The 55,732-nt window shown below is 41.5% G+C and carries 69 protein-coding genes and 1 tRNA gene (1 of these 70 running past the window's edge); 60 read left to right on the top strand and 10 right to left on the bottom strand.

The genetic code is table 11. From position 1 onward, the window contains the following. The 49 genes from F897_RS13130 to F897_RS12905 form a co-directional block, all read left to right on the top strand. Positions 1 to 36 carry the end of a hypothetical protein gene (locus F897_RS13130; protein WP_005236614.1) on the top strand. Its footprint begins 189 nt before the window's first position, so the window shows 36 of its 225 coding nt (coding positions 190-225); its start codon lies beyond the left edge, outside the window; its stop codon occupies positions 34 to 36. Positions 37 to 39: 3 nt separating this feature from the next. After that, on the top strand, positions 40 to 966 hold the full coding sequence (locus tag F897_RS13125; protein ID WP_005236613.1) for a YdaU family protein: 927 nt from the start codon (positions 40 to 42) through the stop codon (positions 964 to 966). After that, a complete protein-coding gene (locus F897_RS13120; protein ID WP_005236612.1) occupies positions 959 to 1,735 on the top strand; it encodes a hypothetical protein in 777 nt (258 codons plus the stop codon). Before F897_RS13125 ends, F897_RS13120 begins: the two co-directional genes overlap by 8 nt. Next, complete coding sequence (locus F897_RS13115) at positions 1,732 to 2,136, top strand: hypothetical protein (protein WP_005236605.1); 405 nt, start codon at positions 1,732 to 1,734, stop codon at positions 2,134 to 2,136. Before F897_RS13120 ends, F897_RS13115 begins: the two co-directional genes overlap by 4 nt. Beyond that, entirely contained in the window at positions 2,133 to 2,303 is a 171-nt protein-coding gene (locus tag F897_RS17780; protein ID WP_005236603.1) for a hypothetical protein, read from the top strand. The genes F897_RS13115 and F897_RS17780 overlap by 4 nt, the downstream gene beginning before the upstream one ends. Then, positions 2,300 to 2,617 carry a hypothetical protein gene (locus F897_RS13110; RefSeq protein ID WP_005236601.1) on the top strand — a complete coding sequence of 106 codons (318 nt, stop codon included), beginning with the start codon at positions 2,300 to 2,302 and terminating at the stop codon, positions 2,615 to 2,617. The genes F897_RS17780 and F897_RS13110 overlap by 4 nt, the downstream gene beginning before the upstream one ends. After that, entirely contained in the window at positions 2,614 to 2,865 is a 252-nt protein-coding gene (locus F897_RS13105; protein ID WP_005236600.1) for a hypothetical protein, read from the top strand. Before F897_RS13110 ends, F897_RS13105 begins: the two co-directional genes overlap by 4 nt. Positions 2,866 to 2,885: 20 nt before the next feature. Further along, positions 2,886 to 3,302, top strand: coding sequence for a hypothetical protein (locus F897_RS13100; RefSeq protein WP_164071345.1), 417 nt, complete (start codon positions 2,886 to 2,888; stop codon positions 3,300 to 3,302). Beyond that, the gene (locus tag F897_RS13095; RefSeq protein ID WP_005236598.1) at positions 3,299 to 3,685 is read left to right on the top strand and encodes a hypothetical protein; all 387 of its coding nucleotides are present in this window, start codon (positions 3,299 to 3,301) and stop codon (positions 3,683 to 3,685) included. The genes F897_RS13100 and F897_RS13095 overlap by 4 nt, the downstream gene beginning before the upstream one ends. Next, on the top strand, positions 3,678 to 4,190 hold the full coding sequence (locus F897_RS13090) for a RusA family crossover junction endodeoxyribonuclease (RefSeq protein WP_005236597.1): 513 nt from the start codon (positions 3,678 to 3,680) through the stop codon (positions 4,188 to 4,190). Before F897_RS13095 ends, F897_RS13090 begins: the two co-directional genes overlap by 8 nt. Positions 4,191 to 4,202: 12 nt before the next feature. Further along, positions 4,203 to 4,643, top strand: coding sequence for a hypothetical protein (locus F897_RS13085; protein ID WP_005236596.1), 441 nt, complete (start codon positions 4,203 to 4,205; stop codon positions 4,641 to 4,643). A gap of 473 nt (positions 4,644 to 5,116) precedes the next feature. After that, a tRNA-Arg gene (locus F897_RS13080) sits at positions 5,117 to 5,193 on the top strand. Positions 5,194 to 5,462: 269 nt separating this feature from the next. Further along, positions 5,463 to 5,858 carry an SPFH domain-containing protein gene (locus tag F897_RS13075; protein WP_005236595.1) on the top strand — a complete coding sequence of 132 codons (396 nt, stop codon included), beginning with the start codon at positions 5,463 to 5,465 and terminating at the stop codon, positions 5,856 to 5,858. A 292-nt stretch (positions 5,859 to 6,150) separates the two neighbouring features. Beyond that, positions 6,151 to 6,339 carry a type II toxin-antitoxin system HicA family toxin gene (locus tag F897_RS13070; RefSeq protein WP_034581200.1) on the top strand — a complete coding sequence of 63 codons (189 nt, stop codon included), beginning with the start codon at positions 6,151 to 6,153 and terminating at the stop codon, positions 6,337 to 6,339. Between the two features lie 2 nt (positions 6,340 to 6,341). Beyond that, positions 6,342 to 6,728 (top strand): type II toxin-antitoxin system HicB family antitoxin, encoded by a 387-nt coding sequence (locus F897_RS13065; protein ID WP_005236593.1) that lies wholly within the window; start codon positions 6,342 to 6,344, stop codon positions 6,726 to 6,728. A gap of 56 nt (positions 6,729 to 6,784) precedes the next feature. Beyond that, a complete protein-coding gene (locus F897_RS17775) occupies positions 6,785 to 6,961 on the top strand; it encodes a hypothetical protein (RefSeq protein WP_164071344.1) in 177 nt (58 codons plus the stop codon). After that, positions 6,951 to 7,391, top strand: coding sequence for a hypothetical protein (locus F897_RS13060; RefSeq protein WP_005236591.1), 441 nt, complete (start codon positions 6,951 to 6,953; stop codon positions 7,389 to 7,391). The genes F897_RS17775 and F897_RS13060 overlap by 11 nt, the downstream gene beginning before the upstream one ends. Beyond that, positions 7,351 to 7,992, top strand: coding sequence for a putative metallopeptidase (locus F897_RS13055; RefSeq protein WP_005236589.1), 642 nt, complete (start codon positions 7,351 to 7,353; stop codon positions 7,990 to 7,992). The genes F897_RS13060 and F897_RS13055 overlap by 41 nt, the downstream gene beginning before the upstream one ends. A gap of 47 nt (positions 7,993 to 8,039) precedes the next feature. Beyond that, entirely contained in the window at positions 8,040 to 8,504 is a 465-nt protein-coding gene (locus tag F897_RS13050) for a DUF2280 domain-containing protein (protein ID WP_005236588.1), read from the top strand. Next, the gene (gene terL / locus F897_RS13045) at positions 8,505 to 10,040 is read left to right on the top strand and encodes a phage terminase large subunit (RefSeq protein WP_005236587.1); all 1,536 of its coding nucleotides are present in this window, start codon (positions 8,505 to 8,507) and stop codon (positions 10,038 to 10,040) included. Positions 10,041 to 10,049: 9 nt separating this feature from the next. Then, positions 10,050 to 11,534, top strand: a complete 1,485-nt coding sequence (locus tag F897_RS13040; protein ID WP_005236586.1) for a phage portal protein family protein — start codon at positions 10,050 to 10,052, stop codon at positions 11,532 to 11,534. After that, positions 11,534 to 11,737: a hypothetical protein gene (locus F897_RS13035; RefSeq protein ID WP_005236585.1), complete on the top strand. Its 204-nt coding sequence runs from the start codon at positions 11,534 to 11,536 to the stop codon at positions 11,735 to 11,737. The genes F897_RS13040 and F897_RS13035 overlap by 1 nt, the downstream gene beginning before the upstream one ends. Continuing rightward, positions 11,715 to 12,920 (top strand): phage head morphogenesis protein, encoded by a 1,206-nt coding sequence (locus F897_RS13030; RefSeq protein ID WP_005236584.1) that lies wholly within the window; start codon positions 11,715 to 11,717, stop codon positions 12,918 to 12,920. The genes F897_RS13035 and F897_RS13030 overlap by 23 nt, the downstream gene beginning before the upstream one ends. A 502-nt stretch (positions 12,921 to 13,422) precedes the next feature. Beyond that, positions 13,423 to 14,400: a hypothetical protein gene (locus F897_RS13020; protein ID WP_005236583.1), complete on the top strand. Its 978-nt coding sequence runs from the start codon at positions 13,423 to 13,425 to the stop codon at positions 14,398 to 14,400. Continuing rightward, positions 14,397 to 14,783: a hypothetical protein gene (locus tag F897_RS13015; protein ID WP_005236582.1), complete on the top strand. Its 387-nt coding sequence runs from the start codon at positions 14,397 to 14,399 to the stop codon at positions 14,781 to 14,783. The genes F897_RS13020 and F897_RS13015 overlap by 4 nt, the downstream gene beginning before the upstream one ends. 3 nt (positions 14,784 to 14,786) lie before the next feature. Then, positions 14,787 to 15,860, top strand: coding sequence for a major capsid protein (locus F897_RS13010; RefSeq protein ID WP_005236581.1), 1,074 nt, complete (start codon positions 14,787 to 14,789; stop codon positions 15,858 to 15,860). Between the two features lie 10 nt (positions 15,861 to 15,870). Further along, positions 15,871 to 16,230: a hypothetical protein gene (locus F897_RS13005; protein ID WP_005236580.1), complete on the top strand. Its 360-nt coding sequence runs from the start codon at positions 15,871 to 15,873 to the stop codon at positions 16,228 to 16,230. Positions 16,231 to 16,237: 7 nt separating this feature from the next. Beyond that, positions 16,238 to 16,678: a gp436 family protein gene (locus F897_RS13000; protein WP_005236579.1), complete on the top strand. Its 441-nt coding sequence runs from the start codon at positions 16,238 to 16,240 to the stop codon at positions 16,676 to 16,678. 7 nt (positions 16,679 to 16,685) lie between these two features. Further along, positions 16,686 to 17,180 (top strand): phage virion morphogenesis protein, encoded by a 495-nt coding sequence (locus F897_RS12995; protein ID WP_005236578.1) that lies wholly within the window; start codon positions 16,686 to 16,688, stop codon positions 17,178 to 17,180. Further along, the gene (locus F897_RS12990; RefSeq protein ID WP_005236577.1) at positions 17,158 to 17,577 is read left to right on the top strand and encodes a phage tail terminator protein; all 420 of its coding nucleotides are present in this window, start codon (positions 17,158 to 17,160) and stop codon (positions 17,575 to 17,577) included. Before F897_RS12995 ends, F897_RS12990 begins: the two co-directional genes overlap by 23 nt. A 9-nt stretch (positions 17,578 to 17,586) precedes the next feature. Continuing rightward, positions 17,587 to 17,757 (top strand): hypothetical protein, encoded by a 171-nt coding sequence (locus F897_RS17770; protein ID WP_005236576.1) that lies wholly within the window; start codon positions 17,587 to 17,589, stop codon positions 17,755 to 17,757. After that, positions 17,757 to 18,512 (top strand): phage tail tube protein, encoded by a 756-nt coding sequence (locus F897_RS12985; protein WP_005236574.1) that lies wholly within the window; start codon positions 17,757 to 17,759, stop codon positions 18,510 to 18,512. The genes F897_RS17770 and F897_RS12985 overlap by 1 nt, the downstream gene beginning before the upstream one ends. A 276-nt stretch (positions 18,513 to 18,788) precedes the next feature. Then, positions 18,789 to 19,505, top strand: a complete 717-nt coding sequence (locus tag F897_RS12980) for a hypothetical protein (protein WP_005236572.1) — start codon at positions 18,789 to 18,791, stop codon at positions 19,503 to 19,505. Continuing rightward, positions 19,502 to 19,948, top strand: a complete 447-nt coding sequence (locus F897_RS12975) for a PIN domain-containing protein (RefSeq protein WP_005236570.1) — start codon at positions 19,502 to 19,504, stop codon at positions 19,946 to 19,948. The genes F897_RS12980 and F897_RS12975 overlap by 4 nt, the downstream gene beginning before the upstream one ends. Positions 19,949 to 20,002: 54 nt before the next feature. Next, a complete protein-coding gene (locus F897_RS12970; RefSeq protein WP_224213995.1) occupies positions 20,003 to 20,413 on the top strand; it encodes a hypothetical protein in 411 nt (136 codons plus the stop codon). A gap of 71 nt (positions 20,414 to 20,484) precedes the next feature. Then, positions 20,485 to 21,045 (top strand): hypothetical protein, encoded by a 561-nt coding sequence (locus F897_RS12965; RefSeq protein WP_005236566.1) that lies wholly within the window; start codon positions 20,485 to 20,487, stop codon positions 21,043 to 21,045. 54 nt (positions 21,046 to 21,099) lie between these two features. Then, on the top strand, positions 21,100 to 21,483 hold the full coding sequence (locus F897_RS12960) for a hypothetical protein (protein ID WP_005236564.1): 384 nt from the start codon (positions 21,100 to 21,102) through the stop codon (positions 21,481 to 21,483). After that, the gene (locus F897_RS12955; protein ID WP_005236563.1) at positions 21,480 to 22,076 is read left to right on the top strand and encodes a hypothetical protein; all 597 of its coding nucleotides are present in this window, start codon (positions 21,480 to 21,482) and stop codon (positions 22,074 to 22,076) included. Before F897_RS12960 ends, F897_RS12955 begins: the two co-directional genes overlap by 4 nt. Positions 22,077 to 22,147: 71 nt before the next feature. Next, the gene (locus tag F897_RS12950; RefSeq protein WP_005236561.1) at positions 22,148 to 25,780 is read left to right on the top strand and encodes a tape measure protein; all 3,633 of its coding nucleotides are present in this window, start codon (positions 22,148 to 22,150) and stop codon (positions 25,778 to 25,780) included. Continuing rightward, on the top strand, positions 25,777 to 26,196 hold the full coding sequence (locus F897_RS12945) for a hypothetical protein (RefSeq protein ID WP_005236558.1): 420 nt from the start codon (positions 25,777 to 25,779) through the stop codon (positions 26,194 to 26,196). Before F897_RS12950 ends, F897_RS12945 begins: the two co-directional genes overlap by 4 nt. Then, a complete protein-coding gene (locus tag F897_RS12940) occupies positions 26,186 to 28,156 on the top strand; it encodes a hypothetical protein (RefSeq protein WP_005236556.1) in 1,971 nt (656 codons plus the stop codon). The genes F897_RS12945 and F897_RS12940 overlap by 11 nt, the downstream gene beginning before the upstream one ends. A 2-nt stretch (positions 28,157 to 28,158) precedes the next feature. Further along, the gene (locus tag F897_RS12935; RefSeq protein ID WP_005236554.1) at positions 28,159 to 29,769 is read left to right on the top strand and encodes a hypothetical protein; all 1,611 of its coding nucleotides are present in this window, start codon (positions 28,159 to 28,161) and stop codon (positions 29,767 to 29,769) included. 52 nt (positions 29,770 to 29,821) lie between these two features. Further along, positions 29,822 to 31,075, top strand: coding sequence for a hypothetical protein (locus tag F897_RS12930; protein ID WP_005236552.1), 1,254 nt, complete (start codon positions 29,822 to 29,824; stop codon positions 31,073 to 31,075). Then, complete coding sequence (locus F897_RS12925) at positions 31,075 to 31,359, top strand: carboxypeptidase-like regulatory domain-containing protein (RefSeq protein WP_005236550.1); 285 nt, start codon at positions 31,075 to 31,077, stop codon at positions 31,357 to 31,359. The genes F897_RS12930 and F897_RS12925 overlap by 1 nt, the downstream gene beginning before the upstream one ends. Further along, positions 31,356 to 31,742 carry a hypothetical protein gene (locus F897_RS12920; RefSeq protein ID WP_005236548.1) on the top strand — a complete coding sequence of 129 codons (387 nt, stop codon included), beginning with the start codon at positions 31,356 to 31,358 and terminating at the stop codon, positions 31,740 to 31,742. The genes F897_RS12925 and F897_RS12920 overlap by 4 nt, the downstream gene beginning before the upstream one ends. A 17-nt stretch (positions 31,743 to 31,759) precedes the next feature. After that, positions 31,760 to 33,847 (top strand): hypothetical protein, encoded by a 2,088-nt coding sequence (locus tag F897_RS12915; protein WP_005236547.1) that lies wholly within the window; start codon positions 31,760 to 31,762, stop codon positions 33,845 to 33,847. After that, positions 33,840 to 34,073 carry a hypothetical protein gene (locus F897_RS17170; RefSeq protein ID WP_005236545.1) on the top strand — a complete coding sequence of 78 codons (234 nt, stop codon included), beginning with the start codon at positions 33,840 to 33,842 and terminating at the stop codon, positions 34,071 to 34,073. Before F897_RS12915 ends, F897_RS17170 begins: the two co-directional genes overlap by 8 nt. Before the next feature lie 59 nt (positions 34,074 to 34,132). Next, a complete protein-coding gene (locus tag F897_RS12910; RefSeq protein ID WP_034581053.1) occupies positions 34,133 to 34,705 on the top strand; it encodes a hypothetical protein in 573 nt (190 codons plus the stop codon). Continuing rightward, positions 34,702 to 35,445 (top strand): N-acetylmuramoyl-L-alanine amidase, encoded by a 744-nt coding sequence (locus F897_RS12905; protein ID WP_005236542.1) that lies wholly within the window; start codon positions 34,702 to 34,704, stop codon positions 35,443 to 35,445. Before F897_RS12910 ends, F897_RS12905 begins: the two co-directional genes overlap by 4 nt. Before the next feature lie 97 nt (positions 35,446 to 35,542). On the opposite strand, the gene F897_RS12900 is transcribed toward F897_RS12905, so the two are convergent. After that, positions 35,543 to 36,529: a site-specific integrase gene (locus F897_RS12900; RefSeq protein WP_005236540.1), complete on the bottom strand. Its 987-nt coding sequence runs from the start codon at positions 36,527 to 36,529 to the stop codon at positions 35,543 to 35,545. Between the two features lie 256 nt (positions 36,530 to 36,785). Beyond that, positions 36,786 to 36,959: a hypothetical protein gene (locus tag F897_RS17765; RefSeq protein ID WP_004784318.1), complete on the bottom strand. Its 174-nt coding sequence runs from the start codon at positions 36,957 to 36,959 to the stop codon at positions 36,786 to 36,788. 206 nt (positions 36,960 to 37,165) lie between these two features. Between F897_RS17765 and F897_RS12895 the strand changes: the two genes are divergently transcribed. Together F897_RS12895 and F897_RS12890 are read left to right on the top strand one after the other, a co-directional pair. After that, positions 37,166 to 37,819 (top strand): hypothetical protein, encoded by a 654-nt coding sequence (locus F897_RS12895; protein ID WP_005236538.1) that lies wholly within the window; start codon positions 37,166 to 37,168, stop codon positions 37,817 to 37,819. A 620-nt stretch (positions 37,820 to 38,439) separates the two neighbouring features. Continuing rightward, entirely contained in the window at positions 38,440 to 38,664 is a 225-nt protein-coding gene (locus F897_RS12890) for a hypothetical protein (RefSeq protein ID WP_005236535.1), read from the top strand. A 265-nt stretch (positions 38,665 to 38,929) separates the two neighbouring features. Here F897_RS12890 and F897_RS12885 read toward each other — a convergent pair whose 3' ends face one another. The 3 genes from F897_RS12885 to F897_RS12875 form a co-directional block, all read right to left on the bottom strand. Further along, the gene (locus F897_RS12885) at positions 38,930 to 39,280 is read right to left on the bottom strand and encodes a hypothetical protein (RefSeq protein WP_005236533.1); all 351 of its coding nucleotides are present in this window, start codon (positions 39,278 to 39,280) and stop codon (positions 38,930 to 38,932) included. Between the two features lie 206 nt (positions 39,281 to 39,486). Continuing rightward, the gene (locus F897_RS12880; RefSeq protein WP_228128849.1) at positions 39,487 to 40,137 is read right to left on the bottom strand and encodes a hypothetical protein; all 651 of its coding nucleotides are present in this window, start codon (positions 40,135 to 40,137) and stop codon (positions 39,487 to 39,489) included. A gap of 90 nt (positions 40,138 to 40,227) precedes the next feature. Further along, on the bottom strand, positions 40,228 to 40,926 hold the full coding sequence (locus tag F897_RS12875) for a DUF3820 family protein (protein ID WP_005236528.1): 699 nt from the start codon (positions 40,924 to 40,926) through the stop codon (positions 40,228 to 40,230). A 349-nt stretch (positions 40,927 to 41,275) separates the two neighbouring features. Between F897_RS12875 and F897_RS12870 the strand changes: the two genes are divergently transcribed. The 3 genes from F897_RS12870 (at position 41,276) to rnk (ending at position 44,694) form a co-directional block, all read left to right on the top strand. After that, entirely contained in the window at positions 41,276 to 42,505 is a 1,230-nt protein-coding gene (locus F897_RS12870) for an alpha/beta hydrolase family protein (protein WP_005236525.1), read from the top strand. A 153-nt stretch (positions 42,506 to 42,658) separates the two neighbouring features. Then, complete coding sequence (gene glyA / locus F897_RS12865) at positions 42,659 to 43,912, top strand: serine hydroxymethyltransferase (protein ID WP_004784306.1); 1,254 nt, start codon at positions 42,659 to 42,661, stop codon at positions 43,910 to 43,912. A gap of 377 nt (positions 43,913 to 44,289) precedes the next feature. After that, on the top strand, positions 44,290 to 44,694 hold the full coding sequence (gene rnk, locus F897_RS12860) for a nucleoside diphosphate kinase regulator (RefSeq protein ID WP_005236524.1): 405 nt from the start codon (positions 44,290 to 44,292) through the stop codon (positions 44,692 to 44,694). Between the two features lie 63 nt (positions 44,695 to 44,757). Here the strand turns inward: rnk and F897_RS12855 are convergent, their stop codons facing one another. Next, positions 44,758 to 45,246, bottom strand: coding sequence for a TIGR00645 family protein (locus F897_RS12855; RefSeq protein ID WP_005236522.1), 489 nt, complete (start codon positions 45,244 to 45,246; stop codon positions 44,758 to 44,760). Positions 45,247 to 45,646: 400 nt separating this feature from the next. Between F897_RS12855 and F897_RS12850 the strand changes: the two genes are divergently transcribed. The 4 genes from F897_RS12850 (at position 45,647) to ahpF (ending at position 50,334) form a co-directional block, all read left to right on the top strand. Further along, positions 45,647 to 46,438: a hypothetical protein gene (locus F897_RS12850; RefSeq protein ID WP_005236520.1), complete on the top strand. Its 792-nt coding sequence runs from the start codon at positions 45,647 to 45,649 to the stop codon at positions 46,436 to 46,438. A gap of 16 nt (positions 46,439 to 46,454) precedes the next feature. Further along, positions 46,455 to 47,588, top strand: a complete 1,134-nt coding sequence (locus F897_RS12845) for a toxic anion resistance protein (RefSeq protein ID WP_005236518.1) — start codon at positions 46,455 to 46,457, stop codon at positions 47,586 to 47,588. A 38-nt stretch (positions 47,589 to 47,626) separates the two neighbouring features. Next, complete coding sequence (locus F897_RS12840) at positions 47,627 to 48,544, top strand: hypothetical protein (RefSeq protein ID WP_005236516.1); 918 nt, start codon at positions 47,627 to 47,629, stop codon at positions 48,542 to 48,544. A gap of 224 nt (positions 48,545 to 48,768) precedes the next feature. After that, positions 48,769 to 50,334: an alkyl hydroperoxide reductase subunit F gene (gene ahpF / locus F897_RS12835; protein ID WP_005236514.1), complete on the top strand. Its 1,566-nt coding sequence runs from the start codon at positions 48,769 to 48,771 to the stop codon at positions 50,332 to 50,334. Positions 50,335 to 50,579: 245 nt separating this feature from the next. Here ahpF and F897_RS12830 read toward each other — a convergent pair whose 3' ends face one another. The 3 genes from F897_RS12830 to F897_RS12820 form a co-directional block, all read right to left on the bottom strand. Then, on the bottom strand, positions 50,580 to 50,834 hold the full coding sequence (locus F897_RS12830; RefSeq protein WP_005236512.1) for a YfhL family 4Fe-4S dicluster ferredoxin: 255 nt from the start codon (positions 50,832 to 50,834) through the stop codon (positions 50,580 to 50,582). Between the two features lie 3 nt (positions 50,835 to 50,837). Next, the gene (gene trhP, locus F897_RS12825) at positions 50,838 to 52,247 is read right to left on the bottom strand and encodes a prephenate-dependent tRNA uridine(34) hydroxylase TrhP (RefSeq protein ID WP_005236511.1); all 1,410 of its coding nucleotides are present in this window, start codon (positions 52,245 to 52,247) and stop codon (positions 50,838 to 50,840) included. Between the two features lie 133 nt (positions 52,248 to 52,380). Further along, a complete protein-coding gene (locus tag F897_RS12820) occupies positions 52,381 to 52,791 on the bottom strand; it encodes a Cd(II)/Pb(II)-responsive transcriptional regulator (RefSeq protein ID WP_005236508.1) in 411 nt (136 codons plus the stop codon). An 85-nt stretch (positions 52,792 to 52,876) separates the two neighbouring features. Between F897_RS12820 and F897_RS12815 the strand changes: the two genes are divergently transcribed. After that, a complete protein-coding gene (locus F897_RS12815) occupies positions 52,877 to 53,500 on the top strand; it encodes a cation efflux transmembrane domain-containing protein (protein WP_005236505.1) in 624 nt (207 codons plus the stop codon). Positions 53,501 to 53,576: 76 nt separating this feature from the next. Continuing rightward, positions 53,577 to 54,605, top strand: coding sequence for an IS701 family transposase (locus F897_RS12810; protein WP_079255106.1), 1,029 nt, complete (start codon positions 53,577 to 53,579; stop codon positions 54,603 to 54,605). Positions 54,606 to 54,781: 176 nt separating this feature from the next. Here the strand turns inward: F897_RS12810 and F897_RS12805 are convergent. Next, the coding region (locus F897_RS12805) for an IS701-like element ISAba11 family transposase (RefSeq protein ID WP_005236504.1) at positions 54,782 to 55,732 on the bottom strand (951 nt) is incomplete at its 5' end.

Here is a 55,732-nt window from a genome sequence, read left to right as displayed (position 1 = left end):
GTTTCACATAGTTTATTTATTCAGGTTGGAGGGTGAGTAATGCATAAATATTTACACCATATTGGTGACTTCATGCGTGATACCGTGCATTTAACTGCTCTGGAAGAATGTTTTTACCGTCGAGCACTTGATTTCTATTACCTGAATGAAGGTCCTTTACCCAAAGAAACCCGGTCGGTTTTTCGTCGGTTACGTGCATTAACCGATGAGGAAAAGCAGGCAGTTTTAAATGTGTTGAATGATTTCTTTACGGAAGAAGATGATGGATTTCACAACAAGCGTTGTGACTCTGAAATTGAAGGTTATAAAGAAAATGTTCAGAAAAACCGTGAAAATGGGAAGAAAGGTGGTCGACCTCCTAAAAAAAAGGAAGATAGCAACCCAAATGAAAGCGATTCTGTTGATTCTGAAAACCCAGAAGAAACCCAGTCGGTTATTTTGGGTTGTGAAAATGAAACCCAAAAAAACCTTAACCATAAACCATTAACCAATAACCAATTTATAGATAGTAGTAGTAATACGCGCGAGCAAGATTTTCCTTTGCCACCAATTCAGTTTTCTCAATATCAACCTGAGGATCACAAACGCTATTCAGTTCTTGAATGCGTGAACGTGTATCCAATTCATTACGACTTCATTGAACTCGGAAAACAACGCAATCCTGAACTACCAGAACAGGATCTGATTTCCATGTTTACCAACTTCGGTGATTTCTTTTCAGCGAAGGCGGATAGCAAAAACACTCCAAGCCTATGGCTGGTGAAATGGTTTACCTGGATTCAAAACAACAAAGACGAAGTACGCCGTCAGCGTGAAGCTAAGTCTCAACCTCAAAAACCAAAATCTTTTTCAGGTGCAGCAAGCCGTACTCAAAACGAAGTCAGCGACTGGATGTCTGAAATTGGCAGCAATGATCAGCCAGCAATGCGTGATGTGCATGAAGTGGAGGGTGTGAAATATGCGTAATGAATTATCTCAACAACAAACTACTCACGCTGTACAGCAATTCAGTGAAACGGATGCACGTAAGCTGGTTGAAGACATGCTTCTGATGTATGGCAAGAAGTTCACGGATCAGTGGTCAGGTTTGAAAAAAAGCCAGGTGATTGAGAAGTTTGTCGAAAAGCTTTCTGAACTGACTTATGAGCAGTTCCTACGTGGTTTAAAACGTCTGGATACAGCTGAATGGCCACCATCGATTCCTGAGTTCAAAAACTGGTGCAAAGGTGTGTATGAATATCAGACTCCGGATGAAGCATGGTTACAGGCATTGAACTATGAGAAATCAAACCGTGTTTGTCGCATCAATCGTATTGCCCGGGAAGCATTCTATGCCGTGGTTGGTCCATATGGCAGCTTAAAGCCTACCGATACTGTGCATAACGTGTATTGCAGTGTGTATAAGCGACTGATCGCAGAAGCCAAAGAGCGTGGTGAGCCTGATGAGAAGCTGAAAGCGGTTAAACAGCTGTCTGAACCAAAGCAGCCTGATGAGATAGATCATCAACCTGTTCCAAACGAAGTAGCTCAGCAAGCGCTTGAAGAACTTAAAAAGCGCATGAATGTAAAAAACCGTCATGTGCCAGTACCACAGCGTCTACAGGTGAAGCCAACTCCAATAGTTGATCCATGGCCAGATCCTTTTGAAAATCCTGAGTCGTACTTGGAGAAGTGTGAAGTGGATGGGGTGAAGGTACCTAGGGTTATTCGTGAGCAGTTGGGAGGTGGAGTGTGAGCTACAAAGAAGACCATACGATAAGCATCAACACTCAAGAAAACGTTATTAAGTTTTCACGTAAGTTTGGGCGCGGTAACTGTGAGCATAAAAACATCCAGATCTCAGTGGAAGAAGACGAGGTTTTATGCACTGACTGCAATGTTCGCTTAAACCCGGTCTGGTGGATTCAGAAACATCTAGAGCATCTCAATCGGGCTACAGAAAGAAATAACAGCGTCCTGTCTGAAGCTCGTGAGATTTATAAAAAATTGGAAAAGAAAAATTCATTCATTTGCAAGCACTGCCATGAAGTTAATCGGATTGACTTTAAAAAATTACCAAGCCAAGCAGCAATCACACGCGGCATATCGGTAGTTGAACAGGATCATGCTGGTATGACTGTGGAGATTGAAAGATGAAAGACCAAAACAATAATAAAACCGTGGATTGGGTTGAAATTCTGGCAAAGCGCCAAGCCTACAACTACGGAATCAGAACACCAGAGACTCGTGAAGCATGCCGAATCTATATGGCTGATTTAAGAAAGCGCAAGAAGGAAGCGCAAGCAGCAGGAGCACAAGGATGAGCAGAAATAAAAAAATACGTGCTTGGCTTGAGATGGGAGTGGGTCGGACCAGTGCTCTAGCCAAGGTTTTAAATTGTTCACGGCAGTTTGTTAGCAAAGTCTCATTGATGGACAAAGGGATCTCGGAAAGCCAGTGGAATGCAATTAGTTATGGCATCTCAATTATTGAGCTGGATGAGAAAAGCAATCAGAAAAAGATAGAGCAAATCATCATTAAGGCGGCCCATTTAAGCCATAGCAAGGAACGTGAAATTAAGCACTTTGCTCAGATTGAATTGGATAAGTGGATTGAAGCACTAGGGAGAGCAGCATGAACACAAGAAAAATCAAATCGGCCCTCAATAAAAAAGGCATTCCTTTTATGAGAATTGATGTGCAGCGCGGTAATTCAGTATGCGAAACAGAGTGGTTCATCGAATTCACTGAAGGCACTATTTGCGATCTGATTGCTGCGTCAAATGGCGAGTTATCAAAGGATGATTTTCGTTACCCGGGTGGTGATGCGGAAAATGTTGCTGAATTTATCGAGATACTTCCGAGCCTAAAAGGAGTTTCAGCATGAACTTAATCGAAAAATTGGGATTGGAAAAGTGTAAGCAGATTGTGGATGGGGCGCCTGAGCATTCATACGCAGTAGTTCCTTGCGCAGATGGTGAAATGTATTTCGCCCAAAGAGAGGATGGTAAGTGGTTTCGATACAGTGAAGGCTATCAAAAGTGGCTTGAATATTGGGGTAAGTGCGATCCGATGGATGTGGCAATCAAACTGACCGATCTTAAATCTGCAATTGACCAGCACTATTACGGCCGAAGTGAAGCAGAAGAATTGGCTGCCTATGCGGAGCTGAGCCAGGAAAAAATTGAAGGTGGCGCAATGCTGGTCGGGGATTTCAGCAAGGTTCGAGGGCGAATTCAATCTGTGTTTGATGATGATGGGGCCGACTACGTGACCGACATCCGTAATCACATCAGCCCAACTACAGTGGTGATTGAGAGATGAGTGAATTTGAAAAGTGGTTTGAGGATCAAGACTTCTACACAAACATGCGATTCATCCATGGTGACAAGCTGTTTGATAAGGATGGTGGTGCTTATCGGGTGCTTCCGGTTCAGATGACTTATCTAGCTTGGCTGGTTGGTCGAGCCGCCATCCAAGAAATGGATGAAGTAATCAAACTCCAAGACACTGATCTGCGGAAGTATGAGAAGCAGATTGAAAGCCTGAAAGAGCAGCTGAATAACATGGAGGCTTGTTATATCGAGAAGAAGAAGGAGGTTGAGGACCAGCAGAAACGGATTGATGAAGCTTTAACCTGGCTAACAAGAACCGACATTAGACCAATTAATTGTGCGAGAGAAATTCTGCGAGGTGCCAATGACTAATCTCCGTATCACCGCAGCACAGGCACGAAAAGCCGGTATTGGACCTCGATTTGGTGTAACAACCAAGTCGGGGAAAAAGAAATCCAATCCAGATCCAATGCCAAAGATTCCGGCTCATCTGGTCGAAGGGAAAGGATTTGGTGTGATGAATGATGAATTGCTCTGGTGTGAAGTTTTAATCACACCTCCTTCGGTGAATCACTATTGGATTCGCGGAACCAACAAGACCAATCGATTAAGTAAGCGTGCAATCCACTTTATTGACGTTATGAAGCGTTTTATTGAGCCATTAGGGTATCAGGGTAGAGTTCGAGTAAAGATCGAATACGCGCCACCTGATGCGAAAATACGCGACATCGATAACATCGTAAAACCATGCTTTGACGCTTTGTCAAAAGGTGGATTGATTCTGGATGATTCCCAGGTGGATGAATTGCTTGTGAAGCGGTTGCCATCAGAAAAAGGCGGGAAGCTGATTATTCAAGTTGAAAAGTTAAGGGTTTAAGAGGGAATCGGGATGAATGCGATGGTGAAGACAGAAGTGATGGATTGGGGTCGTTTTAGTATTGAAGATTGGCTTAAGCAGTATGGGGCATACATCCAGATTTCACGTATGAAGTCAGGTCATGAACCGGACTCACTTGGGGTTAATCAGATCTACTGGCTGATTCTTGAAAATAATAAAGGGGTGGCGCCACGTAAGGATCAGGTCATTTGCCAGATTAATGATTTTGAGGCTGAACAAGTGCGGAAGTTGATTGTGGATTTTAATAAGTCGAGTTCGGTTTGTGCTTCGGCAAAGGTAGCGGTGCAGTTATTCATTGAGAAGAATGTGAGAGGGATGTCATTAAGCCAGATGGAGAAAGAATTTACCCTATCAAGAAGCTCGATAAACAACATGGTTTTTGCAGGGAGTTATTACTTAGCAGGCCATGACAAAAGACTTCGCTTAAAATGATTAAATAACTTGCGTTTAAATGCGAATATGCTATTTTATGTTATAGTGATCGAAGTGTACGTTAAAGCACTAGATTGATTTAAAAGCTCGCCAAATGGTGGGCTTTTTTATTGCCTGAAATAAACCTGAATAACTGGTGATCTTATGAAATAACGTCAGCCATTAGGTAATTCGGATTTGTGACGCTGTACATTCATTTGTTTAGCTATAAGCGCAAACGGTGGGATGCTGAAACCAGCCGTATAAATTGGTTTGAATCCAGTGCGATTTCGTCACGTACTGAGTGAGCCTCAGAGTAAATCATAAAATTGGGGAGTGACTCTCCCGACCTTAAAAGAATTGAAAGCCAAGAAGTTAGATTGATAGCTCATTTCGAGATGATGGGTTGGTGAGTAGCGGTAGATCAGTTGCCGAGCTGGTCAATATCGTAATCAAAGGCAAGGGTGTGGCAGATCACCACATCCTTTTTTAATGCGCCATTAGCTCAACTGGAAAGAGCATGGGTTTTCTACACCAATGGTTGTGGGTTCGAGTCCTACATGGCGTGCCAGATTCTAATTGTGGCGAATTCGCCCTAATTAAAACTAAAGCTTAACTCCGGTATAAGCTCCGGTGTAAGGAGATCCACATGCTCCAATTCCTAAAACGATTATTCTGCTTTCATCACTACGATTACGAGTCTGACATATTTGTTCAGGTCGAGTGTAGAAAGTGCGGAAAGCATCGAAACAATTACACGAATTAAGTAAACCAATTAAAGAACATAGGCCTGTCATTAATTTGATGGGCTTTTTTATTATCAAAAAAAGTGAGTGGAAAATGAATAAGTTTCAGAAAGGTAATGCAGACAATGTGCTGATTGGAATGATTGCTGCTTTTGTCATTGTGATCTTCCTGTTTTTCTTGTTTGCATGGCCGCAATACAAAGTTTGGCAACAAGGCATGTCTGGTCAGGCGAGGCTCGCGGAAGCCCAGCAGTCCAAGCAAATTGCTATAGAGACTGCAAAATCAGAACTGGAAAGTGCAAAGCTGCGTGCCGAAGCAATCAAGGTTATGGGTAAGGCCGCTCAAGAATATCCAGAGTACCGTCAGCAAGAGTTTATTGGAGCATTTGGTGAGGCATTGCGTGAAGGCAATATTAGTCAGATCGTCTACGTGCCAACTGAAGCGAATATTCCGGTTCTAGAGGCCGGCAAGCGTCCGACTATTGAATAAAAATTTCCACTTCGCCGGACGTATTACGGCAATCAAAGCCCCTCGCATTCTAGATGTTGAGGGGTTTTTCTTTTTATTAAAATATTTTGTTACATTAAATGAACGCCTAGCTTAGTATTTGTTATTCATTAATTTTATTTTTTTTAATGTTAATATATTATTATAAAACAATAACATAGTAAAATATTGCTATTGAGAGTTAGTGCTTTAGTAGTCATCATGAACTAAATACGAAATAGTTATTTAGAGACTTTTTATCATGAAACCACCCAAAAGTGTGTATAGTTACACAATGAACAGCAAAGATATTATTAAGCGTCTAGAGCAGGAAGGCTGGTATAAGGTTGGCGGTAAGGGCGACCATGAAAAGTACAAGCATCCTGAAAAGTCCGGGCATGTTGTGGTGCCACATCCACGTAAAGATATGCCGATAGGAACTCTACGCAATATATATAAACAGGCTGGTTGGGAATGGAGGTAAAAATGTTATATCCAGTATATGTTCATAAAGATGAAGATACTGCATACGGTTTAACTTTCCCTGACTTTGAAGGGTGTTTCAGTGCTGCTGATGAAATGCAAGACATCCAGCGCATGGCGCAGGAAGCGGTTGAAGTTCACTTTGATGGTGAAGATATTCCGTTACCTACACCGTCAAGCCCGGAACAATGGTTAAGTGATGAGAGATTTGAAGGTGGTTTTTGGTTGTTAGTTGATATTGATACAGCAAAGGTAAATACCAAGTCTGTTCGTATTAATATCAGCATGCCAGAAGCTTTAGTGAAACGTATTGATGCTATGGCTAAAAAACAACATTTAAGCCGTTCGGCATTTTTAGCCAAAAGCGCGGAAATGGCATTGCATCAGTAAAATAAACAATATGACAGACCCAGCCTGAGTGCTGGGTTTTTTATTGTGGGGTACCCATGACAGACAAAGTACAAGCTAAACAAGACTTAGAATTTTGCAGTGCTGAGCTGTCTAAGTATCAGAACCTCAGTCGATCTGGATTGACGCTTAATGAGCTGCATGCAATTGACGGCATCATGATTAAGCTGAAAGAGCGTATTAAGAATTTGCGGTTCGCTTTATATGGATCCTAAGCACTATAAAAAATTAACTGATAAAGACCCAATCAAAAATAAACCTCGCAACAGACCATTACCTAAAACCAGTGAGAAATACTTAGAAGCATTCGATCGGCTCAAAGAGATCCTTGATCGGATGGAAATCAAATATGAAGAATATTTTCATTTCAAAACTACTAAGCACTGGCGTTTCGATTTGCACCTGGTTGGTTATCTCACATTGATTGAAATAGCGGGTGGTCCGTGGTCTGGTGGCCGTAAGGGTAAGCTGGCGACTAAAGCCTGGAGCATTGATCGTTATGACCATGCTGAAGCAATGGGATATCGGTATATACGCTTCGAAGTATCAGATATCTCATCATCCAACAGGGCCATACAGCGGCTTAGAAATTTAAGGGCATCACATGGAACAGTTCAGACCATTCCCGCCGTCGACTTTGATTGATCAAGCCGAGGAAGAAGAAGCCATTCGCTTGGCACCGGCACCAGAGCTTAAAGAATGGGTCGTAAAGAATTGGCTTACTTTAGGTGGTGAATTGCACAACCCAGATCATGATCATATTGCTGAACTACTTCACGACAATGATGAGTTCCTTGCATTCGCCTGGGCTTCATCTGCCGCCGTAGCTAAAAAACGTATGGTATTGGGTCAATGTGAAAAAGTAATGTTCAACCAAGGTGGCTGGAAGAAAGCACGCCAAGAACAACAGATGCGGGATTGGTTTGGTTTTGTGCCGCAATATCTGATTACCATTGATGCTACTTATTGTGAACAGGCTACAGATAGAGACTTCTGCAGGCTGATTGAACATGAGCTTTATCACATCGGTGTAGAGCGTGATGAAGATGGCGAAATCATTTATAGCGACATGACTGGGCTGCCTAAGCATTACTTGGCTGGCCACGATGTCGAAGTGTTCTTTGGTGAGACTAAACGGTGGGGAGCTGATGACTCAGTGAAACGTCTCGTTGAAATTGCCAAGAATGCGCCGTTTGTATCTGAAACAAGTATTGCTGCGTGTTGTGGGAACTGTGTCATCGGTTAAATTTTTTTGCCTACTTTGCATGACGTAGCATGACAAAAGGGGGATTTATGGCAGCACTTAAAGAGCCTGTAAAAATATTTATTGTTCAAGCTCTTGCATGCCGTGATACCCCTCAAGAAGTTGCGGAGTTGGTCAAGCAAGAGTTCAACATCGAAATCGATCGCCGTCAGTGTGAAAACTATGATCCGACTAAATACGCGGGTCGCAATCTCGGGAAAAAACTTGCAGATCTATTCAACCAGACTCGTAAGAAATTTGATGAAGGTTTGATAGATATTCCAATTGCCAGTAAGTATTACCGGCTTAAGCAATATCAGAAGCAACTTGAAAAAACCAAGAATGCAAAATTAGCTCTTAAGATTCTTGAACAGGCTGCTAAAGATGTAGGTGGCCAATTCACTAACCGACAAGAGATTACTGGTAAGGACGGTGAAGCATTACAGACCACCGTTGTTCATGCTACTCAAGAGCAGGTTGAAGCTGCAGTAAAGAAGGCCCAAGAGGAATACTAAATGGATCTGCAAACACAGGTTGAAAAAAAGCTGTGTGAAGATGAGCATTTATATTTCACCCGGCGATTCTTCAAGCCCCGAATGGGCTTTAAATTTACGGTGAACTGGCACCACGTTTATATCTCTTGGATCATTGACCAAGTCATTGCAGGTGAGATTGCAAACGTCGTCATCAACGTTCCACCAGGAGCCGGCAAGACTGAACTTACAACCAATTTGATTCCGCGTGGTTTAGCCCTAAATGCACGTTCACGATTTCTGTATCTATCCTTCTCCCAGTCACTGGTTGAGGGCGTATCAGACACGGCACGTGACATTGTGAAGTCGAAAGACTATCGATTGATGTGGGATTTAACGGTCTCCAATAGTACTGACTCCAAGAAAGAATGGAAGATTACGGTTGAGGACTATGATGTTGGCCATGTGTATGTTGCCTCCATGGGTGGACAGGTAACAGGACGGCGAGCAGGGACATTGGCAGATGATGGCTTTACAGGTTGTATCATCATTGATGACCCGTTAAAGCCAGAAGATGCTTTCAGTAAGATCAAACGAGATGCTGCCAATCGTAAGTTACTTAATACGGTGAACTCACGTAAAGCCAAGTCTGATACACCCATCATCATGATCATGCAGCGCCTGCATACTGAGGATCCAACCAACTTTGTCATGACAGGTAATTTACCTGGTGAATGGACTCAAATATCTATTCCGGCATTAATTGATGATAAGTACATTGCAACCTTGCCAAAGCATATTCAAAAGCTGGTACCGCGAGATGCTGAGCGTGATGAGCAAGGCCGCCAAAGTTACTGGCCAAAGAAAGAATCGCTTCAATCCTTATTACAACTTGAAAAGGGTGGCAAGGATAAAGAAGGTGCCACGGTATCCCGTTATACATTCTCTAGTCAGTACATGCAGCAGCCTAAGAAATTAGGCGGTGACCTGATTAAGTCTGAATGGTTTGGATTCTATAAAGATATTCCAGAACTTCAGTGGCGTGCTGTCCTTGTTGATACCGCTCAAAAGACCAAAGAGCACAATGACTATTCCGTATTCCTACTTGTAGGCATGGGGATTGACAGCAAGCTGTACTTGCTAGATCTCTTGCGCGGTAAATGGGAAGCACCAGAATTGAATCGTCAGGCTAAAGCATTTCTGGATAAGCACAAGGAATACACCTGGCACACCAAGCCTATTCGCTACATGAAAGTAGAGGATAAAGCGTCAGGTACTCAATTGATCCAAACACTCGGCACTTACTCTGGTGTCGCTGTGATTCCAGTCCAACGTAATACAGACAAGCTATCCCGTTTCATGGATGTGCAGGTCCATCTCGAAGCAAACTATAGGGATAAACCGGAAGATCGTTTTGTGATGGTACCTAAAGATGCTCATTGGGTCGGTGAATTCTTTGAAGAATGTGAAGCATTCAATGCGGCATTTACCCATGATCATGATGACCAAGTAGATACGCTGATTGATGCGATTGAAGACGCAGTAATTGCGATTAATTACAGCCCTCCGGCTGCATAAGGTTGAGTTATGTCTAAGAAAAGGAAAAAGCCTGAGAATGCAAAACCTGAAGCTGGTGCACTGTATTCTCATGAAGCTGAACAGGCTTTAATCAGTTATCTGACCAAGATGCCAGACGGCGATGAAGTGCTAAGAAAAGCAGGGGTCACCCGTCCACGTTTAAAAGTCATGATGTATGACGATGAGATTTATCAGGCCATTGAAAAACGCCAGGATAAACTTGAGAGTGCATCATGGCGTGTAGAGCCGATGGACCGACCGGAATCTAAAATCATTATGGAGCATTTACGTGAGTGGTGGTCTGAGATTCTCTTGGGTGCGCAGAATGCTCGCTGGTACGGATATTCTGTATTAGAGGCAATCTATACCAAGCCTGAGGAACCGAGCCTACATATTGATGGCAATACCATTACGCCGTTTATTGGTTTTAAGTGGATTGGTGAAAAGCCAATGCAATGGTATGAGCCTAAGAATGATGGTCGTCTGATGCTGCTGGCCAACTACAACACGACTCGACAGGATCAGGAAGTAGACCAGCGCTTCAAACACTTTTTAACACGTTGTAAATCTACTTATGAGAATCCATTAGGTGAGGCTCTTTTAAGTCGACTGTACTGGGTCTGGTTCTTCAAAACGTCTGGCTTTAAGTTCTGGGCCAAGTTCGTTGAAAAGTTTGGCTTACCAATGCTGGTTGGTAAAACCGCCGGCAAGACGACAGATATGCGTGATGCACTACTTAGAGCGCATGCCAGTTCGGTAATTGCTTTAAGCGGTACAGATTCGGTAGAGATCCAGACAGCCAATACCAATGGCAACGCATCACAGACATTCGAAACTTTTGACAAGAACCTTGAGCGCCGTATTCAAAAGGTGATTCTGGGTCAGACTTTAACCAGTGGTACAGATGGTGCGGGCTCTCGTGCTTTGGGTGATGTGCATCTTGAAGTGCAAAACTCAAAGTATAAAGCCGATGTACGAATGATCATGCCGACGATTCAAGCCATTATTAACGCATTATGTGATCTCAATGGTTGGGAACGTCATCGGGTCATCATTGGTGAAGAGAAATCACTAGAAGAGCCTAAAGCGGATCGTGATGTGAAGCTTAAAAATGCTGGTGCGGTTTTAACGCCGCAATACTTCAAACGTGAATATGGTCTGGAAGATGGTGATGTGATTGAACAGCCTCAAACTGGCTTCAATCAATTCACTGCACTACCTCGCCAGGCATTCAACTTCAAGGCGACAGCAAACAAGCTTTCGCCAGAACAGCAAGAAGTTGAAGAACTAACTGATGGGCAGGATGATTTAACGCTGCTGAATGATGCTGAAATCAAACAATTGATTGGTACGTCAGACAGTCCTGAAGCGTTGGTGTTCAATCTTATGCAGCTCATTCCGAATGCTACTAAAACCGAGTTTTCCGCTAGGTTAGATCAGGCTTTGTATGCTGCGGACATTTTAGGGTACATGGCTGCGAGTGGTGGCAAGTGATGGAAGATATTCAGGCGTTATATGATGAGTTTGAAGAGTTTTGCACCAAATATTGTGGACTGGCTTTCGATGAATCTTCAATATATCGGCGTAAGAAATTAGGCCATTACTTTGATGTTCGTGATGAATATTTCAAGCTTTGGCTGAATGCAAAGCATGTTTATAGCAAGGATGCCGACAATGCAACCAGTCACATTTCTTGAAGCATTACGCTATGCACAGCAACGCAAGATTGTATTGCCCGATGAGTTCTACTCAATGGATCTAAAGACTCGGCAGATGGCAACCACGGTTAGCTTTCTATCGAGTCTTGAGCAGATCGAGACGGTCATCAAAGCAGTGAATAAATCCATTGCCGACGGTGGGACATTTAAAGATTTTCAGAAACTCATTAAAGAATCTGAAATCATTTTGCCAAAGCACTACCTGGACAATGTATTTCGTACGAACATCCAAAGTGCTTACGGTCATGGTCGATGGATCCAGCAGCAACGGAACAAGAAACGCCGTCCTTATCTAATGTACTCAGCTATCGATGATAGTCGGGTGCGTCCCAGTCATTTAGCTTTGAACCGGATTGTTCGTCACATTGATGATCCATTCTGGCTAACACATTACCCGCCAATTTCTTTCCGTTGCCGTTGTACCGTGATTGCCTTAACCGAGAAACAGGCATTGAAATACGGCATTACACCTGATGATCAGTTGCCTGAAATTGCCGAGGCTTTGGACTGGAGTTCTCATCCATTACAGTTTGGTGAACTTGAATCGCTGGTGGATAAAAAGATCAGTGCTTCGAGTTTAGATAAGGAATATCTCCTGGAGCAGAAAGAAGTTATTAAGGCTGAATGGACGGCGAGTAAAAAGCTCACCAGCCTATTTACTCCGATGGATGATAAGACTCGGGACTTATTCGATACTGTGGCCAATACAGTAATACCACTTGATCCAAGCATTCGACCAAGTGCGATTCGCACCTTCTTGGACTATGTGCAGGGAAATGATGCCGCACTGACTGGCTATTTAAACTCTGCTACAGGCTCACTAGCTGATGATGTACTTAAGCGCTGGCTGAGTACTGATCTGGCAGCTATTCAAGCTGTGGCGAGCAATGCGGCTTCAACCGTGGTGGGTGCTGCGACACTTAATCAAGTAGCGGCTTATCAGGTTGGGCAGACAGCTCAGCTTAATGCGCCGTTGCTGATGGCTGATACAGCTTCAGATATCGTGATTAAGATTGAGAATGCTAAAGGCTTGGGTGTTGATCTGGATATGTTGAATGCTGGTAACGGCGTTTTAATACCGATGGGATTGTCATTTGAGGTTGTTTCGATTGAAGCGGTTGAAGGGCAGATGGTTTATACGATCAGACCACTAGTTAATTAATCTTTTAATTAACTAATCTGCTATAGGACAATGTTTAAGCTACATTTTTTATACAACGAATGGAATATTTAAATATTGGATTAGGGGCAAAGTAGACTTATAAAATCTGTACAGCTTAGTCACTTGGTTGGGATATGGTTTGTTTTGCAATTGAGATCGAAATACCTGCAGATAAGTGCCCTAAAATAAGAGGCCGAAAGCGTTTAATAAGAGAAGGAAAGGCAAGGGTTCTTTTGTCAAATAATACTTCTACAAGGAGAGCGCTTACGGGATTTACAAGGTATGGGGTATCTAGCGGAAGGAATGCAATAGTCTTAACTCCATATGAGTTCAAAGATCGTGAGAACCAGATAACAAACTTTCTAAATAAGAGGTTTGATAGTGAATGGAAACTTAAGCTGATACCTATAAAGAATACTTGAACTATTTACCCACCTCGGTGGGTTTATTTGTAGCTATTTTACGCCGTCCGAAAGGGCGGTTTTTTTATGGAGCATGAGAAATGCCAAAAGAAGAGGAACATAAGCCGAATCAGTATTGCTTCCAGGTCGGTAACTTAAATGTCGATCAAGCTGAAGATGGCAAGAAGAAGCGGACTTTCTCCGGTGTTGCATACAGTGGTGAAGTTATTACCGATCATTGGTATTGGGATCGAATCATCTTTGATCTTGATTCTATGCAAATTAAAGGCCGAATCCCTGCGTTACTGGATCACTCAACCCGGCAACGTGCTGGAGCCATCAATAGCCACAGCATTGATCACCAGAACGGCCTAACAGTTTCAGGCGATCTAATGAGTAATGAATTTGGTACTCAGGTTGCTCAGGACTCTGACGATGGCTTTCCATGGCAGATGTCAGTGCGAATTGAACCCTCTGCAGTCGAAGAAATCCAAGCGGGTGCATCAGTCACTGTAAATGGAAAAGTGCATCAAGGGCCTATCACGGTTTTCCGTGGTGGTCGTATTCGTGAGGTGTCTTTCTGTGCTTTGGGTGCGGATGACAATACAAACGCAGTGGCAGCGAGTCACTCTCCAAAACAATTTAATCAACCAGAGGACACCGACGTGACCGAATTAGAACAGGCGCAAGCCAAAATCAGAGAATTGGAAGGTCAGGTCTCCACCTTGACTGAACAAAACAAACAGTTTGCAACAGATAAGCGTAATTCTGAAATTGACGCTTTGGCCAAAGCTCTAAACAAAGAGTTTAGCGCTGAAGAAAAAACAAAGTTTGCAGCCATGCCAGATGATGCATTTGAACTGATGGCAGGAACACTCAAACAGTTTGCAGCAGGCAGTCAACAAACACCAGCTGAACAACAACAGCAAACACAAACACCAAGTGTAAATCCGGCATTTACTCACTTGTTCACTCATCAAGCCAATCCGGGGCAAGGTGGTCAAGCTCCACAAGGCTCGGCTTTAGATCAGGCATTTAATCAGTTTGTAGCAGCACAGCAACAAGGAGCTAAATCATGAGCCAAGTCGTAACAGGAACTATTGAAAATAAACAGCTAGTGGTCGGTGACGGCGTACGTACAGAAAATGCCAAAGTAAAAACTGCTACAGCATATAAGCGCGGCGATTTACTTAACGTGAGTGCCGATAACGTTGCTGATCATCCTGTTGTCACTGAAGGTGTAGTAGGTGAATGGAATGCAATTGCTGTTTCAGATTTCACCGCAGCGCAATCTACTTACCATGCGGCTAATAATCTTGAAATGCCGATCTACGTGCAAGGCCCATTTGATATTGCAGTAGTTACAGTGAATGGAACACCTCTGACTACTGCTCAATATGATGCAGTACGTGCACAAGCATTAAAAAACAAAATCGAACTTCGTAAAGTTGTGGGGAACTAAGACATGAGTCAAACTTTTACATTTCAAAATGCACCAGTGGAATTACTGGATGTGCCACAGCTGGTATTACTGACTGATACCACTCAAAAGGTAGATACCTGGCTGATGGACCGCTTTTTCCCTCAGCGTGTTTCCTACACTAAAAAAGAAGTTCCAGTAGGTGAGCTAAATACAGCGACTCCACTTGCGCCGTTTGTTACTCCGACTGCAGCTGGACGTCAGATTAAAGTAGGTGAATCTGGTAACGTGAAATTCGTTAAGCCAGCTTATCTGAAACCAATGATGACAGTCATGCCAAGTGAAGTGCAAAACACTGCTCTGATCGCACGCTTACGTCAGTTTGGTGTGATTGCGACTGGCTCAAATCGCTTGTCTGATGCAGATCTACTACTGATTGATCAGGCTCAAAAAGCATTGTATCTGCGTCAGTCTATCGAAAACCGAAAGCTATTAATTGCTCGTGATGTGCTTCTCTACGGTAAAACCACTTTTGCTTCTGCAGACTTCCCGATGTATGAAGTAGATTATGAACGTAATGCAGCATGTAACTTTACGCCGTTGATCAAATGGGGCCAAGCGGGTGCTACTCCAGTCAAAGATATTCAAGCGATGATTGATCTTTCTGTTGAGCATGCTGGTACATCACCAATCATGGCCTTAACTACGTCAAAAGTGTATAACACGCTGATTAAAGATCCTGAGTTTAAGGAAAAGTTCATTGCTCCATATGCGGGTGTGAGTGTTCCACTTACTCCAACCTTTGATCAATCTGATAAACCCCAATTCCGCGGTACCATCGATAACCTAGAAATCTGGACCTATGATGCTAAACACAGCATGAATGGAAGTGTTGAGCGTTTCATTCCAGAAGATTTCTTTGGGCTGGTTTCTGATGCTAATGGTTGGATTGCTCACTGTGCATTGCAAAACGTTGAAGCATTTGGCCAAGCTCTAGAATTCTATTTAAGCCAATGGCAGGAAAAGAACCCTTCAAGCATTCAATTATTAGCTGAATCATCTCCACTTGCTGTTCCTAATAACAAGAACGGTTTAGTCGGTGGACGTGGATTTGTATAAGGAGATCAAAATGCCAAAGTACATTGCAAAACAATCGATCGGACACTTCCGTCCAGGTCAGGAAATTGAGGGGCTTGAAGCTAAACAACTTCAAGCCCTTTTAGCATCTGGGGCTATTGAAGAATATCAAGAGCCGGAAGAACCTAAGGCAGATGGTACCGCTGCACGTTTAGCTAAACTTGAAAAAGCCAATACTGAGCTGACAGCAGCCAATGAAGCCTTAACCAAAGCCAATCAGACAGCAACTGTCGACAAGGCTAAAGCTGAGCAAGAAATTGCTGAGCTCAAAGCCAAGGTGGCTGAACTGGAAAAGGCGAAGCCTGCTGCAAAACCTAAAGCAGACTCAAAACCTGCCGACGAAAACAAGTAGGTGATCTATGTATGCGACTGAAGCAGATTTGGTCGCACGATTTGGTGATGAGATTGAAAATCTGAAAGCGATGCTTCCTTCTCAGTCCTCGGTAACTGATGCAATTCAGGATGCAACAGAGGAGATTAACGGTCATATCGGTGGTCGTTATCCTTTGCCGCTACCCAATGTGCCCAGTAATTTAAAGCGTATGGCGTGTGACATCGCACGCTATCGTCTTTACTTCCAGCAGCCCATCGAGGAGGCTCGGAAGCGTTATGAGGATGCAATCGCATTCTTAAAACGCGTTGCTGACAACAAAGCGCATTTGCAAATCCAATTGCCTGAAACAAACCAGATCGTGGATGACCATCCCAAAGGACGACCTTCGACGGCGCCAGTCGGTACTTCTTATACCGGTGGCGTATTTGGAGATTCTATCCTGGATCAAATGCCAAGCATGAAGTGAGGTGTTTATGGCTTTCGCAATAACCATTCAAGCTGATAGCTCACCTATCGAAGCAATCCTTGCTCGCTTAAACCAGTTCGATGCCGATAAGTCAAAGATGTTTAACGACATTGGCGATGCCATGCTTTATGCGACAAGAAAGCGATTTCAATATCAACATGATATTGACGGTAATCCATGGAAGGTTTCATGGCGTGCTCGCTTGCAAGGCGGGGAGACAGGGCGTAATGATGGACATTTACTCAATGGTATGAGCTACAACGTTCTGATCAATGGCGTAGAGTGGGGTGCTAATCAAACCTATGCGCATGTTTTTCATTATGGTGCTCATATCACCCCTAAGAACGGTCAATACATTACGTTTGCGGTGGCAGGGCAATATCGAAAAGTAAAAGAGGTGAACATTCCATCCCGTACTTTTCTTGGTATTAATTCTGAAGATGAGGCGAAAGTCTTAGACATTGTCGGGAGTTTTATAGATGACATTCTTCGCAGTACGTGACGAGATTGCAGAAAAACTGAAAGAGATTCCAGAATTTCTAAAGATCTATACGCCGTTGAATTCAGTCGGTGTGACAGAGATGTCGCAGGTCACGCCGTCAGCACACGTCAATTTTGTCCGTATAGACAAAAAAGCCAGTGCAGGTCGTGGAAGTGTTAATCAGATTGGTCAGCAATGGGCGGTCACGGTGGCATGTCGCAATGCTCAATCTCAAATGACCGATGGACGTGCTGTAAGTGATGAAGCGGGGCTTTTGGCTGAGAAGGTGATTGAGTTGCTTCCCGGCTGGCAACCACAAGCATCGCGTACGGCGCTGGAATTTATTTCAGTTCGAGATGGCTACAGTCCTGGCTTTGCATACATCACGATTATTTTTGAATCACAAAAATTCATTTAGGAGCCAGTCATGGCAAAACAATATAAGGCAACTCAGCCTGTCGGCCGCTTTCAAAAAGGCGATGTGGTCGGTGGGCTGAGTGATGCACAAATCAAAAAATTACTGGCAGATGGTGTCATTCAGGAACTACCTGAACCTAAAGCTGCTCCAGCCAAGAAAACTACAGGGGATGAAAAGTAATGGCTAAAGAATATATTTCGCTGCAAGGTAAGTTTTACCTGTCAGAACTTGTGAATGGTGTTGCTGGTGCAATGCGTCACCTGGGTAACGTGCCAGACTTTGAATTGGAAATTGGTGCTGATGTCGTTGAACATAAAGAATCAACAACTGGTCAGCGCACTACTGACTTCACCATGATCAATGCAACGTCGGTGAATTTCACGGGAACGTTGGAAGAAACTGATCCAGAAAACCTTCAATACATCCTGTCTGGTATGAATCACGCCGTAGCGACCACTACAGCGACAGATGTATCACTGGGTACTGTGGTGGCTGGTAAAGAAATCAAACTGGATGGCTATAACCTGAAAACGGTTTCATTCAAGGATTCAACAACTGGTACAGCTAAAACAGTTGATCCAGAGAATTACACACTGGATGCAGTGTTTGGTACTGTGGTTTTCCATGATGTATCAGATCTGACCATGCCGATCTTAGCCACTTACACCACTGGTGCAGTGACTAATACCACATTGGCATCTGACTTTGAAAAAGAGTACGAGCTCTTCTTTAAAGGTATCAATACAGCAAATGGTAAGCACATGGCTGTACGTTTATGGCGTACCAAGAAGTCACCAGAAACTACTTTCCCGCTGATTCATGAAGAACTTGGTCAGTATGAAATCTCTGGTCAGGCTTTATCTGATGTAACGAAGCAAGCAGATCCAGCATTGGGCTTATATGGCCATGTTGTGACGATTCCGGCAGCGGAATAACCTCATACAGGCACAAAGTATCTCCACAGGATGCGAAGGCATCTTTTTTTGTGCCTGTTTTAAAAACTTTTGTCGTTGATTTGGATAAACGGTTTATGGATGAGGCGTATAAGAGGATGAGTAAGCAATCAGTGTGAGTTGGTTTCTTACTAAACGACATTCTGTGTCATATATTTTTTCTAATCTATTGAACAAAAATGTAAAGATGTTAAATTACAGCCAATGCTAATATAGCATTAGTGATAATTTTTATAGGCAACTTAGAGGGAGGTGGTTATGTCAGATAAGCTTGTCATTGCACTCCGTTTGCCGGATAAAAAACCATCCGATTTAAAGTTTGGCGAAATGGCTGAACTATTTAAGCAGTTTGCTAATTTGCTAAAAGGATCTAAGGATAATTTCGGTTATCTACAGGAAGGATCTATTTATGTTGGAAGCCCACCACTAGATTCTGAAGAATACAAAGTCGCCATAGATCAAATTTTACACTCAGATGGTGGGGATTTAGATCAATATTTGAGTAAACATCTGGATTGGGGTAATGCCCAAATCGGCGTGCATCGCGAAGGCGAGAGCCCAAAACAGATGAAAGTGTTACGATCTATAGGAAATGTGATTAAACCTAAAAAGTTTAAACAAAATGACACCCTTAGAGGCAGAGTAAACCGAATTAATACCAGTTCGGAAAGCCATTCTGTTGGTATAACCTTTATAAATGGATTTAAAATAAGCGCTAAAATTGCATTAGATGATGTAAACACACTTAAAACATATTTAGGAACAAATACGCTAATTGATTTCTCTGGTGTTGCTACATACAGCTATGGTGAAGCTTATGAGCTTTATCTAGAGGATTTCAAATTAAACAGCTATGAGGCCCTAGAAGAAGATTCAATCGAAAAATGGATTTCTGACTTTGTTGGGTTTGGTAGGAGCGGCTGGCAAGATTTGGATGATCCATATAAGACACTGGAAGACGAACGCTTGCCATGATAATTACTATTGATGCCAATATATTAGTAGCTTTTTTTGATGATAATGCTTTCGATAAAGGTTTTATCCAGTTCTGCAAAGTAAATAATGTGCAGCAAGTAATAATTCCAGCGCCTGCAATGTCTGAATTCTTATCTCGAGATAGCGCTGAAAGATTCCAATTTATTCAAAGTAAAAAAAGAATTGCCTCAATTGTTAGTTTCGATGAAAAAGCCGCTTATATTACTGCTGGTATGGCTGAAGATTATTATAAAAACAAATTAGAGATACCCAAGCAGAAAGTTAAAGTTGATCTCCAAATCCTTGGCATTGCAATAGCCAATAAATCAAATTTCATTTTGACTAGAGATAATGATTTTAAGAGTTATATAGATCATCTAAAGTTAAGAATAGGGATAAAGACTATTTCGGATTTACAGATTATTGACGATTTATTCGAATGAGCTAATCAATCAAACCACTCTTCGGAGTGGTTTTTTTGTGCTGGACTTAGTATCTTGTTTGTTGATAATTTTAAAAATCACGGAATTATAATGGCAAACTTAACTATACATGCTGGTGACTTCACAAAGGGTAAGGGCTCAATCACTATATTGGGTGGGGTCTTTACAATTTCTGCAGCATGGGCGGCAGGGGATGGTTTTTCTGGTAATGTTCAGTCATTTTCCAGTATCGAAATTGAAGAGATAACTGTAGCAACTGAAGAAAATGTAAAAAGAATAGGTGGTACAGTCGGGTGGGGGGTTGCTGGTGCAGCACTGCTAGGCCCAGTTGGTTTACTTGCAGGCTTGTTGCTTGGTGGTAAAGGTAAAGATGTCACATTCATCTTGAAGTTTAAAGATGGGCGAAAAATGCTAGCCACCACTGATAGTAAAACGTTTACTAAGTTAGCAGCCATGGCATTCTAATAAATAATCAGATTAAAAAAAGCACCTCCGGGTGCTTTTTTAATGCATAAAATTTATCTCGAGACCCCATCATGAATGATTTTTTCCTAGCAACAAACCGAAGTATCAAGCTTAAAGATATCGAAGTTCGCCAGATCCAGATGAAAGACTTTGACCAATGGCTAAAGCATGCTGAAGTGCTGAAAAACTTCATCAAAGATAAAGATCATTCAGATGAGATTTTGACAGCTCTATTTAAAGCCAATGGCGTACAAGTCATTTCAACTATTGCCTGTGTGACTAACCTGAAACAGAAAGCTATTTTTGATCTGGCTGCCGATGAGCAAGCCTTCAAGGAGTTACTTAAAGCTGTACTTCTAGTCAATCAAGCTTACTTCAAATACGAAAAGCCTAAACGTGGCATTAAAAAGAAAGATGACTCCACCTGGTTTGATTCATTCCAGTTTCTGGTATCAATGGGCCATCAACATAGTGAAATCATGGAAATGACCTACGGCGCATTCCAAAACTACGTTAAGGCAGCAAATAGGCTATATAAGCAGGGAATCTTCAATAACGCCGTAGCTGTACGTATAGCTCAGTCTGACAAGAAAGGCTTTGAATCATTTAAGAAAGAAATGGTTTCTGATTGATCAGCTATCTTCCTAAAGTTATGATGTGAAAATAATAATTTAGGGGATATGAATATGAAGCGGTTGTATATCTTATTGGGGGTATTTGCATTATTACTTTTCATTGCTTTGCCTTTTTTAGCAAATGATGATTCAAATTCTCAAGCTGAACCAACCCAAGCCCTAGTAAAAACTGTAGCTAGCAGCCAATCTGAGCAGTCAAAAAGAATTCAAGTACAAACAGATTCACGTATTGCATTAAAGAACTTTCTAAAAAACTCGGAGAGCGCCGAATTAAGAAACCATAATGGTAACTGTGGTGAAGTTAATAGCAAAAATAGTTTTGGTGGATACACAGGCTTTAAACGCTTTATTGCAAGCCCAACAATAGTTGCCGTTGAAGGTGAGAACATGGATTCAGATGAGTTTCAGAAAGCTTGGAATCAGGTTTGCAAATGATGATTCACGAGCAATCAAAAATAGAAGCAAGTAACCATAAAGCATGGTTTCAGTCTACTTTTAATGCCAATGAGGTTGAACAATTGCACAATATTGGGATCGAGTGCAATGCCGATAAGAAATTCTACAAATACGAGATTCTTGATATTTTTGGACATTTAAAAAATAGGAAATTAAAAAAATGTGAGGCATTGCATCAAAAATTCATTGAACGATATATATCATTAGTTCCGCCATTTCTGAGAAATCAGATAGATGTCGAATTAATAAGGGGCGATGATTATTATGCCGCATGGTTTTTTAATAGACATTGCTTTTTTGAAGACTATAAGCGAGCGAAGAATAAGCCAGCATGGGCTGGCGCGCATAAACTGTTGTGGTCACCCGTCATAGACGATCTCACACCAGATGAATGTAAGCGTTATAGCAACAAGATTTTTAATATAGATGATGATTTTTTGGAGCAAGCGGTATTGCACTGGGAGAAACCCAAACATGGATGTCGGTGTGCATTACTGGTATTAAGAGAGTCTTCGTTTAAGAGGGAACTCGAATTGGGGAGATGTGAAATGTGGACAAAAAAAGCACCTTAGGGTGCTTGCTTAATACCTAACTTATACCCGCTTCGGCGGGTTTTTTATTGCATAAAAATTTAGAGGTCAGCATGTCTGGTAAAAATTTAACATTCAAATTAATCATGGATGCCGACACTAAAGGCTTTGTTGGCAATATTAAGCAATCGGAAGATGCAGCTAAATCAGTATTTAATGCAATAAAACAAGAGTCAGAACGGTTAAAACAAGCAACCACTGATGCTTCGAAAGAAATGGGGAATATTATCCCTAAAGGCACCAGTGAATTAGCAGACAAGCTTTCCCAGTCACTAAATGCTGCTACAGGCATTATTAAAGATGCTGGTGATAACGCAAAATCTGCAGCAGGGAATTTTACGGATTTTGGTAATAGAGCTGAGAAGGCATTAAGCCAGCTTAAAGGTGATCTAGCCCAAGCCAAGCAGAATCTTGAAGCATTTTCAAAAACTAAAGCTTCACCTGCAGATATTGAAAAAGCGCAGGTTCAGGTTGATCAACTTGAAAAAGAAGTACAGCAAACAGATCAGGCTTTTAGTGGATTTCAGGCAGAAGTAGGCAAAGCCAACAACAGCTTAAGAGAAACAGACACAGCAGCTCAGGCGGCGCAAAAAGGTATTGGGGCTCTAAAAACTGGATACACTGCCCTTATTGGGATTATGGGTGGTATAGGTATTGGTTTGGGTATTCGTGAGCTGGCTGAGGCTGCCGACTCATATACCAACCTATCGGTACGCATTCAAATCGCCACTAAGGAAGGTGGTAATTTCCAACAAGCAATGGCAGGTGTTCACCAGGTAGCACTTGCCACAAATTCTAGCTTACAGGCAACAGGTGATTTATTTACTCGACTCAATACAGTCGGTAAAGAAATAGGGATGACGCAGCAACAAGCGTTAGAACTGACTAAAACAGTTACCCAAGCCATTCAGATTGGTGGAGGTAGTGCGCAAGCAAGTGAAGCAGCTATTCAGCAGTTTATTCAGGCTATGCAGGGTGGTGTGCTGCGTGGTGAAGAATTCAACTCCATTATGGAGAATGGCTACGGGTTGGCTGAGGCGTTAGCAAAAGGGCTGAATTCAACCACTGGCGAACTTCGTAAGATGGCTGAAAATGGGGAGCTTACATCTGAAAGAGTTATTAAGGCTGTTCAGAGCCAGGCTACACAGATTCAGGAAACTTATAATCAATTTCCCACAACAATCAGTAATGCTTTACAGCGAATTGCAACATCATGGCAAATCGTTATTGGTGAAATGGATCAGGCGAATGGCTCAAGTGCCACCGTTGCTGATGCTTTAGTTGTGGTAGCTGATAATCTGGGGATTATAAAAGTATTTTTAGATGATGTGGGTTTGGGGTTGGCCTCACTGATTGGTGATTTACAAGGTGGGATTGACGCCAGCACTATCGAAGCCTTTAAAAATGCCATATCTGCTGCTTATGATGCTGTTAAAGATTTAGTATCCCAGGTATATGAATTCGGTGTGGATATTCTTGATATTCTCAATACATCAATAACCAGCACATTATCTGTTTTTTCCTCGTTCACAGGAGGTGTTTCATCTGCAGGCGAGCAAGTCAGTTTCTTAGAGCGAATTCTCCAGGGCTTAGGAATTACATTTGGCTTTATAGGTGATGGTCTTACAGCAATCGGTATTATCCTTAAAGTAGCAACGGGTAATTTTTTCACGCTAGCCTCTGCTGCGAATAGTGTTATGGCCGCACTCACTTGGGGTGATGTTAGTAAGCAATTCGCAGCAAATGCAGACTTGATGAAGGATAAAGCCAAAGAGTATTACGCTGAGGCTGATCGTGAGGCTCAAAATTTTCAATCCAAAGGGGTTCAGCGCTTAAATGAGGCAGCTCAAACTCAAGGACAAAAAACTGCGGAAAGATTAGCTCTATCCAAGCAGGAGTTGGAGCAATTACTTTCTGATCAGCAATCAGAAGTTAATGGGAAAAAAGCCACAGAGTCTGAAAAGTTAAATGCTGTTCAGGCTTATGCCGAGGCTGCTATCAAGGCCAATGGTGGTGTCATGGATGGCGTAATGCAGGCCGATCTATTGACCAAAGGCTATATCGTCACCATCGATGAGGCAGGAAAGGTTAGTGTTCAGGCTGGCCAAAGTGCAGAACAGGCTGCTGAAAGTGCCGCTAAAAAGGAAGAAGCTCTTAAGCTGGCCAAAGAGAATGTTAAGAAAGCCGATGAAGAATATCTGGCTTATCAGAAGCAAGCTGCAGCTGAACGAGCACTTCTGGAACAACAGATTGAACAGGCCAAAAAGTCAGGCGATTTAAACGCTTTAGCATCTGCACAAGCCTCTATTAATGCAATTAATGCCAAAGAAGCAGAGTTGGCCAATAACCGTGATTTAAGAATTGCTGAGCTCAACAAAGCGAATACTGGATCTGGCCAAGTGGCAGAAACAGCGTATTCAAGAGCATCTGCTGCTGCCAAATTGTTTGGTGTAGACCTTGATGCCTCGTTAAACAAAGTCTCTAAATCCTTCTCTAGTTCAGGGAATGAGCTGGATGGACTTAAGACCAAGCTGAGTGAAGCTGGCTATACAGGCAAACAGGCTGGTGATGTTCTTTATCAGGCATGGGAGGATTGGCTTAGCAAGGCTAAAAGCCAGGCTGAGATTGATTTAGCTAAAGCTAAACTTCAGGAGTTTGGCACCCAAGGTCAGATTTCAACATCTCAGGTTGAGCAAGGTTTAATTGCGATCAAGCTGCAAGCTCAAGAGTTACCTGATGATATTGACCCGGTTACTGAAGCGTTTAAGCGCCTTGGTATTCAGACCAAAGAGCAGTTAAAGCTTTCCGCTCAACAGGCCTTAATGGATTACATCACGATTCGGGATAGTGGCAAGGCCACAGCTGAAGGCATTCAAAAGGCCTATGAAAAAGCTGCTCAGTCTGCGGCTGCATCCGGTGACGCAGGAAGAATTGCAGCGGTAAATGCAATGAATGCCGGGCGTAATCTAGAAGTGCAGATTGATGATACTGGAAAGGCTGTTGTCAAAACCATGGATGATTGGACCAAATCCAATGACCGCGTTAAGGATTCCGCACGTGGCATTGGTGATGGATACCGTCACGCAGGTCAGATTGCACGTGAAGAAGCCAAATCTTCTACCGAAGCTTGGGCCGATGCTGTCAACAAGGCTAAGAGTGATTTCAATAAAGAAATGAAGCGACAGGGCGAAGCATTGAGTAAAGGAATCTACGAATACGATTCTTACACCAAGTCTGATGTGATTTCACAGCTGAAAAGCAAAGGCTATGACGATAAAGAGGCTGAAAAATTGGCTTCTACCATCTGGTCCAAGGCTATGGCCGCTGATCGTGATGCTAAAGCTGAAGGTCTTGGAAAGGAAAGCAGCGTGGCAATGAAAGCATTGATCAATGCTGAATTTGATCGAGCTGCAGCCAATGGAATAACCACCCAACACGGAACCAACAAGATCAATGAATTGCTCCGCAGTATCAATGTCGCTTCAACTGGTTCCAGTAGTTTGAGTGACTATGCGCCGTCAATTCCTTCTGTGTCATCAAATGCTGCTACACAAAGCATTAAGGAAAGTGTGAATTACAACATCCAATTCGGAGGTCAAACCCTATCCCTTACAGGTGATGCAAGCCAAAAGGATGTAATGACCAATCTGGTAAATCAATTAAAAGGTATAGCGAAATCAACATGAAACTTATTCGCTTAGCAACATCAGAGACCGTCCCATTAGAGGACGGTTTTTTATGGCCTGATGAATTTTCATGGAAGGCCATTGAGCAGAATCAAGCCTATGCCATGGATGGCTCCCTGATCATTCAGGAAGGTAAAAAGAAATCAGGTCGGCCAATCACTTTACAACCGGCAGATCAGGAAATGGGTTGGATCAAGCTGCGTGAATTACGGACTGTTTTGGAGTGGTCCAAGCTGCAGAATGAAAATTTCAGACTGCAGTTTGAACAGCCGCATGACAACCGGCAATTCACTGTCAAATTTAATCACCAGGATGGAGCTTTAGAGGCTGCACCGGTGAAAGGAATTCCAGCGGTATCACTGGATGATTATTTTAATGTGACTTTGCGCTTTACGGAGTTAGACGATGGCGATTGAAACCAAGGATTTAGTGATCTACAAGTCTGAACGCTTGACCGATAACTCTGATGGTGGTGGTAAATATTCTGGTGTCGTGGTGCAGGACGGGATCAGCAATAACCTGTTCAATGATGTATCGGAAATGGATCGAACCATGGGCGATGTCTCCATGCGTAAAATTTTTCCAGCTGTGACTACTGAAGACACTGATTTATTGATGGGTGCAACAGTCTTTGTATCTGAGTTACCAGAAGATCCAAACGTGTCAGCATTGCTTTTCAGCACCAAAAACTGGACCGATGAACGCCAATCTGCCCAGAACCGGGTAGAGAATTACCTGGCTAAAGGTGGTCAGATTGCTGGCACACCACTGGATACACACTGGAAAGGCATGTCATCACTGCAGGTTGCCATGTTTCCACAAGAAACCGAATCATCAGTGGGCGATACGATTGTCCTGATCAGTGATGAAGGTGAGGCTTTAGAGCGTGAGCAGTATGTACGCATTACCAAAGTTGAAACTCGAACCGCAGTCATGGTGATTGATGGTAAAAGTGTTGAATATAAGATTGCTACTTATTCACTTAATGATGCGCTTGAAGTCGATTTTGTAGGACTGTCTGCTCGTCAGTGGTACAACGGTGAGAAATCTAAAACCATCATCCGGGATACGATTGTTGCTGATACTGGCCTGTATTACTCATCTACAGCGCTGGCATCCGGTGCAAATGTGGGTGAATTCACCGTAAATGCCAAAAGTATCTTTGCTCAACTTATTCCATCTGCTCAGACTGAAACCCCGATTATTGATGTGAATGCTGCAGGTGAAAGTGTGGTGTTGGTTGCAGGTAACGAAGGTACCATTACAGCCAATTACCCGAATATGGTAATTGGTGTCAGTCAGAACCTGTATATCGGATCAGCAGTGATTCCGTCGAGTATGTCTTTCACCTTGCAGGGTCAGCAGATTACCGACCAAGGCGGATTGCTTAAAAACACTCAAGGCACTCAGGTTGGCACGATTGATTACCAGCGCGGATTGATTCAATGGACATCATCAGCTCCAGCCGGAACTGTGAGTTTAAATATCACATTCAAACCTGCCGCTGCACCGAATCAGTATTACCAAAGCCATGCCATTCCAGTGACTCAGAATAACCAAGGTACAAACTGGACGGGAGTTTTAATTCCGATTCCTGCACCAGGGGCTTTGTCGATTTCATACATGAGTCAGGGCAAGTTTTACACCTTGCAAGATGATGGATCAGGCCAGCTTAAGGCTGCAAGCCCTTCTTTTGGTTCGGGCATGATTAATTATGAAACTGGCTCATGGTTATTAACGACTGGCGCTTTACCTGATGTTGATACACCGATCCTGTTGAATTGGGGTACGCCAATTGTCACTTTTGTACGAAGCGGCTTGGCGGTTGATCCTGCTGGGGTGGACTTCACGCTTTTTCATAACGGGATTGCAACAGCCACTGTGACCTGGTTGCTTGAGGGTGAAATAAAAACAGCAACATTGAATAGTGCTGGAAAATTCACAGGTGACGCAACAGGCTACTTAAGACGCAATAATGGTAAAGGTCGAATTATTCCACTCAAGCTACCACAACAAGGCACTGTATTTACGATCACATATACTTATGGCGCTCCAAAGACACAAACTGTCAATAGTGGAGCACCAGACACAAACCAAAAGCTCAGCTTTGTTATTGGTACAGGCGCAGCGATTGAGCCAAGCAGTGTGTCTTTAAGTATTCCAGTCAGCCGTGAGGTGGGTGTACCAACAGAGGGTGATGTTACGCTGCATGATGAGCCAATAAACAACAGTACTACAGGGAAATTAGTTGATCAATTTGGTGTTCAGATGGGTTTGATCACATACGCAACAGGTGCATGTGAAGTCACGCCAGTCCTGCAGCTAACAGAATATAGAGCGAACTACACACCATTTAATATATATGTAGGAAGTTAGCTATGAGTTTTTACGCACCGCAAGTATCAGGCTACAGTGCAGTCACTCGAACATTAAAAGCATTTGATGCGGCCAATGTTAGTGTTAGCTATCGAGATACTGCAAGCAGTGGTAGCGACAGCAAAACAATCACTGCGAACAATTTAAGTTTTGACCTAACCACTGGTTTTGACGAGCAGATTTTGACGGGTTCGGCACGTTTTAAAATTGGCAATGATACTTTCTTGGATCGATCTGGACTGCTTTATCGCAATGTTGATCCGTCGAATAATAGCGGGATTCAATCCGGCTCTATTCAGTATGGTAATGGTGTTGTTGAGATTACATCATGGACGCCTGGTGCAGACAACACGCTCAGTCTGCAATCATTAACCACAACTACCGACTTACCACCAGTCAATAAAATCAGCTTTAGAACGCCGATCATGCCGATTCGACCGCAATCATTAACCGTGATTGTGGGGACGCTCGACCATGGGCAACTAACATTGACTGCTGATGAAAATGGCGTGATTGAAACTGACCATGCGCACGGTCAAGTGAATTGGGAAAATGGCTTTGTCTCGATTTACTTCTACAAAAAGACCAAAAAGACAGACAATCTCTGGATATTGAACGAGCCTTGGTATGACCCGCTGCTTGAATATACAGACACCGGCAATACGGTATGGATCAATGCTCCGGTCTGGGTCGATGCTTCATCAGTGCGTTATAACGCTGTGGCTTATACCTATATTCCGCTTGATTCAGAAATTCTAGGGTTATCTGCAACACGTTTACCAATTGATGGCCGGGTGCCGATTTTCCGTGTTGGTGGCATTGGGATTGTCAGCTCAAGCAAAGCTCAAGAGCTAACTGATGCCATTGCAGGGACCACATATGATCTGAAGGATCAGCGTATTTCATGGGCTGAACTTGAAGATGCCAACGGAACGAAAGTAGCTTTCGATTTATACACGGTTGATTATGATTATGGTCGTGTGACGCTTGGTGGTGACTTTGTGATGGGTAATCTGGTTGCGCCACTAACAGTTAAATATCGCTATCAAGACATGGGCTTGATCCGTGATGTGCAGATCAATGGTCAGCTGACATTCACTAAGCCTTTAACCCATAACTATGATGCAGTCGACACCATTGTTGGATCTGCTTTAGTCATTGGTGATATGCAGGCACGTTACACACGTAAGTTTGTGCAAGGCTCGTGGAGTAATGCCTGGGCAGATGAACCAAGCTCAGGAATTTTAGCTAATTACAACGACTCACTGTACCCACTTCAAGTCACAAACAACGGGGCGATTCAGGAGCGTTGGGCGCTGATATTCACAGGCGATCAATCATTCCGTTGTGTAGGTGAATATTCTGGCCAGATTGGTACAGGAACCACCAATGCTGACTATGCACCGATTAACCCGGTGACCGGTGTTCCATATTTCACGATTAAAAAAGAAGGATGGGGTGCTGGCTGGGCAAATGGTAATGTCCTGCGATTCAATACAGTCGCTGCAAACTTTCCGGTCTGGGTAATTCGTACAGTAAAACAGTCAGAGCCAGCAGTATTGTCGGATCAATTCCAGATCATGCTGCGCGGTGACATTGACCGCGTTATCTAAAACCTAAATCAAATATGGCCGCGTAATGCGGTCTTTTTTATGAGTAAACAAAATGGTCGCAAGTACAGATATTAAGTTCTACGTGCATACAAACAACAATGCGCCACAATTGCAAAATGCCTATGGCAGTATGATTAATGTGTTGGATGCTTGCTTAGTGAATGGCATTAATGTTGGTGCTGTTTCATCACTTATAGCATCAGGTACAACAGTTACTGCATTATTTAGCTCTGCGCATAATTTGATGCAATACCAGGTGATTAAAATCACTGGGGCAAATCAGTCAGAGTTCAATGGTGAACATAGAGTATTAACCGTACCAAACGCACAAAGTGTCACGTTTGAACTTGCAGCCGTACCAAGTTTATCTACCGCCACAGGCACAATCACAGCCTCATTACCCCCACTTGCGTGGGAAAAACCATTCTCAAGTACCAACCCAAATGGTGGTGGAAAGGCAGCTTATCGATCTACCAATTTACTTTTGCCAAGTCACCCATTTCTACGTGTTGTAGATGAACTTGATCCAGCATATACAGCAACTTATGCGAAGTACGCAAAAGTCGGTATTGTTGAAGATATGACGGATATTGATACGATGCTTGGTGTTCAGGCGCCCTTTGATTCCACTATGCCTGATAAAAATTGGATAGGCACAGGTTCAGGTATTGAGGCAATTAATGGCTGGGCTCGATGGTACTATGCGACGAGTTATGGTTTTGGGTCCTCAGACGGGGATCGGTATGGTGCATCTTCCAATGAGATGAAATGGATGGTAGTTGGTAATGGTGACTGGTTCTATATTATTAATTCATCTAATGAAAAAGAAGATTTCTCAGCAGTCTATGGGTTTGGGAGCTTTGAATCATTTCTTGAAGGAGACTCGACAAATAATTTTCTAATAAGCAGCTTAGACTACGCACCTGCGAGTGAAAATTTTTACCGTCTGCGAAATTGCCCTGTACCGACTCTAAACAAAAAAACTTTATTATTGCAAAGAGATTATACTCAAAATTCATCAGGATTAGCCGCTATTGTCTCTCTGGGTATTGGTAAAATTAACAATACATCTGGAGAAGCAATTATAGGTAGTCCAACAAGTATTGGATATGCATTAATGCCTGCCTATATATACAATAGTAATATCAGAGGGGTTTTGCCGGCACTTAAATGGTTATATCAATCGGAGCCATTTTCCAACAAGCAATCATTTATCTTTGGTAGTGAGATATTTATGGCTAAAAGTATTGCTCACCCATCGTCTCCAGAATCCGTACAGATTGTTATTAAAATAGGGGGGTTATAGTGAATATTGTTGTCCCATATTTTAACACCAAAAAAAGAAACCTAAATAAGCAATCCCCTCAGTTATATAAAATTTCGGGAACAGTACTTAAAAGTTCTGCACCTATACCGTGCCGTATTCGCTTATATGAAAAGCTTACTGGTACAAAATTAAATGAAGTATTGAGTGATGCGAACGGGAATTACGAATTTACCAACCTCGAAAAAAGTAAATACTTTTTGGTCGCTCATGACCCAGCCTCTCAATTCAATGCAGTCATTCAAGATAACGTGGTGCCAAAATGAGTAAAACATCAGTCAATGCTCGGCTTGCCATGATTCAAGCCTTTGCAGAATTTATGGATAACGGTAGCCAAAGTGCTACCGTTACTTTTTATGAGGGCGTGCAGCCTGCAAATACAGCTATTGCAGCAGATTCAAATAATGCTCTGGTCACTTTGGTGTTTCCTGAGCCGTGCATTAAAGAAGTCACGCCAACTTATGTTGAATTACACCCAACAGACACAGCAACCGTGATTAAGTCAGGCACTGCAACATGGGCGCGTATTTATAATGGTGCTGGTGATGTCGCTGCCGATCTAACAGTGGGCACGGATATTAGCCTTGCTAACACCAATCTCGCGCTCGGCGGTACATTGTCAGTCACCTCAATAAAACTCAGACCTTAAATTAAAAAGGTGCTCATGTGGATTTTAAAAATAAGCTCGGCACCGTTGATGCGCACAAACTAAACTTAAACTTTAAGTCGGATAATACTGATAGCCATAACATTATTCTCAATTTTGAGCACATGGCCGATGGCTCGACCAATCTTAATTTTGGCGATGATGTTACAGCTGCAATTGATACAGCACTTGATACCGGATTTTTATTTGAAGTCACAGCAGTCTATGCAGATAGTGGTGAAAATACTGCGGTCATAGACACGGTGCTCTACACTGAATTTAGCTTTGAAGTTGTCGCAGTCTTTAAAGACAATATTGATGTCATCGGGCAGATTGATACAGTTTTAGATACCAGTTTTAGTTTTGAAGTCGAAGCGGTATTTAGGGAAAACCTGTGCACGATTGATACGGTTTTGGATACAGGCTTCTCATTTGAAGTTAAAGCACTATTCGATATTAATCATCTTGTCGGGGTGTCTTATGGTTTTGATATGCGATATCAGAAGGCTATCGCAGCCTTGAGCACCACAGAAATACCGTGGGCCAAGCCAATATTAAGAGTCTCAAATGAGGCTCTTTTTTATGATCAAGGCTTGGTAGTTTCGAATCAGGTAAATATTCAGCATGAGCAGGCAGGGTCATTAACCCGGGCGATTAGATCCTTTCATGAGCAAGCCACTGGTTTGAGTTCTGATGCGTATGTAATCTGGGAAGAAGGCAATAAACGCTTTATTCATCAGCATTACTTGCATGAAGAAACCATCAAGCTGCGTCATAACAGGGAAACGGTCTGGCAAGAAATGATCCGACGTCGCAAGACTTTTACTTATTCACATGAAGTGGCGCAAGTCTTTGAGTACCGTTTTTCATTTGAATGGGATAAAAGCCTCGAGATTGTCACCAGGTCAGATTTGCCTTGGGATAAAGCCAAGGCGATTCATTACCGTAAGCACCTAGTTCAGCATTGGCCAAAGCCCGAATTACCCAAATATGAAGGCAGCACAGATCTAAACTTTATCTGCTTATGTCATGACGTTGATTCACACAATGTTGTATTAAATTTTGGTGCAGATGACTGTATTCCAGCACTGCCGAAAAGAAACTGGTGGTATATCGTGAATACATTAACAGCCGAGCGATTAGATACCGGCGAGAAAATCAAGGTGATTGATGGTAGTTACAGTACCAGCCAGTCTCAGTGGTGCTGGACCTACTCAATTACCGTGGCACATACTGAAAAAGATAAGCTTCAGCCAATTGATGGGCATCCAGTGATTCTCAAAGTCATGATCAATGGATTTGAGCATCATATTTTGCTGGAAGATCCAGAAGAAACCCGACGCTTTGCCAGTGTTCTGTACACTTACCCAGGGAGAAGTATCACAGCCTTAAACTCGGATAAATACGCAGCTTCACGCTCATTCATCCAGGACAATGAGAGAACTTCTGTTCAACTGGTTCAGGCAGAGCTGGATCGAGCTAATGGTGGTACAACCTTGGACTGGAAGCTGATTGATGAATTGGGCTGGATCGTACCGGTTGAAAGCCTGAGTTATGCAGAACTGGCACCTATTGATGCTATCAAACAGGTGGTTGATGCGGCTGGTGGTTTTATCTATAGCCAGAAAGCGGGCAATACACTGACCATTTTACCCCGGTACCAGAAAGGTTATTGGGATACGATGACGGTGGATGATTACGATATTTTGTTATCTGAAAGTCTGGTGATGCAGCAGAACATTAAGCAGAACGATGAATACATTGCAGACTTTAATGCCATCACTGTAGTGAATAGTCGAAGTGGTGAGAGCCTGAAAGTACAGCAGCGCGGTACTTCGGGTGATGTTCCGCTTGAATCAGTTACAGGTCCGTTATTTAACCTAGTGTCAGGGGCTAGTTATGGGAAAGCTGAGTTAATCAAAGCCAATATTCAGGAGTTACATACCTTTGCTGACATTCCAGTGAGTCAGGAAATTGGCGAGATGCTACCTGGTAAAACGATTGCCTTTAATGGTCAGTGGTGGGGCGTAATTGATGGGGTAAGTGGCAGCTTCTCGCATGAAAAGGTCAATGAAACTATTACTGTGGAGCGTATCAGCCGTGAGTAATCCTTTATTCGAATTGAGAAAGCTCTTAAATCCTACACATGCTGAATATATCGGCACCATTACTTCAGTGAAGCATCCAGAGTATCGGGTGCAGATCGATGGTGGATCTGGTCCAGTGCTTTGCACTTCTGGAACCACATATAATTTAGGTGCCAGAGTATTCATCTCAAACCAGATGATCCTAAGGCCAGCACCTACTGGACAGCATTCAGAAATAGAAGTCTAAACTTAACCAAACAAGAGCACCTTATGGTGCTTTTTTATTACCAAAATTTAGGGGGCACAATGTCGAATGACTATCTGTCTGACCCACCTGCAGCCACATCCGGACAATTGCTTGCGATATCAGAAAGTATTAGCCAACTACGCCAAGAGATGCGTCAGGAAATGCGAAAACTAGAAGATGTGCCGCAAAAAATCGACCGGATGAGTATGCAGTTTGATCAGCTTCAGGAAAAGCAACAAAACCTTGATCACAATGTGCAAAAGATCCAGAAGAACCTTGAAGATGATCTGGATAGAACAAAATCAAGTCTCCGAGATGAGATGAAGCAAATCCGTGTGGATGCTGAAGTCAAGCACAAAGAAGTCGATATGCAGATCCGGGTACTCCACGAAAGTAAAACCAAAATAGATAGTGTGACCAATCTGGTCCGCTGGGGTGGGATTGCAATCATAGGTGTCTTTGCTGCCGCCTGGAACAATCAAACTGCCAAAACCGACACAGTGAATGCACAAGCAATGGCGAATAGTCAAAAAATTCAGGTCCTTGAAAAACAATCTGATCAGACCCTTCGCACCTTAGAAGAAATCCGCAACAAACTTTACGAACGTAACTATATGAGTGAGACAAAATGAAATTTATACAAGAAAATGCACTGCAGTATTTATCTGTAAAGCTCCCACTACTGGGGGCTTTTTTAATGCTTGCAGTTTTAGTTATTCAGTGGGCATTAGACTTTAATTTTATCCCTGAACAATATGCACCTTTTATCATTGGTACAGTCTTGCCAGCTTTAAGCTGGATAGGCCGTAAAATTGCACAGCCAAAACTGCATCAACATCTTGGCTTTGCCACCATTACTGCAGGGCATAGTAATTCTGATCCCGGTGCAGTAAACGGCAAAATTAAAGAAGCGGATTTGGTGACTAACTTCCGTAATGCAGTGACTCATTATTTGCGTGAAGCAGGGCTACAAGTCAAAACCGATGGCACTGGCACCAGGAACGATCCATTGTCTGCTGCAGTCAAATTAATTCAAGGCTCAAGTGTTGCGGTAGAATTCCACATGAATGCTGCAACCTCAAAACAGGCGAATGGTGTAGAAACGATTGCCCTGCTAAAAGACAAGAAACTGGCTCAAGACTTATCTAAAGCTGTAGCAGATGCTCTTGGCAGTCGGTTACGTGGTGACAACGGTTGGATTGATCAGTCTAAATCAGCACGCGGCCGTTTAGCGTACGTGAATGCTGGTGGTCTGATTGTAGAACTTGGCTTTATTTCCAATGAAGACGAACTTGCCCGATTTAATGCGCGTTACTGGCTGGCTGCTAAGGCTGTGGCCAAAGTGCTGATTGATTATGAAAAGCGTAATTAAAGTTTTAATGCTGTGCTTCCTCCTATCAGGCTGCACAGCCCATTCAATTACGACGAATGTGAATGTGGGGATATGTGTGAAGGCTCTTTGATGGGCCTTAATCCAACCTATTTGCAATCTCTGACGCGGTCGCATTGTAATAAATCATCAGGCTTCTTAAATCCTTATGACCAATCATCCGCGCCAAATCCAATACTTCCAATTTCTGGGCGAGCCTTGTGCATGCCTCATGTCTTGAGTCGTGAAAATGTAAATCCTCAATTTCACACTTATCTCGCAACTTTCTCCAAAGTGTATCAAAGCTCGAATCTTTCACTGTAAAAACCTGATGACTGCCAACACCTTTCATAAGTTCAAGCAATTCAACAGCACGCTTGGACAGAGGCACATGTCGTTTTGTTCCATTCTTGGTTTCATTCAAAGTCACATATCTATTCTTTAAATAAACCCGGTCCCAAGTCAGGCCGCGGATCTCACCAGCACGCATTGCAGTTTCAATCGCCAACAGGAAAGCAATCATAATTTGCTGTGTGAAATTCTCAGGTGCCTGATCATCGAATTCAGCAGCCAGACAAAGCCTGTAAATTTCATCCGCTGATATGCGTCTATCTCGATGTGCTGGTGGTGGTGGCATCTTTAAATCACTCATGGGTGAATCATAAACCCACTTCCATTCCGTGCGCGCTACTGTAAACAAAGCTGACAGTATGTTGCCCTCACGTCGTACCGATGCTGGCTTGACTGTTTTTAGCCTGGTATCACGCCACACCACAAAATCATCAGTCGTAATTTTAGCAATATGCTTTTTTGCAATCTTTGGAAAGTTTCTTTGGAATGCCCGAAATCTCTTAATCTCAGCATCACAGCCTTTGTGCTTTGGACACACTTCTTCTATGTATCTATCAATTGCACAATTTAATGTATAATCAGGAAGCTTTCCGCGTGATAACTCTCTTAATTCAGTTTCACGTTTTGATGCCCATGCGCGAGCCTGAGTCTTAGTATCGAATGTCGCACTTTCCCGAGTACCATTCACACTAATCTCAACTCGCCAAGCATCACCCCTTTGTCGAAAGGTGGCCATAATTTTTCCTTTAAAATGTTGTGGCGTAAATTTGGCGTAATCAATATAGAATGAATAATAGGGAATAATAAGGAAACATTAAACTATTGAATTAATGAGCCACACTTAAACCTATAAAATTAAAGAAAAAATAAGGAAAACTAGGGAATAATAAGGAAACCGCAAATTTCGGGAAGTGCCCGCTGAGCGCACCATCATTTTATTAGTTCACTTACCTCATTAGACTAAAAAAACAATTCCAGATTTATAAAATAAATTATGGATTCTCTTCCTCTTCATCCTGATGTTTTTGACGTATTTGATCTCTTTTCACCTGAGGGTCTTGATCTACGCCTAACTGACCGCGTTGAATCTCTCGATCTTGTTTCTCTTGTGGGTCTAACTCTTCTTCTGGAAACTCTTCATTCAGTTCTTCATCTGGTTTAGCCATCGGGAATTACCTCTTGGGAATATAAGTAGTAATGTCTGTAGAAGATGCTCTTAGACCTCTTATTCTATAAAAATGGGTGAATTACATTGTTGTATTTATAGTTTGTTTAATCTCATAAATTGTTGTTTCTATAAATAGATGTGCTGAGTAGTTTTTTTATCAAAAAAATTAGTATCTTATGCTCACAATAAAAATGAGATATAGATATGAAAAAATTATTATTCATTGGGTTAATGATTGGGGCTTCTTCAGTTGCTGAAGCGAATACACCTTTAGCTATTCAATATGGTAATCCTGCTCCAAAAGATAAAGCCGTTATTACGACTACACCTTATTATGCTCAAGAAAACCTAATAAGTCAGTACTCTTTAGCTTTTGGTTACGCCGGTTCAAAAATAGGGTCAGACAGCTTTTTGGGTACTGAATCATTCGATGGGCTGTTTATTAATGGTGAATATCAATCCCATCCGACGACCAGCTTATGGGCCGAATACAAATTTCAAAGCTCAGATATTGATTACAATCAAGTTACAATTGGGGTAAAAAATAAATTTCTGGAAAATGATCAGTTTTATTCAGCAATTTCTATAGGTCTGGGAATGAGCTGGGTAGATGAAAGTGAAACGGATGCAGATCTTGGTCGAGTCGATCTGGAATTGGATTATTTTACAATTCCTGTTGCCTTGGAAGTCGGTTATAAAATTGCTCCTGAAGCAGATTTATTTGGATCTTTTGGTTATCAATGGATGTTTAACCGTGATGCCAAGATTTGTATGAATGGCGCATGTGTCTCTGGCAAGAGTGATGATCTGGACTTGAATGGGGTTACTTATCAATTTGGTTTTCGCTATTACTTTTAGTGGCTAATCAATGGCCTTAATAGCGAACTCTTTTACTTAAGATTTAAAATTGTATCTAGCTAAAATTATTCATTTTTCACATAAATAAAGAATATTTTTATTAAAATTTAAATAGATAGGATATAGAGATTGAAAAGAATAGAGTTGTTTGTAGTGCTCTATTGATCCAGCCAAAATATTCTAATCTGCTTTTGAAAAAGCACAATTTAAATATTGTATAAGTCTTCTTTTAGAAGTGTAAAAGTGTATTGTAGGTAAAAAAAATCCTGCTATATTGAACTCATGGTAGGTCATAAAACGAAACGACGCTACCAATAAGTTGGACGGATCAATGACAGTTAGTTGAGCTCGAACTTAGGCTCAGGCAATAAATCTAGCACTAGCCATCCAACACAGAGCCCGCAGCGATGCGGGCTTTTTAATGCAAAATTTTAAGCGAGAGTTATTAATAATTTCGACTCTTTTATTTGTATAGAACATTCTTCATTAGCGACTATATATAGTCGATAAAAGGTGCTCGCTAAAAAATCTTACATATTCGTTTGAAAGCCTTTCAAATAACTATGTTATAAGAATTCAGACAAGCAAATTTAATAATGCCAATAAAGGGAGGTATGACGATGATAGAAGGTTTAATTGAAGTGCAAGTCAAAAACCAGTATGGCAAAACCCTGAATGTAAAAGCATTACTACGTGCCGGTGCTCATCATAGTGATCCGTCCCAGCATTTGGAACAGCAAGTCGAATATATTGTAGTGGATGATGAAATTATCAGACCAACAATTGAACTGTTATTTGCCAGTGAGCAGACCGACTGCATCTATCGTGTTCTGGATGCTAAATAAGGATCCGGGATTCATTAAGCTGCTTTATGACGTTTAAAGAAAGATATAGCTCATCCAATGATGAGCTTGATTTTGATATCTTAGTTCACTTCTTTATCAAATTGTTTGATGCAGAATAAAAACTGATAAATTTAATTCAAAGAGATTGGATAAATTCCTATCATTGCTCAGTTTTATCATTTTTTTATATTAAATAATATCAAACTATCTATATAGATGATCTAAATTAATTTCTTCGAAAATACGCTCTAAGAAAAGCATTATTTCAGAAAACTTTTAATGTGACATTTACATCATAACGGTCAAACTCGTCCAGAATTTGATGAAGCGTTTGTTGTCCCAATGCATCTGCAGCTGCAATTTGTACTTCCTGATTGGTCTTGCTGTCAAAGCATTCAATCGTCTGAATCAGCCATTGATGTTCATAGGCAGTTTTCTCAATCAGTATGCGACGTGGTTGCAGCGCATCACTGATCTGGCGAGGCAAGACATACGTGATCGCCAACTGAATATGTTCTAGTTCATCGGCAACACTGACAAAAGTAATGACCCAGTTTCCCACCTTGCTCAGTTGCATGGGATTATCAAAGGTATCGAATTCAAGATAGTGTTGCATAAGCGTGGGAAGAATAAAAAGTAATACATTCTATATGGCTTTAAATCCTTAATATAGCTATGCATCTATAGTTGAAAGTAAATGAATACAACTACTTTTGAACAAATTAAAATTATATTTTTCAATTAAATAGAAAAATTTTTTCGCCGGATTTATTCATCTTTAAACTTAAGATAGACTTAAAAAGACTGAATCTATGAAGAGTTTTAAGCCTGAGCACGCAACATGGATAAAGCATGGCTAATTTGCTTGAACAGTTGGTTTAACTCTTGTGAAGGCATGCGGCTTTCCTGGAGAAGTGTCAACCATTGCACCTGACAGACTTTTAAGGCATTGATATCTGGTGCCTGAGCAATATTTTGAATGTGTTGATTGGCCAATAAGCCACAGTATTTTTTTAAACTGTCTAGCATCAAGCTGCGTACCTGTTCTTGGTTGAGTGCTATATAGGTAATGTCAGCAGGTACGTCAGGCACGTGGGTCGTGGCAACTAATGTCGTGGTAATCAGCGCTTCAAGATTGGCAGATGGGGCAGGACTGGTGATTGAAGTCTGAATATTTGATTTAGGAAAGTGTGGAAATGAGGCTTTTACTGAGTTATTAGCAGGCGCTGAAGTTTGTGCTGACTCTGTACCGACTGCTGCATTTGAAGTCTCTAACTCTTGTACTTCAATCAGTCCTATATCACACAATTGTTGCAGCAAATCATGTGGTGCAATACGCGCTTTAAACTGAGGTGTGAGTAAATCAAAATCTTCAGTGCCAATTAAAACCAAAAGACGTCTTTGACGTGCATTAAGCTCGACATTACGATGTTGAAGAACATGTAGACCCTTTGCAGTTTTTGAATAGCGCATCATACCTGAATGCCTTATATACAGAATTCAGGTAGATGCTAATATTAGAAAATTACACTAATATGAAGATGCTGTTAAATTTGCTTAAAATTAAAGAGTTGTAATTGCAGTATTTTCTAAAGCCTTACGCAAATAAGGATCGAGATCCTCCTGACGAAGCAGCCATTGCACATAGTCAGCAGGCAGTTCAGCAATCGCAGTGCCACGATGCTTACCAAAATTGATGGTACGTGGAATACGCGCATCTTCAGAAGCTTCATATAGTTCTTCAATACTGCTGATTTTCAGGTAATGCACAATATGCATCAGGATATTCGCAGTCAGAATAATATCCATATCAGCACGATGCGCTTTACGGATCATTTCACGGGCACGGTCGCTGCCACGAGTGATCATATAAATCAGGGCAGAGATATTGTGGGCCTCAGCATCTGGCCATACGCGACGAGCCAAAGCGAGCGTACAAATCGCTTTAATATTAGATGAATTTACACCGCATTTTTCTAAGGCACGAATATCATAATCAATATTGTGACCAATGATATAAGTGGTTTCCTGTGGAAGTTTAAAGCTGCTGTAATGTGGTTGTCCTTCCAGATCTGATTCCAGAATATGATGCACGGCCATGGCTGCAAAAGAAATCGGTTCATCACAGCTATAGAGCTGATCAAACAGTCGGCTTTTATCCAGGCTGATTTTATGGTCCAGAATGTCCACAGGCGCATACGCAATTTCAATCGGCTGACCGTTTAGTGTATGGGTTTCAGTGTCGAGAATGATAGCCTGCATGACAGAAATATGCCTGAAAAAAGTGGATATCAAAATCTAACATTATTATTTCAATCCTGACAGTTGAAATGCCGGATTTTAACTTTAATTGCAGACTTTTTGACTGATATAGAACATTTGTAATCTACACTTATAAATAAAAGTTTTCAAAGTTTCTGTAAATATTTCCATAACTTAAATTTATCATGTCGGAATGGTCATAAATTAAATTGCTATTTATTAGAAAAATAACAAAATAATCTCTTGTAATTAATGAAATAACTTGGGAAATTATTCTCTAGTTTTATCAACGGATAAAGATAAAACTTTAAAATCATGAGAGATAATAATTAAGACAAGGATAAGATCGATGAAACGTCATGTATTGACTGGTTCTCTACTCGCGCTAAGCATAGCTTTAACTGCCTGTAATGATAGCGATGATAATCGTTATTATGAATCCAAACCTGCTATTCCCGTAAATAATATCGACAATCCAGTCGTAACCACACCTGTAGCCTATACCAAAACAGATCTGACTGCTGTTGCTGATGAAAGCGTGGTTATGACTTATAAGATGTTAGGTATCAATAATAACGAAACCCAGGCAACTGCACTGGTTTTCACTCCAAAAGGAACACCTCCTGCAAAAGGTTGGCCGATAGTGGCCTGGGCACATGGTACGACGGGTGTGGCCGATCAGTGTGCACCAAGTCGCAATGAAATAAATCCTTATATCAAAAATATGATTGCCGGATTCCTTCAAGCGGGATATGTGGTCGTTGCACCTGATTATGAAGGTTTAGGAGAGCCGGGTGGAAAAGAACTTCATCCTTTCCTTAATCTTAAGAGTGAAGCTTATTCAATTACCGATGCTGTAGTCGCAGCAAAAGACTATTTAGGTTCGGATGCCTCTAATCAATGGATGGCTGTCGGTCATTCTCAAGGTGGTCAAGCGGCTTTAGGCGCTGCCCAATATGCAGCACGTGCTTCTCAAATGACTTATAAAGGTACAGTAGCTTTAGCTCCTGCTTCTAATTTTAGTTTGATTTTGGCAGGTGGTGAGGCTCAAGCTGGACAAGAACCAGATCTGAATAAAAAGATTCAAACTCTAGCATCTTTAGATACTTTTACCGCGCTGATCGCCGCGGGATTGCGTAATCCGAATCCAAATCTGCAATATAGTCAGGTCTTTAAAACACCAACAGATGAGATTGCCAAGAATGCTGAAACAGACTGTTATGATGTATTAGGCAACAAATTCGGTACAGCAATGGGAGCTTATGCCCAAACCAATGGAAATTTGGAAGGATACCCGCGTACTCAAGCTAATTTTATGAGTATTCCGGTAGTGAAGAATTTCCTGGATAAAGACTCTCAGCCTTTACAGGTTAAAGTGTCTACACCTGTGATTATTTATCAGGGAGAGGCGGATAGTACTGTTCCAAAGGCTGCAACTGATGTTTTAGTGAGCTTAGCGAATCAGAAACAAACCTCGGTACAATATATTACGGATGGTTCATGGGACCATGGCAGCGTCTATGCACTGAATATTGCTAATATTATTTCAGATGTAAAATCTCTAATGCCAATTCAATAACTTATTTTTATCTCTATAGCTCATGTTTTTTAAGCATGAGCTATTTTTATTGCAAACTGAATAAAGTTCATGGTCGAAATTGGCAAAGTTCATGTTACAATACGCGCCAATCTTAGCACGGCTTAAAAGCCCTAATTTAATAGGACCTCGCTAATGTTTGCCAATATCTCTATTGCTGAATTTGATCCAGAAATCGCTCAAGCAATCTCTAACGAAGATGCTCGCCAAGAAGCGCACATCGAGTTGATCGCTTCTGAAAACTATTGCTCACCAGCAGTAATGGAAGCTCAAGGATCAAAACTCACTAACAAATATGCAGAAGGCTACCCAGGCAAACGCTACTATGGCGGTTGTGAATATGTAGATGTCATTGAACAATTGGCAATTGACCGTGCTAAAGAATTATTTGGTGCTGATTATGCTAACGTTCAGCCACATGCTGGTTCTCAAGCAAACTCTGCAGTTTATTTAGCGCTGCTTAATCCAGGCGACACAGTATTGGGTATGAGTCTGGCTCACGGTGGTCACTTGACTCACGGTGCGAAAGTAAGCTTCTCAGGTAAAACTTATAATGCAATTCAATACGGTCTGAATCCAGAAACTGGTGAGATCGATTATGAAGAAGTTGAACGTTTAGCTGTAGAACACAAACCACGTATGATCGTAGCTGGTTTCTCTGCATACAGCCAAATCGTAGATTGGCAACGTTTCCGTGACATCGCGGACAAAGTTGGCGCTTACCTGTTTGTAGATATGGCTCACGTCGCTGGTCTGGTTGCTGCTGGCGTTTACCCAAGTCCAGTTCAAATTGCTGACGTAACAACTACGACTACTCACAAAACTCTTCGTGGTCCTCGTTCAGGTCTGATCCTTGCGAAAGCAAACGAAGAAATCGAGAAAAAACTTCAATCAGCTGTATTCCCGGGTAACCAAGGTGGTCCTCTGGTTCACGCGGTTGCTGCTAAAGCAATCTGCTTTAAAGAAGCAATGGCACCTGAATACAAAGCATACCAACAACAAGTGGTTAAGAATGCTCAAGCTATGGCTGAAGTTCTAATCGAACGCGGTTACGACGTTGTATCTGGCGGCACTAAAAACCACCTGTTCTTGTTGTCTCTGATCAAACAAGACATCACTGGTAAAGATGCTGATGCTTGGTTAGGTGCTGCTCACATCACTGTGAACAAAAACTCTGTACCAAACGACCCACGTTCTCCATTCGTGACTTCAGGTATCCGTATCGGTACACCTGCTGTAACGACTCGTGGTTTCGGTGAATCAGAAGTTCGTGAACTTGCTGGTTGGATCGCTGACATCCTTGATGCTAAAGGCGATGAAGCTGTAATCGCTGCGGTTAAAGAAAAAGTTGCTGCTGTTTGCGCTAAATTCCCTGTTTACGCAAAATAAGCCTAACTTGAGAAAAGCCCCCTCAAGGGGGCTTTTTTTATTGGGTGATATTTTTTCTGACTCATCTTCTGTTGCCCACTTTTATGATCAGTTAAAAGAGGAGATAAAATCCTATATATAAAATATTCATCCTTTTATAAAACAAAGTTGAGAAATACAGATCCTATAAATCTGATTTCGAAAAGAGTATTGAGTTTTTCTAAAATTGGTTACATTCTTTGAAAAACAGCTTTATAAGTTGAGTTAAGACACAATTTTTTAGCAGCTAAAAAAAGATTTTTTATATTTAACTTAATTTAATTCAATTAATCACTTAGAACTTAGATTCATTCGCTTTCTAAAGACTATTCAATCATTCATTAAACAAGGTAGTAAGAATGGCTAAACCAAAAATTATTTTATCTGAACAGGATGTGGAGCGTCTCGAAACCATGCTTGAAAATCAGGACAAGTTCAGTGAGACCATGCTTCAACTGGAAGATGAACTGGCTCGTGCTGAAGTGGTCAAGCCAGAGGACATGCCAAGCAATGTGGTGACCATGCATGCGCGTGCATTGCTGACGATTGCACCATCAACGGAGCCTGTAGAAATTACCCTAGTCTACCCACATGAGTTTAAAGGTGAAAAAGGGCAGGTGAATGTCGTAGCACCGATTGGAACTGCAATCTTGGGCCTGGCAGAAGGGCAGACCATTGAATGGCCGCAACCTGATGGTCAATTGATGAAAGTCACGATTGAAAAAGTGCTGTATCAGCCAGAGCGAGAAGGTGACTATCTATAATTTTTTAGTTAAATCGCCGATATAAAAAGGCCCCTATAATCGGGGCTTTTTAATGCCTGTGTTTTAATGCTTGGTGAGTTTATCCAGATAACCCATAATAAATGCAGAAATCACAAAAGTCAGATGCATGATGATGTACCACATGATTTTGTCATTCTCGACGTTACGAGCATCCATAAAAATACGTAGTAAATGAATCGAAGAAATAGCTACGATGGAAGCCGCAACTTTAAGTTTAAGAGAATTGGCATCCATAGTGCCGAGCCAGTTCAGGCGGGTTTTATTTTCATCGATTTTGAGTTGTGAAACGAAATTTTCATAACCTGAAAACATCACCATCACAATAAGTCCACCAACCATGGTCATATCAACCAGGGATAGAATCACCAGAATCAGGTCAGCTTCAGTATATTCGAAGATATGCGGCAGAACATGAATCACTTCCTGAAAGAATTTTAAGGCCAGTAATAATAAAGCGAATGATAAACCAAAATAGACAGGAGCTAAGATCCAGCGTGCGGCATACATCGTATTATGAAAAAAACGTTCCATTTTATTCTCAGGTTACCTACTTTATTGTTGATCTTGATCATAAATAATTCATGCTTAAAATTCGAGAATTATTTATGTTTTATAATGCCTTATAAGTATTCTTAAGTTTAAAAAAGCTTAATTAAGACCATAAATTAACTTGGCATTTATTGTGCTTATCCTTATTTAGTTGGTTATTAGCCTATTTGAGACCGATGGAAAAGATTCTAGAGAGAAACAGCAGGTTATAGTCAAAATAATTTGTACAAGAAATGGCTGTATGCCAAACTTAATTCCAACAATATCTTCAACTTATGTAAAGAAAATTCTATGGCCTGAAGCATTCCTTTGCAAAATGCTACATGTTATGTTGAATGAAAAGACGTACTATAAAAATCGAATTCACTGAGTTTAAAGGGCCATGTCACAGATAGATGTTTTGATTCCAATCCAAGACATTGCAGTAGAGCAGAGCGAGATTCTAAGTATCAAGCGCAATGAACTTGTGCCTTTACTCAACGATCAATACAAGCTGAATCATTATGCTGACCCACTTATTCAGGCACAGTCCGTACTATTAAATGGGGTAGATCCGCATCTGACCCAACAACTGAGCCATACTATTGAACAGCTGATTCAGATGTTGGCTCAATCAAAAAAATATCTCAAGAAGCGTAAATTTAATGCCTTACAGAAATGGCTGGGTATCGATTTAGATTATGGCTCAAGTCAGGTTGAATACTATAAAAAACTGGACTATTTATTGGATCAGGCAGATCACCTTAGCCGTAAGTTGCAAATTGAAATCCAGAAATCCCAATCGCGATTTCAGCAACTGATCGGTTTACGTGAGCAAATGGCCAAGCATATTGTGGCAGCAGAAGAATTTTTATCTGAATATCCGCAGTTTGTCAGGAATCAGCATCCACTGGATAATTTTTCTGAGCGGCTTTCGAAAAAGGTGCATACCTTAAGAACCTTGCAAAGCAGTAATGACATTGCCATTACCCAGATGCAACTGTCCCAGCAACTGTCTTATAGCCTGCTGGATCGGTTTAAAGAAGCACAACAGGTATTGATTCCGGCCTGGCAATATCATGTCAAACAAAGCCAGACGAAACACTCGACAAGTGATCTGGAAAAGCTCGATAATAGCCGGGACAATCTGATTAAAACGTTAAAAAAGTCACTCGAGAAACCCTCGAATACATAACAATATAAGGTGAAACATGACCAAATCTGATGTAGTAAATTTACCTGTCGAAAGCTCAACTGAACTGACTGAACAGAAGTTCCAGCAAATGGATCTGAAAGAGCTGGGCTTGCAGCCTGCCGATTTTCAGGAGGTTTTGGCAGCACGTAAAGAACTGCAGAATATGAGTCATAATAGTGTGGCCGAATATGGCAAAAATATAGCCACCAAAACTTCAAGCTATACCGATGAATTGCTGAATCTGGTACAGAACAAAGATCTGGATGCAACCGGTCAAAAGCTGAATCAGGTGGTGCAGGTGGCACAGCAACTGAATACCAGCAGTATCTTGAACAAGAAAAAAAGTTCGGGATTTCTGGGCAATATCATCAGCAAATTTAAGGGTGTGAAAGATAATTTTGACTCCCATTTCAATACCACCAAAGAACAGATTGATGTGCTGGTCAAGGAAATTGAAACTTCACAATCCGGATTAAAAGCACGCGTTGATACGTTAGATAAAATGTTCGATGGGGTGCAGGAAGAATATAAACAGCTGGGTATTCATATTGCAGCTGGACGTTTACGTGAACAGGAATTACAGCAGGAAATTGCTGCTCTCACAGCCTTGCCACAAGATCAGAGCACTACGCAAAAAATCTATGACCTAAATCATCTGGCCAATAATCTGGAAAAACGCATCAGTGATTTGCAAGTATTGCAGCAATCTGCGATGCAGACTTTGCCAATGATCCGCATTATCCAGTCCAATAACCTGATGCTGGTGGATAAATTCTATGCCATTAAAAATATCACATTGCCAGCATGGAAAAACCAGATCAGTCTGGCCATTTCCCTGAATGAACAGAAGAACAGCGTACAGCTGGCCAATACCATTGATGATGCGACCAATGAGCTTTTACGCCGTAATGCAGATTTATTGCATCAGAACTCGGTCGATACGGCAAAAGCCAACCAGCGTTCTGTTATTGATATTGAAACGCTTGAACATGTGCAAAATACCCTCATTAAAACTGTTAATGATGTGATTCAGATCCAGAAAGAAGGTGTACAGAAACGCACTGAAGCGACGGTACGTTTAAGAGCCTTGCAAGATAATCTGAATCATTTAGTGATTGAGTCAAGTACCAGTGGATCTAAACCCAACTAAATCCAGTAGGGCCAAGATCTAAAAAAAAGGAGTAGAGATTGGCGCCCTTAGATGAATATGCTGTAAATCCTCAGGAAATCAAGCAAGGGGTCGTCGCACTCAAAAAGCGTCAACGTAATTTAATGCTTTTGGGACTGACTACCTCTACGGTCTGTATCGCATCCGTGATAGGCCTATTCTTTCAGCAGGAACTGGTTTATGGCTTTTTTGGCCTGAGTACTCAGCTTCAGCAGCTGCATTTACCAGTTAGCGTCGATGCTAATCTGGCCAGTATTGGGGGTAGTCCGGATTATTTCTTTGTTCTATTAAGCTGGTTTGGCTGGCTGATTCTGAAAATCTTTGCTTCTTTTATTGGTGCATTTTTTCTGGTTGGATTGCTGAAGAAGTTTCGTTTCTTTTATGTACGCTTTCAGTCTTTCATATTGAAGTTTGTAGGCTGGCTGATTTCTTTTATCGTGATCTGGTCAGGACTGACTTATTGGCAATATGACCTGAGAAATGACCGTGAAGATGTTTATCAGCAAGTGGTCTATTACGATAGTAATATCAATGATAGCGAAGTGGCACGTTACCTGGTTGATTCCGATATTGCTTCACCGGTGAAATCTTATTTACTCGCCCAAACCGCACTCTTGCATAAGCCTGTTGATCTATCTGCAGCTCGACCTTATGTCGCACAAGTGGTTGAGGCAGAGCGGCAGGATAACAAGTTTGAACAATACGGATTTAAACCGGAACAGATCTGGACCATGCAGCAACAGGTCTATGGTAAAAGCCTGACGCCTGTGGCACAAAGTGTAGATCGTCAAGCCCAGCAAGCCGAACAAGTCAGCAAGATTACCAATGTCATCATTATTGGCATTGTCATCTTATTTGCCTTGCTTAGCTTAATCATATTTGTATTAGCCAATTCAATTAAGGGGCGTTCGCTACGTATTGAACAGCGAATCTTCTAAACTTAAAAATGCTCCTATAAAAGGAGCATTTTTATTTTCCAATCTATATTCGGTTTCTTTAAGCCAGAGCAAGAAGCTTAAGGATAATAAAAAATAAAATTAGGTTAGAAATTATGATCTATAAAAACGATCATTAATATAAAAACAAACTGTTTTACCTATTTTTATTACTCACTTAATATAGCTGCATCGAATAAATATTTACTCCCTTGGAGACGTTAGCAATGTTAGATCAAAATACTTCAGCTCAATTAAAAACACTACTTGAACGTTTGGAAGGCCCGATTGAATTAGTGGCAACTCTGGATGGCTCTGACAAGTCAGCCAAAATCAAAGAACTGGTTGAGGAAATCGCTCAGCTTTCTGATCTAGTCACTGCCCGTTTTGACGGTACCAACAAACGTGCACCAAGCTTTGGTGTGGCAAAAGCCGGTGAACAGCCTCGTGTGTTCTTCGCAGGCTTGCCGATGGGCCATGAGTTTACGTCGCTGATTCTGGCATTGTTGCAAACTTCAGGTTATGCACCAAAAGTTTCTGCCGAAGTTCTGGAATCAATTAAAGGCTTAGGGATCAAATCTGACTTTGACGTATTCGTATCACTCAGCTGTCATAACTGTCCTGATGTTGTTCAGGCATTGAACCTGATTGCTATCTATAACCCGGGTACGACTGCAACCATGATCGATGGTGCTTTCTTCCAGGATGAAGTGGAAGAACGCAAAATCATGGCTGTACCAATGGTCTTCCAGGACAATGAACATATTGGTCAGGGTCGTATGACACTGGAAGAAATCATTGCCAAACTGGATACCAATGCCGCAGCCAAAGACGCGGAAAAACTGAATGCCAAAGATGCATTTGATGTGTTGGTGATTGGTGGTGGACCTGCAGGGAATACTGCAGCGATCTATGCAGCACGTAAAGGCATCAAAACTGGGATCGTGGCTGAACGTATGGGCGGTCAGGTGATGGATACCATGGACATCGAAAACTACACATCAGTGCAAAAAACCCAAGGTCCGAAATTTGCCGCTGAAATGGAAGCACACGTTCGTGAATACGGTGTTGACATCATGAATCTGCAACGTGTCTCAGATATCAAAGGTGCAGATAGTACAGCGAATGGTCTGGTAGAAGTCACTTTAGAAAATGGTGCGAAACTTGAATCTAAAACCGTGATTCTGTCTACTGGTGCACGCTGGAGAGAAATGAATGTTCCAGGTGAGGCAGAATACAAAACTCGTGGTGTAGCGTACTGCCCACACTGTGATGGTCCATTGTTTAAAGGTAAACGTGTTGCAGTCATCGGTGGTGGTAACTCGGGTGTAGAAGCTGCGATCGACCTTGCGGGTATTGTTGAGCATGTAACGCTAGTTGAGTTTGATACAAAACTGCGTGCGGATCAGGTACTTCAAGATAAATTGAACAGCTTGCCAAACACCACTGTAATCAAAAATGCGCTTTCTACCGAAGTGATCGGTGATGGTTCACAAGTCACAGCGTTGAAATACAAAGACCGTGCAACTGATGAAGAGCATACAGTTGAACTGGCAGGGATCTTCGTTCAGATCGGTTTGTTGCCAAACACCGACTTCCTGAAAGGAACCGATGTTGAGCTAACTAACCGTGGTGAGATCATGATTAACGAGCGCAATGAAACCAATGTCAAAGGTGTGTTTGCTGCAGGTGACTGTACCACTGTTCCTTACAAACAGATCATCATCGCGACTGGTGAAGGTGCCAAAGCATCATTATCTGCCTTCGACTACATCATCCGTTCTGGTCAGTAAAAAAAGAGCACCTGGAATCCCCACATCCCAGGTGCTTAATCTCAAACTCCTATTATTATTTTCGCTTTATAGGAACTCAGGACGCTAACACCCGGGTTCCTTTTTTTAGTTATTGTTAGATCAGCCAAAAGCGTCCCCAATCGCTTTTAGCTGTTCCTTTCCTCTGGACAGTTTTTGTTTTCAACCCTTATTTTATCTTTCCCTAAGGTTGTTCTTAGATGAAGTCATAAGACTTCATGCATCCTTCAAGCTTTAAACAGATTCAAACCTTTAAATTTCTCCATTAACTGCTCTTGCGTTTCCCGATGCTCTGGATGCGGCACAATGCACTCAATAGGACAGACGGCAATACAGGTTTGATGATCATAGAAACCGACGCATTCCGTACAACGATTCACGTCGATTTCATAGATCTTGTCGCCTTCATAAATTGCTTCATTTGGGCATTCCGGTAAGCACATATCACAGTTGATACATTTATCGGTAATCAAGAGCGCCATTTTTTAACTCGCCTGATAAGCCAATGAAGAGGCTGAAATATCTACAGATGATGATGGCAGATTACGGATCAGCAGGGCATACTGCATATCGACATCTGCTGGTATTGGAATTTCAACGATATGCCCTGAACCTTTAGCATCTTCAATCAGATTGCCTTTACGGTCTTTAATCTCTGTCAAGGTAAAGGTGATGTTGCCTTTAGTGGTCATCAACTCTAGTGAGTCACCAACGACAAAACGGTTTTTTACATCAATCTTGATATAGTCACTATTACGCTCTAACACTTCCCCACAGAACTGCTGATGATCGAAACTCGATGAACCATTTTCATAGTTTTGATATTCACTATGTACATGACGGCGTAGAAAACCTTCGGTATAACCACGGTTGGCCAAACCTTCGAGTTGAGTCATTAGTGAAGAATCGAATGGCTTACCAGCAAGTGCATCATCAATGGCTTTACGGTAAATCTGCGCAGTACGCGCACAGTAGAAATAAGATTTGGTCCGACCTTCAATTTTCAGGGAGTGCACGCCAATCTTGGTCAATCGTTCCACATGCTGCACTGCACGCAGGTCTTTGGAATTCATAAAATAAGTGCCGTGCTCATCTTCTTCGGCAGCAAACATATCCTCGTCATTACGTTGCAATAACACAGGTTCATCAAACTGATGTTGTACTTGCATATGTGACTCATCAGCATCTTTTGAACAACAGCCAGAATCAATATTTTTCACCGGGATCACATCGCCCGTTTCATCTTCTTTAGCGTCCAATACCTTGTATTCCCAGCGACAGGCATTGGTACAGGCACCCTGATTGGCATCGCGCTTATTCATATAACCAGACAGCATGCAACGGCCAGAATAGGCCATGCACAGTGCGCCATGAACAAAGACTTCAATTTCCATATCTGGAACTTGCTGTTTGATTTCTTCAATTTCTTCAATGGACAGTTCACGTGACAAAATCACGCGAGTAAGTCCCATATTCTTCCAGAATTTTACTGTTGCCCAGTTCACTGCATTGGCTTGAACTGAAAGATGAATATCCATATCTGGAAAGTGCTCACGCACCATCATGATCAGACCAGGATCAGACATGATTAGCGCATCTGGTTGCATGGCAACCACAGGTTCAAGGTCACGGATAAAATTTTTCAGCTTGGAGTTATGCGGCTGAATATTCACAACCACATAGAATTTTTTTCCAAGCGCGTGAGCTTCTTTGATGCCAATAGCCAGATTGTCATGGTCAAATTCATTATTACGAACACGTAAGCTATAACGCGGCTGGCCGGCATAGACTGCATCTGCACCATAAGCAAAGGCATAGCGCATATTTTTCAGTGAACCAGCAGGTGAGAGAAGTTCCGTAACGTGAGAAATGCTCATGATGAAATAGAAAGACATATAAAAAGTACGTCTTTATTCTAGTCATCTAAAATCAGGATTCAACCTAGTAAATAACTCGGAATTGGCATAATTAAACTCAATTTCAAGTTAAAAGATAAACAGTGGACAATTTAAAATATCCATAAATATTTCAGCTATTTTCAATAGATTCCAGTGCTTTCAAAATCTGGCAATGATCAATCGTAGTTGGGGTATTACAGCTTTCGCGAAGCGCCATTAACTGCTTTTTAAATAACTGTAATTCTTTAATTTTATTTGAAATGTCTATAAGGTGCTGATCAATCATCTGGTTAACTTCACAGCAATCCTGTTCTGGATTCTGTTCCAGCTGAATCAGGTATTCAATTTCTTTTATAGACATGCCTAAAGCACGACAGCGTTTGATAAAAATTAAGCGTTTTAAGGCTTCTTCGCCATAATAACGATACTGGTTACTTGCTCGAAAATTCGGCTGAATCAAACCTCTTTTCTCATAAAATCGAATGGTATCAGTGCTTAAATCAGTTTTCTTGGCTATATCAGAAATCAAATAATGTGACATAAATACCTCAAGCTTGACCTTGGAGTGACTCCATAGTTTCTAATGACTTTATCGCATTCAGGATAAAAAATCATCGGAGAATAATATGGCCTGTAGTTGTATTCATGAACCCGCGCCGCCCAAACCTAATAGCAAATTTAGAACAGCTTTATGGATTGCATTATTGATTAACCTGGCCTTATTTGGTGTAGAGCTGATCGGCGGTGCCTATGCACATTCATCGGCCTTATGGGCAGATGCGCTAGATTTTTTTGGTGATGCTGTGAACTATGGTATTTCTCTGGCGGTGATTGGTGCAAGTCTGTATTGGCGTGCAACAGTTGCTCTGATTAAAGGATTGACCATGGCAGTATTTGGTCTAGTCGTCATTGGTAAAGTGATTTATGCCTTTATGCAAGGTATTCCACCTGAAGCCATTACGATGGGGATCATCGGAGTATTGGCCTTAATCGCAAACGTGGTCACAGCCATAATTTTATATGCTTTCCGGGATGGCGATGCCAATATGAAATCAGTCTGGTTGTGCAGCCGTAATGATGCAATCGGCAATGTGGCCGTCATTTTTGCAGCAGTGGGAGTCTTTGGCACTGGCAGTCTATGGCCAGATATTATTGTTGCAATCATTATGGCGAGTCTAGGCTTAAGTGCTGGATATCATGTAGTGAAACAGGCTCTAGCTGAACGAGTATTGAAGCATGAGTCAGACTGATCCTTAATATTAAATTTAATTAGGACTTACGCATTGACGGATTCAAAAAAGTATTAAAATACTTTATAAAGTATCTGTGATTAGACGAATTAAACATGCTTCTACAGCAACTTGTACATTACCCATTTATATGGGCTTTCTCATGACAGAACCGAACTCTATTAGCTGCACACAACTTGCCGAGACTTATAATATCTCGCATGATAGTGTAAATCGCTTTCTAGAGCGTGAAGACTACACACCTCACGACCTATATCAAGAATCAATTCAACATATTGATAATAATAAACTTATAGTCAGTATTGATGATACTGTTTTAGATAAACCATATAGTCAACATATGGACTTGGTTAGCTATTTTTGGTCAGGCAAACACCACCGATCCGTCAAGGGTATTAATCTCATTACCTTGTATGCGACAGATCAAAATGGTCAAAATATTCCAATTAATTTCCGAATTTATGACAAATCTGAAAGTAAAACCAAGAATGATTACTTTATGGATATGTTAAGTGAAGTACTCAGTTGGGGTGCAAAGATTCAATTTATTACAGGTGATAGTTGGTATTCATCGACTGGAAATCTAAAAACCATAAGAAAATATGGTATTCGATTTATGTTTGGTATCGACTGTAACCGTAAGGTTTCCCCAGAAAAAGGACAATGGTTTCAACTGCGTTTATTGCCAGATTTCCATCAGGGTCAAGTGGTCTGGCTCAAAGATTTTGGCTTTGTACAATTATTTAAGACTCAGTTAAAAGAACAGCAGAGGTTTTATATTGTGCATCAAGATGAAGATGATTTATTGTCCTTTGAGGGTTTTCATGAATTACATTCAAGTCATTGGAAAATAGAGCAATATCACCGGGTGATTAAACAGGTTTGTCATATTGAAAAGTTTCAAGTAAGACGATCTAAACTGATTTTGAATCATATTTTTTCAGCCTTGATGGCCTACGTTGAGATACAAAAGAACCAGTTTGAGCGGATCTTTGAAAATGTATATCGTTGGCAGAAGAAATTATTTAGACCAGTTATCAAAAACTTCATTGATGACTTTATTCTCGATAAAAATCATCTGCTACCACAGAGAATCTATAAATAATAGTGCGTAAGTCCTATTAATTATGAAAAAGCTGCTGATCAGGCAGCTTTTTTATTAGCCATAAGTCTAAAAAATAGATGAAAAATAAAGCTTTACAAATGCGATAAATTTAGGAAGAATCATGCGCGAAATTTAGAAAAGATTCATATAACTAAACAATTAGGACTTACGCACTATTATTTATAGATTCTCTGTGGTAGCAGATGATTTTTATCGAGAATAAAGTCATCAATGAAGTTTTTGATAACTGGTCTAAATAATTTCTTCTGCCAACGATATACATTTTCAAAGATCCGCTCAAACTGGTTCTTTTGTATCTCAACGTAGGCCATCAAGGCTGAAAAAATATGATTCAAAATCAGTTTAGATCGTCTTACTTGAAACTTTTCAATATGACAAACCTGTTTAATCACCCGGTGATATTGCTCTATTTTCCAATGACTTGAATGTAATTCATGAAAACCCTCAAAGGACAATAAATCATCTTCATCTTGATGCACAATATAAAACCTCTGCTGTTCTTTTAACTGAGTCTTAAATAATTGTACAAAGCCAAAATCTTTGAGCCAGACCACTTGACCCTGATGGAAATCTGGCAATAAACGCAGTTGAAACCATTGTCCTTTTTCTGGGGAAACCTTACGGTTACAGTCGATACCAAACATAAATCGAATACCATATTTTCTTATGGTTTTTAGATTTCCAGTCGATGAATACCAACTATCACCTGTAATAAATTGAATCTTTGCACCCCAACTGAGTACTTCACTTAACATATCCATAAAGTAATCATTCTTGGTTTTACTTTCAGATTTGTCATAAATTCGGAAATTAATTGGAATATTTTGACCATTTTGATCTGTCGCATACAAGGTAATGAGATTAATACCCTTGACGGATCGGTGGTGTTTGCCTGACCAAAAATAGCTAACCAAGTCCATATGTTGACTATATGGTTTATCTAAAACAGTATCATCAATACTGACTATAAGTTTATTATTATCAATATGTTGAATTGATTCTTGATATAGGTCGTGAGGTGTGTAGTCTTCACGCTCTAGAAAGCGATTTACACTATCATGCGAGATATTATAAGTCTCGGCAAGTTGTGTGCAGCTAATAGAGTT

The sequence above is a fragment of the Acinetobacter variabilis genome, assembly GCF_000369625.1.
Taxonomy (GTDB): Bacteria; Pseudomonadota; Gammaproteobacteria; order Pseudomonadales; family Moraxellaceae; genus Acinetobacter; species Acinetobacter variabilis.
This window is presented reverse-complemented; position numbering and strand designations above follow the sequence as displayed.

What these genes read in the sequence shown, in the direction of transcription:
- F897_RS12895 (WP_005236538.1), top strand. Translation starts at nt 37,166, where the DNA reads ATGAAAAAATTATTATTCATTGGGTTAATGATTGGGGCTTCTTCAGTT.
- F897_RS13015 (WP_005236582.1), top strand. Translation starts at nt 14,397, where the DNA reads ATGAGCCAAGTCGTAACAGGAACTATTGAAAATAAACAGCTAGTGGTC.
- F897_RS13005 (WP_005236580.1), top strand. Translation starts at nt 15,871, where the DNA reads ATGCCAAAGTACATTGCAAAACAATCGATCGGACACTTCCGTCCAGGT.
- F897_RS12940 (WP_005236556.1), top strand. Translation starts at nt 26,186, where the DNA reads ATGGCGATTGAAACCAAGGATTTAGTGATCTACAAGTCTGAACGCTTG.
- F897_RS12845 (WP_005236518.1), top strand. Translation starts at nt 46,455, where the DNA reads ATGACCAAATCTGATGTAGTAAATTTACCTGTCGAAAGCTCAACTGAA.
- F897_RS17780 (WP_005236603.1), top strand. Translation starts at nt 2,133, where the DNA reads ATGAAAGACCAAAACAATAATAAAACCGTGGATTGGGTTGAAATTCTG.
- F897_RS12965 (WP_005236566.1), top strand. Translation starts at nt 20,485, where the DNA reads ATGAATGATTTTTTCCTAGCAACAAACCGAAGTATCAAGCTTAAAGAT.
- F897_RS13095 (WP_005236598.1), top strand. Translation starts at nt 3,299, where the DNA reads ATGAGTGAATTTGAAAAGTGGTTTGAGGATCAAGACTTCTACACAAAC.
- F897_RS12980 (WP_005236572.1), top strand. Translation starts at nt 18,789, where the DNA reads ATGTCAGATAAGCTTGTCATTGCACTCCGTTTGCCGGATAAAAAACCA.
- F897_RS12985 (WP_005236574.1), top strand. Translation starts at nt 17,757, where the DNA reads ATGGCTAAAGAATATATTTCGCTGCAAGGTAAGTTTTACCTGTCAGAA.
- F897_RS17775 (WP_164071344.1), top strand. Translation starts at nt 6,785, where the DNA reads ATGACAGACAAAGTACAAGCTAAACAAGACTTAGAATTTTGCAGTGCT.
- F897_RS12990 (WP_005236577.1), top strand. Translation starts at nt 17,158, where the DNA reads ATGACATTCTTCGCAGTACGTGACGAGATTGCAGAAAAACTGAAAGAG.
- F897_RS12870 (WP_005236525.1), top strand. Translation starts at nt 41,276, where the DNA reads ATGAAACGTCATGTATTGACTGGTTCTCTACTCGCGCTAAGCATAGCT.
- F897_RS12830 (WP_005236512.1), bottom strand. Translation starts at nt 50,834, where the DNA reads ATGGCGCTCTTGATTACCGATAAATGTATCAACTGTGATATGTGCTTA.
- rnk (WP_005236524.1), top strand. Translation starts at nt 44,290, where the DNA reads ATGGCTAAACCAAAAATTATTTTATCTGAACAGGATGTGGAGCGTCTC.
- F897_RS13070 (WP_034581200.1), top strand. Translation starts at nt 6,151, where the DNA reads ATGAACAGCAAAGATATTATTAAGCGTCTAGAGCAGGAAGGCTGGTAT.
- F897_RS17765 (WP_004784318.1), bottom strand. Translation starts at nt 36,959, where the DNA reads ATGGCTAAACCAGATGAAGAACTGAATGAAGAGTTTCCAGAAGAAGAG.
- F897_RS12910 (WP_034581053.1), top strand. Translation starts at nt 34,133, where the DNA reads ATGTCGAATGACTATCTGTCTGACCCACCTGCAGCCACATCCGGACAA.
- terL (WP_005236587.1), top strand. Translation starts at nt 8,505, where the DNA reads ATGGATCTGCAAACACAGGTTGAAAAAAAGCTGTGTGAAGATGAGCAT.
- F897_RS13110 (WP_005236601.1), top strand. Translation starts at nt 2,300, where the DNA reads ATGAGCAGAAATAAAAAAATACGTGCTTGGCTTGAGATGGGAGTGGGT.
- F897_RS12975 (WP_005236570.1), top strand. Translation starts at nt 19,502, where the DNA reads ATGATAATTACTATTGATGCCAATATATTAGTAGCTTTTTTTGATGAT.
- F897_RS12855 (WP_005236522.1), bottom strand. Translation starts at nt 45,246, where the DNA reads ATGGAACGTTTTTTTCATAATACGATGTATGCCGCACGCTGGATCTTA.
- F897_RS12885 (WP_005236533.1), bottom strand. Translation starts at nt 39,280, where the DNA reads ATGCAACACTATCTTGAATTCGATACCTTTGATAATCCCATGCAACTG.
- F897_RS13035 (WP_005236585.1), top strand. Translation starts at nt 11,534, where the DNA reads ATGGAAGATATTCAGGCGTTATATGATGAGTTTGAAGAGTTTTGCACC.
- F897_RS12930 (WP_005236552.1), top strand. Translation starts at nt 29,822, where the DNA reads ATGGTCGCAAGTACAGATATTAAGTTCTACGTGCATACAAACAACAAT.
- F897_RS12960 (WP_005236564.1), top strand. Translation starts at nt 21,100, where the DNA reads ATGAAGCGGTTGTATATCTTATTGGGGGTATTTGCATTATTACTTTTC.
- F897_RS12890 (WP_005236535.1), top strand. Translation starts at nt 38,440, where the DNA reads ATGATAGAAGGTTTAATTGAAGTGCAAGTCAAAAACCAGTATGGCAAA.
- F897_RS12945 (WP_005236558.1), top strand. Translation starts at nt 25,777, where the DNA reads ATGAAACTTATTCGCTTAGCAACATCAGAGACCGTCCCATTAGAGGAC.
- F897_RS13090 (WP_005236597.1), top strand. Translation starts at nt 3,678, where the DNA reads ATGACTAATCTCCGTATCACCGCAGCACAGGCACGAAAAGCCGGTATT.
- F897_RS12900 (WP_005236540.1), bottom strand. Translation starts at nt 36,529, where the DNA reads ATGGCCACCTTTCGACAAAGGGGTGATGCTTGGCGAGTTGAGATTAGT.
- F897_RS13000 (WP_005236579.1), top strand. Translation starts at nt 16,238, where the DNA reads ATGTATGCGACTGAAGCAGATTTGGTCGCACGATTTGGTGATGAGATT.
- F897_RS13105 (WP_005236600.1), top strand. Translation starts at nt 2,614, where the DNA reads ATGAACACAAGAAAAATCAAATCGGCCCTCAATAAAAAAGGCATTCCT.
- F897_RS12905 (WP_005236542.1), top strand. Translation starts at nt 34,702, where the DNA reads ATGAAATTTATACAAGAAAATGCACTGCAGTATTTATCTGTAAAGCTC.
- F897_RS12995 (WP_005236578.1), top strand. Translation starts at nt 16,686, where the DNA reads ATGGCTTTCGCAATAACCATTCAAGCTGATAGCTCACCTATCGAAGCA.
- F897_RS13075 (WP_005236595.1), top strand. Translation starts at nt 5,463, where the DNA reads ATGAATAAGTTTCAGAAAGGTAATGCAGACAATGTGCTGATTGGAATG.
- F897_RS13120 (WP_005236612.1), top strand. Translation starts at nt 959, where the DNA reads ATGCGTAATGAATTATCTCAACAACAAACTACTCACGCTGTACAGCAA.
- F897_RS13050 (WP_005236588.1), top strand. Translation starts at nt 8,040, where the DNA reads ATGGCAGCACTTAAAGAGCCTGTAAAAATATTTATTGTTCAAGCTCTT.
- F897_RS13040 (WP_005236586.1), top strand. Translation starts at nt 10,050, where the DNA reads ATGTCTAAGAAAAGGAAAAAGCCTGAGAATGCAAAACCTGAAGCTGGT.
- F897_RS12920 (WP_005236548.1), top strand. Translation starts at nt 31,356, where the DNA reads ATGAGTAAAACATCAGTCAATGCTCGGCTTGCCATGATTCAAGCCTTT.
- F897_RS13010 (WP_005236581.1), top strand. Translation starts at nt 14,787, where the DNA reads ATGAGTCAAACTTTTACATTTCAAAATGCACCAGTGGAATTACTGGAT.
- F897_RS12815 (WP_005236505.1), top strand. Translation starts at nt 52,877, where the DNA reads ATGGCCTGTAGTTGTATTCATGAACCCGCGCCGCCCAAACCTAATAGC.
- F897_RS12880 (WP_228128849.1), bottom strand. Translation starts at nt 40,137, where the DNA reads ATGCGCTATTCAAAAACTGCAAAGGGTCTACATGTTCTTCAACATCGT.
- F897_RS17770 (WP_005236576.1), top strand. Translation starts at nt 17,587, where the DNA reads ATGGCAAAACAATATAAGGCAACTCAGCCTGTCGGCCGCTTTCAAAAA.
- F897_RS13065 (WP_005236593.1), top strand. Translation starts at nt 6,342, where the DNA reads ATGTTATATCCAGTATATGTTCATAAAGATGAAGATACTGCATACGGT.
- F897_RS12875 (WP_005236528.1), bottom strand. Translation starts at nt 40,926, where the DNA reads ATGCAGGCTATCATTCTCGACACTGAAACCCATACACTAAACGGTCAG.
- trhP (WP_005236511.1), bottom strand. Translation starts at nt 52,247, where the DNA reads ATGTCTTTCTATTTCATCATGAGCATTTCTCACGTTACGGAACTTCTC.
- F897_RS13085 (WP_005236596.1), top strand. Translation starts at nt 4,203, where the DNA reads ATGAATGCGATGGTGAAGACAGAAGTGATGGATTGGGGTCGTTTTAGT.
- F897_RS13125 (WP_005236613.1), top strand. Translation starts at nt 40, where the DNA reads ATGCATAAATATTTACACCATATTGGTGACTTCATGCGTGATACCGTG.
- glyA (WP_004784306.1), top strand. Translation starts at nt 42,659, where the DNA reads ATGTTTGCCAATATCTCTATTGCTGAATTTGATCCAGAAATCGCTCAA.
- F897_RS13055 (WP_005236589.1), top strand. Translation starts at nt 7,351, where the DNA reads ATGGAACAGTTCAGACCATTCCCGCCGTCGACTTTGATTGATCAAGCC.
- F897_RS13030 (WP_005236584.1), top strand. Translation starts at nt 11,715, where the DNA reads ATGCAACCAGTCACATTTCTTGAAGCATTACGCTATGCACAGCAACGC.
- F897_RS13020 (WP_005236583.1), top strand. Translation starts at nt 13,423, where the DNA reads ATGCCAAAAGAAGAGGAACATAAGCCGAATCAGTATTGCTTCCAGGTC.
- F897_RS12820 (WP_005236508.1), bottom strand. Translation starts at nt 52,791, where the DNA reads ATGTCACATTATTTGATTTCTGATATAGCCAAGAAAACTGATTTAAGC.
- F897_RS12955 (WP_005236563.1), top strand. Translation starts at nt 21,480, where the DNA reads ATGATGATTCACGAGCAATCAAAAATAGAAGCAAGTAACCATAAAGCA.
- F897_RS13060 (WP_005236591.1), top strand. Translation starts at nt 6,951, where the DNA reads ATGGATCCTAAGCACTATAAAAAATTAACTGATAAAGACCCAATCAAA.
- F897_RS12950 (WP_005236561.1), top strand. Translation starts at nt 22,148, where the DNA reads ATGTCTGGTAAAAATTTAACATTCAAATTAATCATGGATGCCGACACT.
- ahpF (WP_005236514.1), top strand. Translation starts at nt 48,769, where the DNA reads ATGTTAGATCAAAATACTTCAGCTCAATTAAAAACACTACTTGAACGT.
- F897_RS12850 (WP_005236520.1), top strand. Translation starts at nt 45,647, where the DNA reads ATGTCACAGATAGATGTTTTGATTCCAATCCAAGACATTGCAGTAGAG.
- F897_RS12935 (WP_005236554.1), top strand. Translation starts at nt 28,159, where the DNA reads ATGAGTTTTTACGCACCGCAAGTATCAGGCTACAGTGCAGTCACTCGA.